The sequence below is a fragment of the Bacteroidota bacterium genome (assembly GCA_023957335.1).
Lineage (GTDB): Bacteria > Bacteroidota > Bacteroidia > NS11-12g > UBA955 > JALOAG01.
Genome location: JAMLHC010000001.1, coordinates 634385 through 692055, shown reverse-complemented (window position 1 = coordinate 692055; position 57671 = coordinate 634385). Strand labels below are relative to the sequence as shown.

Annotated in this window: 51 protein-coding genes, 3 tRNA genes and 1 pseudogene (2 of these 55 running past the window's edge); 33 read left to right on the top strand and 22 right to left on the bottom strand. The window is 38.5% G+C overall.

Features of this window, described 5'->3' with window-relative positions:
• The 3 genes from M9892_02940 to M9892_02930 all read left to right on the top strand — a co-directional run.
• Nucleotides 1-228, top strand: the 3' portion of a protein-coding gene (locus tag M9892_02940; GenBank protein MCO5253303.1) for a response regulator. The gene continues 360 nt to the left of window position 1, outside the view; only the last 228 of its 588 coding nucleotides appear in the window; its start codon lies beyond the left edge, outside the window; its stop codon occupies nt 226-228.
• 115 nt (nt 229-343) lie between these two features.
• Entirely contained in the window at nt 344-1444 is a 1101-nt protein-coding gene (locus M9892_02935; GenBank protein ID MCO5253302.1) for a DUF1573 domain-containing protein, read from the top strand.
• 78 nt (nt 1445-1522) lie between these two features.
• Nucleotides 1523-2965, top strand: coding sequence for a trypsin-like peptidase domain-containing protein (locus M9892_02930; protein ID MCO5253301.1), 1443 nt, complete (start codon nt 1523-1525; stop codon nt 2963-2965).
• A 57-nt stretch (nt 2966-3022) separates the two neighbouring features.
• Here the strand turns inward: M9892_02930 and M9892_02925 are convergent, their stop codons facing one another.
• From M9892_02925 to msrB, 3 genes and pseudogenes are all read right to left on the bottom strand, one after another.
• Nucleotides 3023-3448, bottom strand: a complete 426-nt coding sequence (locus M9892_02925) for a hypothetical protein (GenBank protein MCO5253300.1) — start codon at nt 3446-3448, stop codon at nt 3023-3025.
• A gap of 189 nt (nt 3449-3637) precedes the next feature.
• A pseudogene (locus tag M9892_02920) lies at nt 3638-4870 on the bottom strand (pyruvate dehydrogenase complex dihydrolipoamide acetyltransferase).
• 89 nt (nt 4871-4959) lie between these two features.
• A complete protein-coding gene (gene msrB, locus M9892_02915) occupies nt 4960-5364 on the bottom strand; it encodes a peptide-methionine (R)-S-oxide reductase MsrB (protein ID MCO5253299.1) in 405 nt (134 codons plus the stop codon).
• 184 nt (nt 5365-5548) lie between these two features.
• Here msrB and M9892_02910 point away from each other — a divergent pair, with 184 nt between their 5' ends.
• From M9892_02910 to M9892_02900, 3 genes are read left to right on the top strand one after another with little or no spacing between them, the layout of a single operon-like run.
• Complete coding sequence (locus M9892_02910) at nt 5549-6370, top strand: hypothetical protein (GenBank protein MCO5253298.1); 822 nt, start codon at nt 5549-5551, stop codon at nt 6368-6370.
• A gap of 43 nt (nt 6371-6413) precedes the next feature.
• Nucleotides 6414-7181 (top strand): UDP-2,3-diacylglucosamine diphosphatase, encoded by a 768-nt coding sequence (locus tag M9892_02905; GenBank protein MCO5253297.1) that lies wholly within the window; start codon nt 6414-6416, stop codon nt 7179-7181.
• Nucleotides 7182-7193: 12 nt separating this feature from the next.
• Nucleotides 7194-7847: a class I SAM-dependent methyltransferase gene (locus tag M9892_02900; protein ID MCO5253296.1), complete on the top strand. Its 654-nt coding sequence runs from the start codon at nt 7194-7196 to the stop codon at nt 7845-7847.
• Here the strand turns inward: M9892_02900 and M9892_02895 are convergent.
• Genes M9892_02895 through pdhA form a run of 4 tightly spaced genes read right to left on the bottom strand, consistent with a single transcriptional unit; the run spans nt 7816 to nt 11409 of the window.
• Nucleotides 7816-9135 (bottom strand): hypothetical protein, encoded by a 1320-nt coding sequence (locus M9892_02895; protein ID MCO5253295.1) that lies wholly within the window; start codon nt 9133-9135, stop codon nt 7816-7818. The two genes, M9892_02900 and M9892_02895, sit on opposite strands and share 32 nt — an antisense overlap.
• Before the next feature lie 59 nt (nt 9136-9194).
• Nucleotides 9195-9674, bottom strand: a complete 480-nt coding sequence (ribH, locus tag M9892_02890) for a 6,7-dimethyl-8-ribityllumazine synthase (GenBank protein MCO5253294.1) — start codon at nt 9672-9674, stop codon at nt 9195-9197.
• Nucleotides 9658-10356: a hypothetical protein gene (locus M9892_02885; protein MCO5253293.1), complete on the bottom strand. Its 699-nt coding sequence runs from the start codon at nt 10354-10356 to the stop codon at nt 9658-9660. Before M9892_02885 ends, ribH begins: the two co-directional genes overlap by 17 nt.
• Before the next feature lie 51 nt (nt 10357-10407).
• Nucleotides 10408-11409, bottom strand: coding sequence for a pyruvate dehydrogenase (acetyl-transferring) E1 component subunit alpha (gene pdhA, locus M9892_02880; GenBank protein ID MCO5253292.1), 1002 nt, complete (start codon nt 11407-11409; stop codon nt 10408-10410).
• A gap of 60 nt (nt 11410-11469) precedes the next feature.
• On the opposite strand from pdhA, the gene recF reads away from it, so the two are divergent.
• The 4 genes from recF to M9892_02860 all read left to right on the top strand — a co-directional run bounded on the left by recF (nt 11470) and on the right by M9892_02860 (nt 16105).
• The gene (gene recF / locus M9892_02875) at nt 11470-12546 is read left to right on the top strand and encodes a DNA replication and repair protein RecF (GenBank protein ID MCO5253291.1); all 1077 of its coding nucleotides are present in this window, start codon (nt 11470-11472) and stop codon (nt 12544-12546) included.
• Nucleotides 12547-12620: 74 nt separating this feature from the next.
• A complete protein-coding gene (locus tag M9892_02870; protein MCO5253290.1) occupies nt 12621-12923 on the top strand; it encodes a DUF721 domain-containing protein in 303 nt (100 codons plus the stop codon).
• A gap of 19 nt (nt 12924-12942) precedes the next feature.
• Nucleotides 12943-13593: a ribulose-phosphate 3-epimerase gene (gene rpe, locus M9892_02865; GenBank protein ID MCO5253289.1), complete on the top strand. Its 651-nt coding sequence runs from the start codon at nt 12943-12945 to the stop codon at nt 13591-13593.
• 34 nt (nt 13594-13627) lie between these two features.
• A complete protein-coding gene (locus tag M9892_02860; GenBank protein ID MCO5253288.1) occupies nt 13628-16105 on the top strand; it encodes a TonB-dependent receptor plug domain-containing protein in 2478 nt (825 codons plus the stop codon).
• Between the two features lie 161 nt (nt 16106-16266).
• Here M9892_02860 and M9892_02855 read toward each other — a convergent pair whose 3' ends face one another.
• From M9892_02855 to M9892_02845, 3 genes are all read right to left on the bottom strand, one after another.
• Nucleotides 16267-16428, bottom strand: a complete 162-nt coding sequence (locus M9892_02855; protein MCO5253287.1) for a hypothetical protein — start codon at nt 16426-16428, stop codon at nt 16267-16269.
• Between the two features lie 62 nt (nt 16429-16490).
• Nucleotides 16491-20552 (bottom strand): Ig-like domain-containing protein, encoded by a 4062-nt coding sequence (locus M9892_02850; GenBank protein MCO5253286.1) that lies wholly within the window; start codon nt 20550-20552, stop codon nt 16491-16493.
• Nucleotides 20553-20589: 37 nt separating this feature from the next.
• A complete protein-coding gene (locus tag M9892_02845; GenBank protein MCO5253285.1) occupies nt 20590-21291 on the bottom strand; it encodes a hypothetical protein in 702 nt (233 codons plus the stop codon).
• A gap of 397 nt (nt 21292-21688) precedes the next feature.
• Here M9892_02845 and M9892_02840 point away from each other — a divergent pair.
• A tRNA-Ala gene (locus tag M9892_02840) sits at nt 21689-21762 on the top strand.
• A gap of 66 nt (nt 21763-21828) precedes the next feature.
• Here the strand turns inward: M9892_02840 and M9892_02835 are convergent.
• Nucleotides 21829-22677, bottom strand: a complete 849-nt coding sequence (locus tag M9892_02835) for a hydroxymethylglutaryl-CoA lyase (GenBank protein MCO5253284.1) — start codon at nt 22675-22677, stop codon at nt 21829-21831.
• 8 nt (nt 22678-22685) lie between these two features.
• On the opposite strand from M9892_02835, the gene M9892_02830 reads away from it, so the two are divergent.
• The 7 genes from M9892_02830 (at nt 22686) to M9892_02800 (ending at nt 31524) form a co-directional block, all read left to right on the top strand.
• Nucleotides 22686-24614 carry a DUF349 domain-containing protein gene (locus M9892_02830; GenBank protein ID MCO5253283.1) on the top strand — a complete coding sequence of 643 codons (1929 nt, stop codon included), beginning with the start codon at nt 22686-22688 and terminating at the stop codon, nt 24612-24614.
• The gene (locus M9892_02825) at nt 24614-25402 is read left to right on the top strand and encodes a class I SAM-dependent methyltransferase (GenBank protein ID MCO5253282.1); all 789 of its coding nucleotides are present in this window, start codon (nt 24614-24616) and stop codon (nt 25400-25402) included. Before M9892_02830 ends, M9892_02825 begins: the two co-directional genes overlap by 1 nt.
• Before the next feature lie 5 nt (nt 25403-25407).
• Nucleotides 25408-26373 carry a YihY/virulence factor BrkB family protein gene (locus M9892_02820; GenBank protein ID MCO5253281.1) on the top strand — a complete coding sequence of 322 codons (966 nt, stop codon included), beginning with the start codon at nt 25408-25410 and terminating at the stop codon, nt 26371-26373.
• Between the two features lie 46 nt (nt 26374-26419).
• Nucleotides 26420-26507: transfer RNA gene (locus tag M9892_02815), tRNA-Ser, on the top strand.
• Between the two features lie 89 nt (nt 26508-26596).
• Nucleotides 26597-28207 carry an ABC transporter ATP-binding protein gene (locus M9892_02810; protein ID MCO5253280.1) on the top strand — a complete coding sequence of 537 codons (1611 nt, stop codon included), beginning with the start codon at nt 26597-26599 and terminating at the stop codon, nt 28205-28207.
• A 142-nt stretch (nt 28208-28349) separates the two neighbouring features.
• Entirely contained in the window at nt 28350-30554 is a 2205-nt protein-coding gene (gene rnr, locus M9892_02805) for a ribonuclease R (GenBank protein ID MCO5253279.1), read from the top strand.
• Nucleotides 30499-31524, top strand: coding sequence for a polyprenyl synthetase family protein (locus tag M9892_02800; protein ID MCO5253278.1), 1026 nt, complete (start codon nt 30499-30501; stop codon nt 31522-31524). Before rnr ends, M9892_02800 begins: the two co-directional genes overlap by 56 nt.
• 7 nt (nt 31525-31531) lie before the next feature.
• Here M9892_02800 and M9892_02795 read toward each other — a convergent pair whose 3' ends face one another.
• The 3 genes from M9892_02795 to ileS all read right to left on the bottom strand — a co-directional run bounded on the left by M9892_02795 (nt 31532) and on the right by ileS (nt 36000).
• Entirely contained in the window at nt 31532-32161 is a 630-nt protein-coding gene (locus M9892_02795; protein MCO5253277.1) for a lipoprotein signal peptidase, read from the bottom strand.
• A gap of 105 nt (nt 32162-32266) precedes the next feature.
• On the bottom strand, nt 32267-32641 hold the full coding sequence (locus M9892_02790; protein MCO5253276.1) for a TraR/DksA C4-type zinc finger protein: 375 nt from the start codon (nt 32639-32641) through the stop codon (nt 32267-32269).
• Between the two features lie 14 nt (nt 32642-32655).
• Nucleotides 32656-36000 (bottom strand): isoleucine--tRNA ligase, encoded by a 3345-nt coding sequence (ileS, locus tag M9892_02785; protein ID MCO5253275.1) that lies wholly within the window; start codon nt 35998-36000, stop codon nt 32656-32658.
• Nucleotides 36001-36105: 105 nt separating this feature from the next.
• Between ileS and M9892_02780 the strand changes: the two genes are divergently transcribed.
• The 11 genes from M9892_02780 (at nt 36106) to M9892_02730 (ending at nt 48393) form a co-directional block, all read left to right on the top strand.
• Nucleotides 36106-36179 (top strand) — tRNA-Ile (locus M9892_02780).
• A gap of 486 nt (nt 36180-36665) precedes the next feature.
• The gene (gene pckA, locus M9892_02775) at nt 36666-38261 is read left to right on the top strand and encodes a phosphoenolpyruvate carboxykinase (ATP) (GenBank protein MCO5253274.1); all 1596 of its coding nucleotides are present in this window, start codon (nt 36666-36668) and stop codon (nt 38259-38261) included.
• Nucleotides 38262-38359: 98 nt separating this feature from the next.
• On the top strand, nt 38360-39829 hold the full coding sequence (locus tag M9892_02770; protein MCO5253273.1) for a hypothetical protein: 1470 nt from the start codon (nt 38360-38362) through the stop codon (nt 39827-39829).
• A gap of 201 nt (nt 39830-40030) precedes the next feature.
• Nucleotides 40031-40948, top strand: coding sequence for a LysM peptidoglycan-binding domain-containing protein (locus M9892_02765; GenBank protein ID MCO5253272.1), 918 nt, complete (start codon nt 40031-40033; stop codon nt 40946-40948).
• 71 nt (nt 40949-41019) lie between these two features.
• Nucleotides 41020-42213 carry an O-antigen ligase family protein gene (locus M9892_02760; protein MCO5253271.1) on the top strand — a complete coding sequence of 398 codons (1194 nt, stop codon included), beginning with the start codon at nt 41020-41022 and terminating at the stop codon, nt 42211-42213.
• Between the two features lie 74 nt (nt 42214-42287).
• Nucleotides 42288-42791: a TlpA family protein disulfide reductase gene (locus M9892_02755; protein ID MCO5253270.1), complete on the top strand. Its 504-nt coding sequence runs from the start codon at nt 42288-42290 to the stop codon at nt 42789-42791.
• Between the two features lie 387 nt (nt 42792-43178).
• Nucleotides 43179-44141 (top strand): hypothetical protein, encoded by a 963-nt coding sequence (locus M9892_02750; GenBank protein ID MCO5253269.1) that lies wholly within the window; start codon nt 43179-43181, stop codon nt 44139-44141.
• A complete protein-coding gene (locus tag M9892_02745; GenBank protein MCO5253268.1) occupies nt 44138-44725 on the top strand; it encodes a hypothetical protein in 588 nt (195 codons plus the stop codon). The genes M9892_02750 and M9892_02745 overlap by 4 nt, the downstream gene beginning before the upstream one ends.
• Complete coding sequence (locus tag M9892_02740; GenBank protein ID MCO5253267.1) at nt 44722-46731, top strand: T9SS type A sorting domain-containing protein; 2010 nt, start codon at nt 44722-44724, stop codon at nt 46729-46731. The genes M9892_02745 and M9892_02740 overlap by 4 nt, the downstream gene beginning before the upstream one ends.
• Before the next feature lie 206 nt (nt 46732-46937).
• Nucleotides 46938-47915 carry a deoxyhypusine synthase family protein gene (locus M9892_02735; GenBank protein ID MCO5253266.1) on the top strand — a complete coding sequence of 326 codons (978 nt, stop codon included), beginning with the start codon at nt 46938-46940 and terminating at the stop codon, nt 47913-47915.
• A 55-nt stretch (nt 47916-47970) separates the two neighbouring features.
• A complete protein-coding gene (locus tag M9892_02730; GenBank protein MCO5253265.1) occupies nt 47971-48393 on the top strand; it encodes a BrxA/BrxB family bacilliredoxin in 423 nt (140 codons plus the stop codon).
• Between the two features lie 60 nt (nt 48394-48453).
• On the opposite strand, the gene M9892_02725 is transcribed toward M9892_02730, so the two are convergent.
• A complete protein-coding gene (locus M9892_02725) occupies nt 48454-49296 on the bottom strand; it encodes a 1,4-dihydroxy-2-naphthoyl-CoA synthase (protein MCO5253264.1) in 843 nt (280 codons plus the stop codon).
• Between the two features lie 103 nt (nt 49297-49399).
• Nucleotides 49400-50026 (bottom strand): peptidylprolyl isomerase, encoded by a 627-nt coding sequence (locus M9892_02720; GenBank protein ID MCO5253263.1) that lies wholly within the window; start codon nt 50024-50026, stop codon nt 49400-49402.
• A gap of 103 nt (nt 50027-50129) precedes the next feature.
• On the opposite strand from M9892_02720, the gene rpsF reads away from it, so the two are divergent.
• Genes rpsF through rplI form a run of 3 tightly spaced genes read left to right on the top strand, consistent with a single transcriptional unit; the run spans nt 50130 to nt 51288 of the window.
• Nucleotides 50130-50546, top strand: a complete 417-nt coding sequence (rpsF, locus tag M9892_02715; protein MCO5253262.1) for a 30S ribosomal protein S6 — start codon at nt 50130-50132, stop codon at nt 50544-50546.
• A gap of 4 nt (nt 50547-50550) precedes the next feature.
• A complete protein-coding gene (gene rpsR / locus M9892_02710; protein MCO5253261.1) occupies nt 50551-50820 on the top strand; it encodes a 30S ribosomal protein S18 in 270 nt (89 codons plus the stop codon).
• Between the two features lie 21 nt (nt 50821-50841).
• A complete protein-coding gene (gene rplI / locus M9892_02705; GenBank protein MCO5253260.1) occupies nt 50842-51288 on the top strand; it encodes a 50S ribosomal protein L9 in 447 nt (148 codons plus the stop codon).
• A 70-nt stretch (nt 51289-51358) separates the two neighbouring features.
• Here the strand turns inward: rplI and M9892_02700 are convergent, their stop codons facing one another.
• The 4 genes from M9892_02700 to M9892_02685 form a co-directional block, all read right to left on the bottom strand.
• Nucleotides 51359-52108, bottom strand: coding sequence for a DUF2807 domain-containing protein (locus M9892_02700; GenBank protein ID MCO5253259.1), 750 nt, complete (start codon nt 52106-52108; stop codon nt 51359-51361).
• Nucleotides 52105-53166, bottom strand: coding sequence for an acyloxyacyl hydrolase (locus M9892_02695; protein MCO5253258.1), 1062 nt, complete (start codon nt 53164-53166; stop codon nt 52105-52107). Before M9892_02695 ends, M9892_02700 begins: the two co-directional genes overlap by 4 nt.
• 134 nt (nt 53167-53300) lie before the next feature.
• Nucleotides 53301-54092, bottom strand: coding sequence for a T9SS type A sorting domain-containing protein (locus M9892_02690; GenBank protein ID MCO5253257.1), 792 nt, complete (start codon nt 54090-54092; stop codon nt 53301-53303).
• A gap of 163 nt (nt 54093-54255) precedes the next feature.
• Nucleotides 54256-54966, bottom strand: a complete 711-nt coding sequence (locus M9892_02685; protein MCO5253256.1) for a DUF4197 domain-containing protein — start codon at nt 54964-54966, stop codon at nt 54256-54258.
• 339 nt (nt 54967-55305) lie between these two features.
• On the opposite strand from M9892_02685, the gene M9892_02680 reads away from it, so the two are divergent.
• Entirely contained in the window at nt 55306-55578 is a 273-nt protein-coding gene (locus M9892_02680; protein MCO5253255.1) for an RNA-binding protein, read from the top strand.
• 68 nt (nt 55579-55646) lie between these two features.
• Here M9892_02680 and M9892_02675 read toward each other — a convergent pair whose 3' ends face one another.
• A complete protein-coding gene (locus tag M9892_02675) occupies nt 55647-56639 on the bottom strand; it encodes a sugar phosphate nucleotidyltransferase (GenBank protein ID MCO5253254.1) in 993 nt (330 codons plus the stop codon).
• A 75-nt stretch (nt 56640-56714) separates the two neighbouring features.
• Nucleotides 56715-57671: the 3' portion of a LysM peptidoglycan-binding domain-containing protein gene (locus tag M9892_02670; protein ID MCO5253253.1), read on the bottom strand. Its footprint extends 459 nt past the window's final position; 957 of the gene's 1416 nt are visible here — the last part of the coding sequence; the start codon falls outside the window, past its right edge — the gene reads right to left on this strand; the stop codon is at nt 56715-56717.

Genomic DNA, 57671 nt, shown 5'->3' with positions numbered 1-57671 from the left:
GGTTTTTCCCGTAATCAGTACAAGTTAGCTCGTTTTCTGTTTGCAAAACCGATACAGCAATTCCCCGTATTTGTGCACAATCATTGGGAGCTCATACCCATTGCAGAAATCTCTGAATTGGAAAAAGAGGCAGGTGGCAAAACTCTGCTTAAACTTAAATCAGGCAAAACATTGTTGACTCCTGCCAATATCGCCACAATTCAAGAATTACTTGCAACCGTGAATTGACCGGAATTTATTTCAGATAGCACTCTATCCCTCATTATTTTAACTTCATCATATTTTTGGTAAGAATTTTGTTTGTAAAGACAACTAAATCAAAAACCATATCATCTTTGCAAATATGAAATCAGCAATTATCCGCACCTTGTCATTATTGAGTTTTCTCTTGGTTAGTCAAGTTGTATCGGCACAAGTTGTCAAATCGCCATTCTCATTTGAAGAATATGAACACAATTTTGGAGAAGTTTTTGAATCAGGGGGTGTCATAAGTACTAAATTTTATTTTACAAATACATGGGATAAACCCATATACATCAGTCAAGTCAATGTGAGTTGCGGTTGTACCGAACCGGTTTACAATAAAGATTCAATTAAGCCCGGAGAGAAAGGTTTTTTAACTGCCAGATTTGACCCAAGCGGAAGACCCGGTCATTTTGATAAAGCACTTACTGTTACTTTCAACGATAATCCCGGTTTTACTGTTCATCTTACTATCAAAGGCGATGTTATTTCTGTTACTAAACCCGTCAAGGGAAAATACTCTATTTTGTATGGAAATACTTCCATGAACTCAACCACATTTGACTTTGGTGAAATAAAACAGGACAAAGAATATGTTGCCAAAATCAAGATTTCTAATGACGGCTATAACCGCGTGCAGTTCTTGGGATTTCAGGATTTGCCCAAAATATTCCAGGTTGATTATCCGCAATATCTTAATTCCGGTGATACTGCTGTGATGACACTCAAAGTCAACAAAGCAGATATGACAGAATATTGGGGTGAGTTCAATTTCAGACTGATTTTGCTTTCAAATGATTATCAAATGAGTCAGAAAATTGTTTACGTAAAGGGCAAAAAAACACAAGATTTCTCCAAACTTTCCAAAAAAGAATTGGCAGTCGCTCCGATAATCAAAGCAGAAACAACTTCTGTTAAGTTTGATAAAATAAAAATCGGAGGTGTAGCATCCAAGACCATAATCATCACCAATAAAGGAAAAACAAACTTAGAAATAAGAAAAATTCACTACGCTTGTTATTGTTTCAAAGGAAGTATTGAAAAAGAAATAATTGCACCGGGAGAAACCGTTACACTCACATTGACCTTTGACAGTATTGGGCAAAGGGAAGGTAAATTATATCGCGGAATTACCATATACTCAAACGACCCCAAAAACTCTGAATTGATGATATATGGTGAAACGGAAATTGTGAAGTAATTGATTTGGTGAATATTTCCGTGCATTTTAACAAAAGTTTCAATTGATTTTTTGAGATTTATTAATTTTGCCTAACTCATGAAACAGAAACTTATTTTGCTCTTAGGCGCTGCTGTATTTGGCTTTGGCGGTGCATGGTTGTTCAGCATTACAAACAAGACTTATTATAATTTTTCAGATGAGTTAAGCTCTGCTGAAAATAAGTTCAAATCATCCGAAGTGTCGTTTCAAAGTGCATCAAAGCCTTCGGATGTGACAGATTTTGTGCAAGCGTCTGCCGTTACTACACCTTCTGTTGTGTTTATTAAAACAACAGCAGAAGTAAGAACTGCAAGCCCTTTCTGGTTTTTTGATTATGATCCGTTTGGAAGTATAGGACAGGTTGCAAGTACCGGCTCAGGTGTTATTATGTCCAAAGACGGTTATATTGCTACAAACCTACATGTGGTCAAAGATGCGGTTAAAATAGAAGTTGTTCTGAATAACAAAAAGAAAGTATATACCGCCAAATTAATAGGCTCCGACCCTTCTACTGATTTAGCGCTTATTAAGATTGAAATGGACAATCTGCCGGCAATTAAAACAGGTAATTCAGATAATCTACAAATCGGAGAATGGGTGCTGGCTGTTGGTAATCCCTTCAACTTGACATCGACTGTTACAGCAGGTATTGTGAGTGCTAAAGGAAGAAATATCAATATTGTACACAACCAATTCCCGATAGAATCTTTTATTCAGACGGATGCTGCTATTAACCCGGGAAATTCCGGTGGAGCATTAGTCAATACCAAAGGTGAGTTGATTGGTATTAATACTGCAATTATGTCGCAAACCGGTTCATACAGCGGATATGGTTTTGCTATTCCTGTCAATATTGTTATCAAAACAGTCAAAGACCTCATTGAGTTTGGAGAGGTTCAAAGAGGTTTTACGGGTATGGATGTGGCTGATATTGATTATGAAACTCAACAAAAATTGAAAATCTCATTCGATGATGGGGTATATGTTGCTAATGTTTTGGAAGATGGTCCTGCCTTCAAAGCAGGCATCAGGGCAGGGGATTTGATTGTTGGAATTCAGGACAGAATTGTGGATGCCAAGTCTTCTTATGATGAATATTTATCATACCAAAGACCGGGAGATAAAATTAAAATCAGTTATAAAAGGGACGGAAAAGTTAAGGATGCCGTGCTTACACTTATCAATAAACAAGGGAATACCGATTTGATTAAGAAAACATCAGTTCGGTCGGATGAATTGGGAGCAGACTTTTCTAAGGTTACGAAATTAGAAATGCAACGTTATGGTATTGATTATGGTGTCAAAGTGAGCGAAGTTCGTTCTGGATTTGTACGCAGAATGGGTTTGTCTGATGATTTTATCTTTGTGAAATTTAATGGCAAAGAGTGCAGAGAGCCTAATGATCTAATTCAATGGTTGTCACAAGCCAATGGCAGAATACAGATTGAAGGTATCTCTGCTGATGGACAACGCAAGTATTATAATTTCTACGGGTATTAAAACAAAAAAGGAGTAATGTTTCCATTACTCCCTTCTTAATATTTTTAGGTGTTGCAATTAGTCTTTAGACTTAAAGTGTATTACTATTTTGTCTTTATCATCCATATACTCAAACCAAAGTTCGGAGTTAGTAAGTCGTCTAATAGTCCATGTTTCAGTTTCATTATCAATTGTAATTAAAATTTTTGTTTTATCAGAATTAAACTCCCATTTGCCGTTGTCTCCTTCGCCATCAACAAACACTTCATACGTTCCATCACTTTTAAATGTAAAGGAATTGTCTTTGATAACGCTTAGCATTTCGTGTGTATAATCTTTCTCATTAAGGAAGTATTTTTCAATTTCCCACTTGCCAACAAGTCTTGCTTTCTTGGAGCGTAAACTCATAGAAGGCCCGTCTTCGTATTTCTTACATGATGAGAAATTAGTCGCTACAAACATCAGAGATGCAGCAATCAGAATAGTTGAAATGATTTTTTTCATAAGTAATTTTGATTAGTTCGTGGCAAAAGTAATAATAAATATGTTTTTACGTGCATGATTTTTAATAATTGATTTTGCAAAAGCATTTTAACCATCTGGTTATCAATAAGAAGAATCATTTTTTCTTGTGCAAAAAAAACGGGTTATTGAAATAACCCGTTTTTATAATAAATGAAATCTATTCATTGACTATACCAGCATTTTTATAGGGTCTTCCATATATCCTTTAAATGTTTGAAGGAATTTGCTTCCCACAACTCCATCCACCACTCTGTGGTCACAGCTAAGGGTAACCTTCATTACTTTCTTAGCAATGATTTTGCCCTCCACAATCGCAACGGTGTCTTTCACAGAACCAACAGCAAGAATACAAGCATCGGGAGGGTTGATGATAGCTGTAAACTCTTCTATTCCAAACATTCCCAAGTTAGAAACAGTAAAAGTATTGCCTGCCCAATCCTGAGGTTGTAGTTTTTTCTCTTTAGCTTTTTTGCCAAATTCTTTCACTTCTGCACTGATTGCAGATAGTGGTTTTTGGTCTGCAAATCTAACTACCGGAACTAAAAGCCCTTCGTCCACCGCAACCGCAACGCCCACATGAATATGCTGGTAGGTTCTGATTTTGTCACCCAACCAAGAAGAATTTACCTGAGGGTGTTTTCGCAATGCCATTGCAACCGCTTTCACAATAATGTCATTCACAGAGATTTTAACATCACCATTGGCATTGATTCTTTCTCTTGCTGTGAGTACATTGTCCATTTCTATTTCCATGGTCAAATAGAAGTGTGGCGCACTAAATTTGCTTTCTGCCAACCGAGCTGCAATAGTTTTGCGCATTTGCGAAACCGTAACTTCTGTGTAGCCCTCTTTGCCTAAAGCAAAAGAAGCATTGCCTGTATTGATAGCAGGGGTGTAGTTTTCAATATCTTTTTTAATAATTCTGCCGCCTTCACCGGAACCGATTACAGCGTTGATGTCAATGCCTTTGTCAGAAGCCATTTTTTTAGCAAGTGGAGAGGCTTTCAAGCGACCGTCATGGGAAGAGGTGTCTTGATGTGATTGTGTTGAAGGTTGAACAAGTGTTGTAGCAGCTTTCTTTTCTTCAGCAGGTTTAGATTCATTTTTGTTGTCAGAAGAATTACTATTGCTTTTGGTAGATGCCAAGAGAGCAGAAAAATCTTCGCCTTTGTTGCCCAATACAGCAATTGCGCCCCCAATGGGAACAGTAGTTCCTTCCGGTACCAGTAACTCCAATAGAGTGCCGGATTCAAAATTTTCCAAGTCCATTGTTGCTTTGTCTGTTTCAACTTCTGCAAGGATGTCTCCGGGTTTTACTGTATCTCCTTTTTTCTTACTCCATTTGACCAAAACACCTTCTTTCATGGTGTCGGTCATCTTATTCAGGGCGATTAATTTTGCCATTGTCTGGGTTACGTTTTATAAGGTGCAAACCTATTCCAATTCAACCGATTTACAAAATGCCACGATTCCAATTTAGAGATAAAGCCTTAGTGTGCCTCTTTTTTTTCAAAATTCAGGCATACAGAGTTGATACAATAGCGTTGAAAAGTGGGTGACGGACCGTCATCAAACACATGCCCAAGATGGCTCTCACATTGTGCACACACTACTTCGGTTCTTGTCATAAAATGGCTGTAATCCGGTTTGAGAATGACCGATGATTTATTCAAAACATCGGAATATGAAGGCCAGCCACAGCCTGCATTAAATTTTGTTTCGGAGTTGAAAAGCGGATTGCCACACCCTTTGCAAACAAAAGTGCCTGCTTCCCAAAAATCATTAAACTTGCCACTGAACGGCTGTTCTGTGCCCCTTTCACGCAATACCCTATATGATTCTGTATCCAACTGTTGTTGCCACTCCGCTTCGATTTTGATTACTTTTTTTGTCATTAGTGCTTTGAGATGAGCTTACAAATATCCGGTTTGAAATTGATGTTGAGTCAAAAGTAGAATAATTAAATTTATTTGTCGATTAGTATTTGTCATCACGTATAAATACAAAATAATTATACGTTAAAATATTCAATTTGGCATTTCGCCATTTATTTAAATTAATAACTAATAAACAATAATTATGAAAAGTAAAATCTTCTTGTTTCTATTCTTGTTGCCTTTCAGCAGCTTGTTGGCGCAACAAACCTACAGTATAGATGATGCTATTAAGAAAAATTTAGTCTCAGTCATTATTACGGGTGTCAAATCCGATTTGTCAAAGAGCGAAGGATCAACACATTATAAAGATTGTCTTATGGCTCAGATTGTTAACAAAACCAATGCAGCGCTTGTGATAGATTTTGAAACGGGTAGATTGCTACCTTCTTTTGATACAAGTGTTCAAACCATGTTATTGACTAATCGTGCAAAGGTGCTTGTGCAGCCGGGTAAATCAAGAAAAGTGAGACTTTTTGCAATGTGCAGCCAAAAACATAAAGGTGCGCCCAATGAGAAAAAAAGTTTTAGAATCGGAACAATGGCACATGATGGATTGGTTGCCCTTGCAAAATTTATAGAGAAAAAAGGCTATCAAAATCAAACCGGACAAAATGCTGTTTGGGCTATAACAGACAATAATGATATTACCGATATGAGCAAAGGGTCTATAATGGAAAAAGAATTATTTGCTTTTGTACAGAAGGTGAAAAATATAGGTACTATTCCCAATCAAACATTTAAAGTTCAATTTATTAAGGATTTCAACCAGCAAGGATTTATATCGGTTAAAGTCTTTAATGATAAGGGGATTATGGTAAAAACTCTTGCTCAAGATAAGACATCAAGTATTGGGCAGAATATGTTTGAGTTTTGGGTAAATGATAATGAATTAGGTAAAGGAAAATACAAAGCAGTACTTTTTATTAATGGTGTTGCAAATGAGCAAAGGGATTTTGAGTTTTAATTTATTTTAAAATAAGCTGGAAAATCCGCACTTTTGAACCGCTTTGGGCGAGTCAAGAAATAAGATTTATTTTGCTTCTGATTTTCATTTGGGGTTTGAACGAGAATCAGACAATCATACACGTGAGATAACGGTGGTCAAATGGCTTTCGCAGATTCAAAAAGATGCTGCCGAAGTCTATTTGTTGGGTGATATTTTTGATTTCTGGTTTGAATATAAAACAGTAATTCCAAAAGGATTTACCAGATTTTTGGGCAAAATTGCAGAGATGGTGGACTCCGGAATTGCGGTTACTATATTCAAAGGAAATCATGATATGTGGATGTTTGGCTATTTGGAGAAAGAGTTAGGAGTGAAAATCATTTCTGACGAATTATGCATTGAAAGAGCAGGTAAAAAATTCTTTCTGCATCATGGAGATGGTCTGGGGAAAGGAGAATTTGGTTATAAATTTATAAAATTCATTTTTCGAAATACATTTTTTCAATGGCTCTTTGCCCGTTTTCATCCTAACTTCGGAATCAGATTAGCAAAATTCTTATCTGCCGGAAGTCGGAAGGCTAATTATCGCTCTGACCTTGAATACAAAGGTGACGACAATGAGTTTTTGACACAGTTTGCGCTTTCAAAACTCAAACAAGAATATTTCGATTATTTCATTTTTGGACATAGACATCTGCCTTTGGATATTCATCTACAGAACAATTCACGTTACATCAATTTGGGAGAATGGGTTACGCATTATACCTATGCTGAATTTGATGGAAATGGTTTAGAATTGAAAACTTATTCAGGCAATCTGATTGTGTAATGGTTCATACAAATGCAGCTGTTAAGAAAAGTTTATTATAGGTTCAAAGTGGCTATTGCGTATTTGCAATCACCGCGTTATGCAATCAAAAGAGGCTATATCCACCGAAAAAGAATCAAGACTTTTAATGATAACTCTTTGACAGATGAATATCAAAATGAAGTTTACATCAGAGCGCGTGAATTATATGAAGGAAAACAACTAAAATCATTGCTGGATGTGGGCTGCGGTTCTGCATACAAACTAATAAAGTTTTTTCCGAATGAACAGAAAGCCGGTGTTGAACTGGATATAGGTTTTTTGAATGCTAAATATCCGGAACTGCAATGGTTTGATTATCAGAATCCAAGTTGGAAATCATTTAAAGCTGAAATGTTGATTTGTGCGGACGTAATTGAACATGTTCAAGACCCTGATGTTTTTATGCAAACACTCTCCGAACATACTCAAATCAAATATTTTGTATTCAGCACTCCCGAACGAGATTTAGAAAACTCCCCTTGGACTTACGGACCTCCCAACAATGAATGTCATTACAGAGAATGGTCTTTTGGAGAATTTGAAAACTTTATTTCAAACTATTTTGAAATCATAGAACACATCATTTCCAATCAAGAACAAAGAACGCAGTTGGTTATTTGCCGTCCTCTACACCTTCAGGAGTAGCTTTCTGTTGCTCTTGCTGCATTTTTTCAAACATATCTATAATCTCTTGCGGAGGTTGCATCGCTTTGATTTCTTCTTCTGTATAAACACGCTCAATTTTGGCTTTAATTAATGCACTTGTGTTAGGAGAAGAATAGAAAATAACATTACCGAATAAACTGAATTTATCGATGGGATATCCCAAATTAGGGAAATTATAAGTGCGTGCGCCAATCGGACTGATACCAATCATTTGACCGTTCTGTTCAAAAACAATATATCTGTTTTCAAGGAATGCGATGAATTTCGAAGATTCAAAGTCCAGAAAATTACCTAACAATGTGGTTTGTTTGATTTTGTAGTATTGAGGTTTAGAATAAGGAATACTCAATTGGAATGTTCCCATAGGACCTTTTCTTTGGGTTTTATTCAAACTGTCCAATTCTTTTTCCGAAACAAATTGAATTCCTTGGCGACTATAGAATAAAGAACCGTTAGGAAGTTTTGCATAGCTGAATGATTCTCTTTTGGTAAACTTATTCATGTCAACGCTCACCAATGGAATAGGATAGTTATTAGGTTCAAATTTTCTCAAAAATCCTAGATAATAATTGACTGCATAAACATATCCGTCATAATAGAAGAAACTGTCAGATAGGTCGTTATTATTCATGTTGAACATATCTACCCAAGAGTTAAATGGGCAGCCACCTTCATATTTTTCAGGTAACATGGGCTTGCCTTTATCATAACTTAATGTGATTGGAAATCCGGTTTCATCTCTTGTAATAATAAATCTTTGAGTATAAACAGGATTAGCAAAATCAGCATGGGTTGGAACAGCCCAGACAATTTTCTTTTTCTTCAAATAATAACAAATTTGCGACCTCTTGCCTTTGTAATCTGCAATCAGATACACATGTTTTCCGTCAGAATAGGGTGCATTGTCAATATTGGCAAAGGGTAATTCATCAATCAAAGCACCGTCTTTTTTATTGACACGCTCCACATTATTGACATTTACAAAATATACATTGTCTTTGTCAAGCCATACATTACCTGCGAATTTAGAATCAGAGAGGGTGTATTTCCAAGTATAAACGTCCAAGTTGCTAATATCCTTTTTATCTTTGGCTTCATAATAAAATGCTCTTTTGTTTTTGGTTGTAATAACCCATGCACTGTCTTGAATGAAAAAATTATCTACCATGAGTTCAGGGTCAGAAAATTTAATTAAATCCTGAGTTTGCGCTACAGCAGAAAATAACACCAATGTTATTAAGGAAAGCGTTTTATGAATATGTCTCATACGTTCTGCAATTTTAGGGAATCTGAACAGAAAAGAATATGCCAAACAGATAAAATGATTTAGTTTTTCAATGAATTCAGCATCTTCAAAGCGGTAACGGCAGCTTCTACGCCTTTATTACCATATTTTCCTCCGGCTCTGTCTTCGGCTTGTTGCTGATTGAGTGTAGTAAGAACGCCAAATGAGATAGGTTTGTTAAATTTAAGGCTCACTTCCATAATACCATTCGCGCAGGAATTGCACACAAAATCAAAATGAGGGGTTTCGCCTTGAATCACACAACCTATACAAATCACGGCATCAATAAAAGAAGATTCCGCTAATTTTTGTGCTGCCAAAGGTAATTCAAAACTTCCCGGCACCTTAACTGTCTTGATATGCTTCTCCGAACAACCGGACTGAATCAACGTTTCATAAGCACCCTGATACAGCTTTGAAGTAATTTCCTCGTTCCATTCAGATACAACAATGCCGAAACGTGCGGTTCCGGCATGGGGTAGATTTTCGAACTCAGAGAGGTTTTTATTTTTTGTTGACATCCGGATTGTATTTTCCTGATTTAGCTTCTATAAAACCCTGATATTTCTGTAACTCTTTCTTGAAATCATCAGAGATGTTTTCCTCTTTTGTCATTCTGTCAATGAGTTGAAGAGCATCGTCATATTGTTTTAGCTCTATATAAACATTCAATGCTTTTTGCACATGAATCGGGGTTGTAAGGTCGTTGATGCTATAATCAATGGCTTGCTTATAATAATTAAGTCCTTCTTTGAAATCAGCTTTTTCTACATAAGCATCTCCAATACAAGCCAATACCAGCGCACCTACTAACTTGTCATCATTAGAATCAAATTTTTTCAGATACTTAATGGCATTGTCATATTCACCCAATTTCAGATAGCTTATTCCAGCATAATAGTTGGCAAGATTTCCTGATTTAGTGCTAGAATAATCAGAGCTGATTTGCACTGCACTTTTGAACCCGGGGGCTCCATTCACAACCAGCCGGAATGAATCCTGTCTGAAATAATCCTGAACCTTGGCTAACAATTCTAATGATTCTTTTTGTTTAGGCGCGGATATATATTTCTCATAAATAATGAAACCGGCTACAATAGCTAAGACGGCTAATGTACCAATGATAATGGGTTTCTTTTTATATTCTACAAAGTCAATAATTCTGTGGTAGAAATCGTTCTCGTGGTGATTATGTTCTGTCATTCGGGGTTAAAAAAAATTTTGGCAAAAGTAATATTTTGTTTTGGAAAAAAATTAGTCTGTAATAAATGGATAGTCTCCTATATATACATCGGTGAATAACTCGGAAGCATCAGGAAATTCGCTGTTTTCTGCAAATTCGACTGCTTCATTTATGATCTTTTCAATCTTGGCTTCCTGTTCATCAAAGTATTTTGCATCGGCAAATTTGTTTTTCAGCATGGTTGCTTTGGTTGTTTCAATTGGGTCTTTTTGCTTATATTCTTCCAATTCTTCTTTACTTCTGTATCTTGCCGGGTCAGACATTGAGTGTCCTCTGTAACGGTAAGTTTTTATTTCGAGAAAAGTAGGTCCATTCCCTTTTCTGGCTCTGTCAACGGCTGAAGCAATGGCTTCGTGTACACTCTCGCAAGCCATACCATCCACCTGAAACGAAGGCATGTCATAAGAAGCACCTATTTTGTAAATATCCAATTGGTTAGTGGTTCTTTCGAGCGAAGTTCCCATAGCATATTCATTATTTTCTACTATGAACACCACCGGTAACTTCCAAAGCATTGCCATATTAAAAGTCTCGTGCAATGCGCCTTGTCTTACTGCTCCGTCACCCATATAGGTCAAACAAACGTTGCCGGTTCCTTTATACTGCTCTGCCAAGGCAATACCTGCTCCCAACGGGATTTGTCCTCCAACAATCCCATGACCGCCATAGAAATTATGTTTCTTGGAGAACATGTGCATTGAGCCACCTTTTCCTTTGTTGCTTCCTGTCTCTTTGCCATACAGTTCTGCCATCAGGTATTTAGGTTCAATTCCGGCAGCCAAAGCGTGTCCGTGGTCACGGTAGGCAGTTATCAACGGGTCATTAGGTCCAATGGCGCTCATGGTGCCGGCAGTGATTGCCTCTTGCCCGTTGTATAAATGAAGGAATCCTCTTATTTTTTGTTGGCTATACATTTGGGCACATTTTTCTTCAAATCGTCTGGTTAATAACATTAACTCATACCATTTGCGGTAAGTTTCTTTTCCAAATGTTAGCTTTGCAGTCTTACTCATGAGTGTTTTTTTAAGTGAGCGCAAAAATATATTTTTTTACCATACCTATCAACCCAATCCATGTGGCTCAAAAAATTGAGAATATCCAACTTTAAGAATCACACAAAGGCGGAACATGAGCTCCCCAAAGGCTGGGTGTGTATCACCGGTCCCAATGGGGTTGGCAAAACGAATATATTGGATGCCATTTGGTATTTGGCAAACAGCCGAAGCTATTTTAATCACCTTGACCAACAACTGATTAAGCATGATGCTCCTGGATTTAGCCTCAAAGCTGAGTTTGAGCATGATGTTCCGGTGGAAATTGTGTGCAGACTTGAAGCAGGTAAAAGAAAACAGTTGTTGTTGAATGATGTACCTGTGCGCAAACTCTCGCAGTATCTTGGTACTGTACCTGTGGTCATGATTTCTCCTTTTGATATCGCTTTGATTCTGGATGGGAGTGAAGAGAGAAGAAAGTTCATGGACGTGGCATTGTGTAAGGTTTACCCCGAATATTTGCAAGCCTTAGACCAATATAAAAAAGCATTAGAGAGCAGAAATAAACAACTTAAACTCTTTGCCCAACAAGGAGTGAGGGATGTGGAGTTGCTCGAAGCATTTAATAGAGTTTTGGTTGAAACCGCACCCGTCTTGCACTCTTTCAGACTTAACTTTGTGCACGAACTTGCCCTGCATTTCAACCCAATATACCAACGACTTTCCGGAGATAAGGAAAAAGCTGAAATAGTGTATTCGTCTCAGTTGAACGAAAGAACCATGAAAGAATGGTTACAAATGCAATTAGAAAAAGACTTGATTCTTGAACGCACCACCAAAGGGATACATCAGGATGATTTGGAGTTTTTGTTGCATGGTTTTCAGGTCAAAAAATTTGCATCTCAAGGACAGACTAAATCATTTGTGATTGCCTTGCAAATAGCGCTGTTTGAATGGTTGAGAGAAAAAAAAAGAATCACTCCCATACTCCTTCTTGATGATATTTATGAGAAAATTGATGCCCAACGTTCCGAATCACTGATGCAAATCATTCACGAACTCAAACCCGACCAGATTTTTGTAACCGATACGCACAAAGACAGAGTACAAAAGAATATTGAGCATTTTGATGGCAGACATTTCTTTTGGGATATGTAATGTTTGCGTTGAATTATGTATGAATTCCGATACTGATTAGTAATTCGTTTTCATTATTTTTGTAGCACTTTTCAATGAAAGATTACAGACTGCATACAGGAGGATACTCGATTGAGGAAGCATTGGAAAAGATGTTTAGTTCCTATCATATCAAAGACAAAGTGGATTTGAGTAAAATCAGAACCTATTGGAACGAGATTGCCGGGGCTGTCATAGCAAAATACACTACCGACCTGTATATGCGGAAAAAAGTGCTCTATATAAAAGTCTCAAACTCCATGCTCAAACAAGAGTTGAACTATATGAAAGCAAACCTGATTCAGTCTATCAATGATTATTTCAAGAGTGCTGTGGTGGACGAAATCGTAATCAATTAAAAAATCTAATTTTGACCCCATGAGTCACATAGTTGCACCCTCTATACTTTCTGCAAATTTTGGCAAGTTGAACGAAGCCTTTGAAATGATTAACCAAAGTCAGGCAGATTGGTTTCATGTGGATGTGATGGATGGTGTTTTTGTGCCCAATATCTCCTTTGGTTTTCCGGTCATTAAAGCACTCAAAAAAGTAGCACAAAAACCGTTGGATGTGCACCTTATGATAGTACAGCCGGAGCGATATATTGATGATTTTGCAAAAGCCGGAGCAGATATACTTACGGTTCATTACGAAGCATCCACTCATTTGCATAGAACCTTGTCAGCCATCAAAGAAGCCGGTATGAAGGCAGGCATTGCCATTAATCCACACACACCCATCAGCAGCCTCAAAGATATCTTGTATATGGCTGATTTGATTTGTATGATGAGCGTAAATCCAGGTTTTGGTGGTCAAAAATTTATTGAGAATACTTATAACAAAATCAAGGAGCTCAAAGCCATGAGCCATGCACAAAACCTAAATCCTTTTATTGAAATTGACGGAGGAGTAACTATTGCTAATGCCAAATCATTGTTAGATGCCGGTGCAAATGCGCTTGTTGCAGGAAATACAGTGTTCTCTGCCGACAATCCCTTAGAGGCGATTGTGGCACTTAAAAATGCTTAAAATATTATCCATCAAAATCCGTTAAATCTCTATTGTGCTTAGAATCTTGCCTTTGATTATCATTTCATTGTTCAGCATACTGAATGTGAAAGGACAAGAGGAGCACAATCCTGTTGTCTATGGCAGAGTTCTCTCCGATGATAAACCTCCCAAACCTATTGCAGATGTTCAGATTATAATCAATGGAGTTTTTAAAGGCGATCTTTCAAACGAATCAGGTAGATTTGAGGTGGAAATACCCGCCAATACTCATGTCTTGCTTATTTTTACTTATGCAGGAATCAGTTCCAAACTGAACATTGAACCCTTAACTGCCGGAATAAGAAAAAAAATAGATGTTACTCTTGAAGCCAAAGTACTTGAAGGTGTTGATATCAGGGATTCTAAGCGACCTATGGGGAATATTATTAAGTTGAATCCTAAGATAGCAACTCAACTGAAGGGTGTAGGTTCTGGGGTAGAGGGTATTATCAAAACGCTACCCGGTGTAGCATCGGGAAATGAGTTGAGTTCGCAATACAATGTCAGAGGCGGTAGTTATGATGAAAACTTAGTTTATGTCAATGATTTTGAGGTATTCAGGCCGCAATTAGTCCGAACAGGACAACAAGAAGGGTTGAGTTTTATCAATCCTTTTATGGTAAATAATATCACCTTTTCTGCCGGTGGCTTTGAATCAAAATACGGTGATAAGATGTCTTCTGTATTGGATGTGGAATACCGCACCCCGCGCAAATTCGAAGCAGTAGGAGAAGTTAGTTTCATGGGAGCGGAATTCAATATGGGCGGTATGAGCCGCAATAAAAGGTTATCCTATATTGCAGGTCTCAGATACAGAGCCAATAATTATATCCTCAATTCATTGGATGTGGAAGGACAATATAACCCGAGATTCCTCGATTTTCAATCTCTCATGGTATATCATTTTAACCGAAATTGGAGGGTGGAATGGCTTGCCAATATTTCTCAAAATAAATACCAACTCATCCCCATTTCGCAAACAACTTCATTTGGTACTATTCAAACTGCTTTGCAACTTTATGTGGGGATGGCAGGAAATGAAGTAATGGAATACAATACTGCCATGTCGGGTATTTCCTTTGTTTTTGAGCCATCTAAGGAGCTTACGCTCAAGTTTATGACTTCGGGGGTGAGTTCTGTTGAATCAGAGAAATACGATATTTTTGGTGCTTATGAGTTGAATCTTATTGAAAACAATATGGGCTCGGATGATTTTGGTAATGCCATAGCAACTCTGGGTCAAGGGTATTTTATTAACCATGCACGCAACCAGCTTTTTTATCAAATTATGACGGCAGACCACAAAGGGAGTTATAAGCCTTTGAACCGAAATATTGATATCAGTTGGGGAATTGGTTTCAGAAGAGATATCATTGAAGACAAATTCAATGAATGGCGTTACAACGATTCTTCCGAATACAATATCAATCCTCGCAATCTTTCATACGACTCTATTTTTCTATCAGAATACATCAACTCGAAAATCAACCTTGTCAATAATAGGATTCAGAGTTTTGCTCAAATGTCATGGACGATTGACCCTGCTAATGCACAGCAAATTACTTTCGGGCTGCGTTCGCATTTTAGTTCGCTCAATAATCAGAATGTAATTAGTCCACGTTTACAGTATTCAATAGAACCCAATCGGAAGTATAATCAGAAAGTACTCTATGACAGCCTGCAAAAGAAGGACTATGTGCTAAGAGCTGCCACGGGATATTATTATCAACCTCCTTTTTATCGCGAAATGCGTGATTTTGAAGGTAACATCAATACTGCGCTCAAAGCCCAACGCTCCATACATTTTATTGCCGGTGCGGATTATTATTTCAAATGGTGGAACAGACCTTTCAAGTTGTTTACGGAGTTATACTATAAGGACTTGGACTATCTCGTTCCTTTTGTGGTTGATAATATGCGTATTAGATATTATGCCGATAATGCTTCGCATGGTTATGCTACAGGGCTTGACACGCGCGTAAATGGTCAGTTCATTCCGGGTTTAGAGAGTTGGTTTACGTTCTCATTCCTTAAAACAAGCGAAAAAATCCGCTATATAGACCAAAACGGAGTTGAAGTAGAATCTCCTTATCTGCGCAGACCTACAGACAGGAGAGTGAGTGCTTCTCTCTTTTTTCAGGATGAGTTGCCTATTCTACCCGATTGCAGAGTCAATTTGAACATGGTTTTTGGTGCTCCGCTTCCTTATTTCTTGCCTGGTGAAGCTCGCTATCATGAGGGAAATAAAATCCCTGCATACCGAAGATTGGATGCCGGTTTTAACTATGTGTTTTTGAAAGAGGGCGACAAAACCAAGAAACTTTCCAAAACATTTAACTCACTTTGGGTAGGTTTGGAAGTATTTAATATGCTTGGAATCAACAATGTCATTTCCTATTTGTGGGTAAAAGACATTAATAACAATGTCTTTGGTGTACCTGAATTTCTGACTTCCAGAAGAATTAGCCTGAGAATAGTAGCAACAATCTAAACGTACTTTAAAATCTCCAATCAGTACAATGGATACTGTATTTTTTTAATGCTTGTTTCATCAAATTAGCTTCAATCTATACATAAGCAACATGGAATTAAGCCTTCAAGTATTAAATGAATATGAATTCACCCCTCACCTGTCATCCTGAGTGTCTCGCTTCAGCGAGATGTATCGAAGGATGACCAAGTAGTTTCGTTTTCTCCATAAGTGTCTCGCCCAAAACCACCCCACCTGTCATCCTGAGTGTCTCGCTTCAGCGAGATGTATCGAAGGATGACAAAAGAACCCACTACTTTGCTATAGTTTGAAACGTCAGTCACTATAAACAAAATACGAGCCTAATATTAGGCTCGTATTGTATGTAAGAATATATAAATTTTCTCTAATCTAATTTGACAAAAGCAGCTTTGACCTTTATAGTCCCTTTATCATAGATTCTAATAAAATAAGAACCCTGAGCAAGACTGCTTACGTCAATTTTAACATCTTCACCCATGCCACCATTGCTTGACAAAACAACCTGGCCGAATGAATTATAAATTTCATAACTCAAATTGCTGGTTTGCAAACCACTCAAATTAAGTTCATTATAACATGGATTTGGGAAAATAAGTACCCCTCCTGCGAGAGCAAGGTCTTTTTGGAGTTTTGCTATTCTCAAGTCCTTTCTGTTACCGTCATAATCGGTTTGAGAAATTTTATAATAAACCAAAGGTTCAGGTGTTGTATAATCAATCAAAGAGTAATTATTCTCAGTGTAGCTTGTACCGGCACCTTTCATATTGCCGACAAATATCCATTCTTGTTTATTGTAGCTCCTTTCAATGGTAAAGAAGTCATTGTTTAACTCACCTGCCGTTGTCCAAAGTACATCTACTTGCTTTTCGTAAGGAACAGGTGTGAATTTAATGAGTTCTACGGGCAAGAGTGTCAAATCAAAAACCTGAATATACAAAGTAGCTTCTGCACATGCTGTTCCCTTACATACCTGATATGGAATAACTAACGTACCGGTGTCAAAAAACGGAGAGGGTGTATAACTATAACTTCCATCACCATTAATAGTAAATACGCCATATACAGGGTCATTCACATTTTGAGGCGAAATAGACCATGTACCGGATGCATTAGAAAAATCATTAGCCAATAAACCCTTGGCTGCACTTACACTTATGGGTGTACTACTGAAAGTATATATATAATCATCACTTGCAACCGTCATTCCCGGAGTGGAAGGTGCATTTACGGTAATTACTACCATTGCGTCTTGACAGGTGCTGGTGGATGTGTCACAAACATTATAAAAGAAAGTATCATTGCCATAAAAACCATTATTAGGTCTGTATTCAATATTACCACTACCATTAACAGTCAGTGATTGACTGTTCTTGGCAGCAACTGATATGGTAGGAGCATCCAAAGTACGTAAACTTCCAACTTTGCCAAAGATGTTAGAAATGGCATCATTAGCCCTCACATTGATTGTTAGAGTTGTTGGGCTTACATCGTGTCCATACATAACTGCCATATCTGGGTTAGTAGTGGGATTGTTTGAGTTTACACGAGAGTCAGATACATTGATAGTTATGAGTTCCGGAATGCATACTTGGATTGGAGAAGGTGTGCAAGCATTAATAGTAAAACGATACAAGCCCGGATTGGGTGATGAAAATGTATAAGAGCCATCAGAACTTACACTTCCGCTTGCTCCCAGAGGGTTAGAGGGGTCTGCACTCGCTAAGCTATATTCATAGCCTGCCGGGAGATTGTCGTTGGTAGAAACGTTTCCACTCACACTTGTTCTGATGGTGGTTGCGTTCATGTCTTGTTCTGTATATCGGTTATCTACCATAAAGTGAATTCTGGAGTTTGCGCACGCTGAAGGTGTGCCATTGTCGCAGGTCTGATAGGTAAAGCTGGCTATACCCCAAAAACCGGTTGCCGGTGTAAATGTAAATGCACCGTTTGCAGCAACACTAAATACCCCAACACCTGCTACTGTACTAGTCTGAAGTGTTATTGTTTGTGTGTTTCCTTCGGGGTCGCTGTCATTGGTTTTGACATTGCCGGATATTTGGTTGTTTCTGGAAGATTCAAAATAGTCTGTTACGGCAAGTGTTGTGTTTTGTGTTGAATCTCCCAATACAAAGATTTTTTGAATACCCTGAGCACATTTTGCAGGCGAAGCGTTATCACACACTTCGTACCCATAAGTGATGTCCCCTACAAAACCTGAAACAGGCGTAAACTTAATGCTGCCATCTGCGTTGACAACCAATGAACCCTGAGTTATAGGATTGGGTGTTCCCCAAACAATAGATACAGAACTTGTGTCTATATTTGTGTTTGGATTGCCTGATTGGTCATTTGCCAATGTCTTCAAAGTAATATCCGAATTATAGTTTGTTTTCAAAAAGCCAATATCTGTTGCTGCTGCAGGTGGGTTGTCCAAAGTGGTCAAATCTTTTAAGTATATTGTTAAATATTCTACCTGACAACCGGATACCTGTCCCGGGTTACATATCGCTATGGTATATACATAAGTACCGGCTATATCTGCACTGAATGTATAGGTGCCACTGGAATCAAGATTTATTGAAGGGCTGCTTCCGGAAGGTGAAGACACTAATGTTGGAGCAATCTTATAAGGGTTTGGAGAATATGCTATCTGGTCATTTATGGAAATATCTCCGGTAACAGATGTATTAATAAGTCCGACATTATAATCGGGAGCGGTAAACTTACAACGAACTACCTTGTATTCTGCCGTATCTAACAGATCTCCACATACAGTTTTTGTTTTAGCTTCTACTTTGACTCTGCCGGGAGCAGTAAAAATTAACATCGTATCTTTATCAATACTTGCAATACCTGATGGAATTTGACTTATTATCCTAAATGTGGCATTAGTGTCCGTGCTGGATAACACAAACTCTGTTTCATAGCAATTGCCGCTTCCCCCTAAAATTATTTTTGGTTTAAAGTTTATATCAGGTTTGCTGGGTACTCCGCAGATTTGAACTGGTGCGGTAGCGTATGTATAAGAAGTTTCATTAGTATTTGTGCCACTTCCGTTTCCCATACTTCCGTGTATCCTATGACCAACATAGCCAAAATTTGGGTCACATTGTTTTACCACCATGCTAGTATGCCCCCCGGTTTCTACCACAAGGATTGAATCTCGTTGTAAAGGAACACCGGAAGGTGTATTGTTAATACCATCAGGAATAGCGGGATCAGAATTAGCTCCGGAACCTCGTCCAAGCATTCTGCCGTCATTGCCGCCCCATCCATAAATCATCTTGCTTCGGTTTACTGCATTGATTGCAGAAGTAGAATTAGAATTAGCTTCTCCCTTATCATGTTCATTGGGGCTAAACCAGGCTATATCAGTCATATAAGTGGTATTGTCAGTATATTCACACTGCACCCAACTCCGTCTTCGAGTTGTGGTGAAGTCACCTAGTTGACCATTTGTATTATTACCCAAGGCATATAAATCTCCAGAAGAAGACAAAACAAAATATGATTGGCGCGAATCATCGTTATTTCTCGACATACCGATCATTTTAATTCGCTTGCCGGCACCTAAGCTGGGTTTGGTCATTTTAGTAGCATAATTTTGAGTATTTTCATTTGTATTATTTCCTATATACACATCTTCACCCCAAGTCCAAATGTCATCATTTTTGTCTAAGGCAAACAAACCCTTATTAGTCCCGCGACATGCAACAATGTCTTTCAGAAAAGCACTGGCACCACTTCCTGTTTTTACGCGATACCAAGTAGTGGCATTTCCGGTATTGTTGTTTCCACGGCAACTGCCATCTTGTGAAATGACCCACACATCTCCTCCACAAGTTGTGATAGCCAAAGTATGATAGGTGGCAAATAACATGCGAATATCAGATGGTGTTACTCCACTTGGCAAACCCATAGCATTTGAATTAATAGTAAGTTTTTGGAAAGTAGTAGCACTGGTAATCGAGCCATCCAATACTTCTCCTTCTCTGCCCCAAGCAAATAAGCCGTGGGTGGTTAATACAATAAATTGATGAACATTCGCATTAGTTCCGCCCGCTTCCGAACCTAATGAAACCCTAAGTATTTGACCGGTTAGTCCGGGGTAATTTGTAGAATTAATCTCTAGTGGTGACAGCAAATGATTAGTGCCACCGCCTTGGTATGCTGCATTCTGTCCCCAAGCGGAATATGTACCATCGGAATTTCGTACTAAAGTAGCATGGAATCCGGACACCATATTGTCATATTCAATTGTTGCTGCAATTGTATCGGAATTGATACCATAATTGCTATAATCCGTACTGGCGCAACCAGCGGGTGGTGTAGCACAAATTTGTTGTGCTTGTATGTTTCCAAAACTCAAAAAGCAAATAACTAAACTGCTTTTGAAGAGGTTTTTGAGTGAGAAAAGATTTTTCATTTTTCTTTTTTTTCTAAGAGTTGATAATGAGGAAAATTTATGGAATCATTTCAGGTTTGTAATAACACTGAATATCACCGTTGTAGTCAAGGAAATCAAACATGATATAGGAGCCGGAAGTGGCAACCCCTGTCAAATTGTATTGCAAAATGTTAATACCCGGCATCAATACGGTGTTTGGGTTAGAAAGTGCGCCTTCAATAGTGGTGCGAACGCCTGCACTGCGAAAGTACGGATGAGGATATACCACAGGTTGGTTGTTGAATATGTCCACTTGGATAGTGATAGTTACTGTGCTGCCGTTCATGTCTTTGTCTCCAATGATGTCATCAGATAGTGCAATCGAATTCATGTCAAATGTAATTCTGACCGGGCTAACGCTTACTTCAATGATGTCGGGATAATGCACTTCGTCATGGTCATTGGGGTCATAGTTTGGTGTGTTATTTTGCAAAGCAATACTGTATTCACCCGGAATGTTGAAGATATAGCTTGATAAAGTGTTACCATCTCCACTCGCAATAACAATGTCGGAATTCTTTTGTGTAATTGTCCAATGAATGAATGGTGTCAATTCGTAGTGATTGCCCAAACTTTGTTTATAGGAAATAGTTGTAGTGATAACATACGGATTATCTGCTTTTACAGAAGTCCATGAACCCAAGAATAATATTGCAGTTAATGCGAATAATACTACATTATACCGGGTCTTAAACGATGACAAACTTGTTTGTTTCATAATATCTATTTTACTTTTTATTATAAGTATAAAATTACCTTTTTATGCCTAACTTTATAGGTCTCTTAAAATGGGCGCGCAAATGTAAATTGAATTTTGTTTTAAAATAGCAATTTTTTTATGCACATTTTTATTTCTTGATGTGAAAATCATACGTGTTCGCATAGTGTATTTAAAATCAATGTATTAATGAATTAATTCATGTATATTAGCTTTTGTTGTGTCGATAAAATAAACCTAAATGTCGAGCCTTTTGTTGGCTTAATATGGGTATAATTTATCATAATAGTATATAAAATTTAAGAAACTTTGTGGGCTATTGTACAGTCATTTTTAATGTATCTACCACATAAATTTGCACGTGAAAAAACATTATTATTGCACGCTCTCACAAGAAGGGGCATTAGCTCAGCTGGCTAGAGCGCTTCCATGGCATGGAAGAGGTCATCGGTTCGACTCCGATATGCTCCACAACATTACAATGGCGTTCATCAAAATATGAAACTATTAGATAGTCTTTATATTAGTACAATGTTATTAATTGAAGACACGGGTAGCTAATAGAAGTGCATCTTCAAGTTTTTTCTTGTCTATTCTGTGTGATTCACCCACAGCATCCAAGAATGATATGAGGTTTTCAGTAGGTAAATTTCCGGTTAATTCGTCTTCGGCAAAAGGACAACCGCCAAATCCTTTGATAGCCCCATCAAATCTTCTGCACCCTGCTTGGTAAGCAGCTTCTACATTGTGCAACCAGTTGTCCGGTCGGGTATGCAAATGTGCACCAAATTCTATTTCCGGGAATTTTGGAATTAAATGAGAAAATAAGGTTGTAATATCGTGTGGGCTTGCTTTTCCGATAGTGTCGCTTAATGAAATTTGTTTGATTCCGAGTACAATTATTTTGCTCACCCATTCTTCTACTAATTCGACAGACCATGCTTCTTTGTATGGATTACCAAACCCCATTGAAATATAGGCTACTACCTCTTTGCCCGATTGAATAGCCAGATGCTGAATCTGTCCCAACAGTTCGTACGACTCTTCCCTTCCATGATTTGTATTGCGTCTTTGGAAAGTATCCGACACCGAAAAGGGATAGCCCAAATAATCAATCTTGGCAATTTGACAAGCTTCTTCTGCTCCGCGCAGATTAGCAATAATAACGAGCAATTTTGTGTTGCCCTTGTCGTCAATGTTTTGCAACACTTGCTTGGTGTCTGCAAGTTGCGGAATAGCTTGTGCTGAAACAAAACTGCCACAGTCCAATATGTCAAAATTGCAAGATAAAAGTGCATTGATATATTCAATTTTCAGCGCAGTGGGTATCTGATTATGAATGCCTTGCATCGCATCTCTCGGACACTCAATTATCTTTACTGTCATAACGAATTTTGAGGTGGTCAAAGATAGAGTATTTTTCTATCTTTGCACCCCTTTATCAGGATTATATAGGGATAGCAATGACCGAAAAACAAGAACAAGACAAACTGCACGAAGAGGTTGAAGAAAAAAAAATTCATGCGCTGGAGAGTGCCGGAAACAAACATGAAGAGGAAGATGAGTTTGATGAATCCGAGTCCAACTCAGACCGAACCGATTACTCGGGTTTTGACAAAGATGACTTTGTTAAAAAAGCCAAAGAATTAATTTTTGCGCCCAGCATTACAGATGCCCACGAATCATACAAAAAGATGAGAATTCTTTTTGATGATATGGTCAAAAGTGAAAGAGAACAGATGCTCAAAGAATTTGTGGCTGCCGGCAATGAGCCCAGAGAATTCAGAGTGCCGGTTGACGAACAAAAGAATGAATTTTATCAAGCTTATACTCAGTTTCTTGAACGAAGAGCAGCAGAATTTGCCAGAGCAGAAGAAGAAAAACTGCTTAATCTGAAACTAAAAAATCAAATTTTAGACAAAATCCGAGTGCTGACAGATTCTGAGGAGACAGAAAACAGTTTGGATGAACTCAAAAAACTCCAACAAGAATGGCGACAAATTCGCAGAGTCCCCCGCGATCGCATGGAAGAACTATGGGAAAAATACCGTGTTTTGATGGATAAGTTTTATGATAAATTGAGTATTTATCATGAGCTCAAAGAGTTGGATCGCCAGAAAAACTTAGAAGCCAAAATCGACCTAATCAAAAAAGCAGGAGAGTTGTTGGAAGAGAAAACCTCAGTTAAGCACTCTCATATTTTGTTGAATAAACTGCATGAAGACTATAAAACCATAGGACCGGTGCCCAAAGAATTCACAGAAGATATTTGGCAACGCTTCAAGGCAGCATCAGACAAAGTAATTGAGCGAAACAAAGCAGTTATTGAAGATCTGAAAGAAAAGCGCAAGCACAATTTAGACCTCAAAACTGTTATTTGTGATAAAGTACAGCAGATTGCATCATTGGAATACAAGACTCCCAAAGAATGGAATCAAAAAACAATCGAAATTGAAGCCCTGTTTGAAGAATGGAAAGGTATTGGACCCGTGCCTGAATCCGTAAGTGACCAAATTTGGAAGCGTTTTAGAGAGGCTCAAAATGCTTTTTATAAAAATCGAAAAGAGTTCTTTGCTGCAATCAATCAGAATAAAGATAAGAATTATGAGCTTAAAATCAAACTGTGCGAAAAGGCTGAAAAACTTAGCGACAGCAATGATTTTGACAGAACCGGACTTGAATTGATTAAGTTACAGGAAGAGTGGAAAACCATTGGTGCTGTCCCCGGAAAACAATCCGAAGAGATTTGGACTCGTTTCAGAGCCGCTTGTGATACATTTTTTAAACGCAGAGATATTCACAGAACTGCTGCCAAAGAGGACGAAAAAGAGAACCTCAAGGCTAAAGAAGCACTTTTGTTGAAGTTGCAAACCCTGCAAGACAGTAAAGAAGAAGATAAAAGCAAAGTCATTGATGAGCTTCGCAATGTTCAAAGAGAGTGGTCTAAGGTAGGTTTTGTGCCTAAAGCCAAATTTGCAGATATCAATAAGAAATACGAGAATCTGAATGATGCAATTCTAGCTAAACACAAGCTTTCAGGAGACGAATTCAAGCAAGGCAGACTCAAAGAACATTACGAAATGTTAGCGCAAAAGCCCAATAGTTTCGGGGCTTTAAAGGATGAAGAAAGGAAGCTTTCCGGCAGAATCAGAATACTCTCGGAAGAGATAAAAACATTTGAAAATAACCTTGGATTTTTTGCTAATTCCAAAGGTGCGGATGCCCTCAAGAAGCAATTTGAAGGAAAAATATCAAAAACCCGTGAACAAATTGAGAAGTTAGAAGCAGAACTCAAGATGCTTCGCTCCGTAATGCGTAAATAATGTCGTTGAGAAGTGTAGCTCTTTTGCCTGAATACATCGGCTATTTGCTCTTAGCTAAAAGCAGACACGGTACGCACTCTCCATTTGTATATGAATTTGCAGAAAATGTGCTCTACAAACGTTTTGACAATGCATTGTTCTATGACATTGAACTTGTGCGTCAAAATATGCTCAGTTCGTCCGCACAGATTCAAGTAGAGGATTTTGGCGCAACAAACAAGGCTCAATACAAAGCATCGCTACCCAAGTTGGTGGCACGTTCATCCAAAAATAGTAAGTATGCAAAACTGCTGTACCGCATTTGCCAATACTATCAGCCTGAAATTACGATTGAACTCGGTACGAACTTTGGAATCAGTGCCATGTACCAGGCAGCAGGGTTGAGACATGGCAAACTATTTACTATTGAAGGTAGTCTGAAAATTGCTGAAGTGGCTTATTATAATTTCCAAAAAATAGGTTTTGGTGAAAAAATTCAACTGCTGCACGGAGTGTTTGATAAAGCATTACCCGCATTGTTAGAGCAACTCCCAAGGGTTGATTACGCTTTTATAGATGGCAACCACCGCAAAGAGGCCACATTGAAGTATTTTGAAATGCTGCTTGCTAAGTCTCACAACAACACAATTTTTGTTTTTGATGATATTCGCTGGAGCGCAGAGATGCAGGAATGTTGGGATTGGATTAAAAGTCATGAAAGAGTTACAGTAACGATTGATTTATTTTTCATGGGAATTGTATTTTTGCGCAAAGAACAAGAAAAAGAACATTTTGTATTAAGATTTTAAAGCGCATGAGTACATTAATAAAGATATTGAAAAGAATATACCGTAAACTCCTTGCGTTTTTAATCAACATTGCCGATTCTATCTATCCCCCGGGATTTGAAGGAGCTTCACTCTTTGAAATAGGCGAATTGTTCTTTGCTTATGTGGGCAAACAAAGGTTTAATCTCTTTGCCGGAGCTTTGTCTTTCAACTTTTTTTTGGCACTTTTTCCTTCCATTATATTCTTGTTCACATTGATAGCGTATTTCCCCATACATGATATTCAGGGCAAAGTGCTGGGTATGATGGAAGATTTTCTGCCGGATGCTACTTTCAAAACCATACAAGAAACCGTTGCCGACATATTGAGCATACAAAGAACAGGTCTGTTGAGTGTGGGTTTTTTGACGGCTGTATATTTTGCCAGCAATGGCTTTCACAACCTGATGAAAGCCTTTGAATCTTCCATGGAAGAGGATATCCGTAAAAAAAGAAATTTCTTCAAAAAACGACTCCGCAGCATTGGGATGACTTTTATTATTGCAATGTTGTTGGTAATTGCCATTATTGTCAAATTGGGCAGTGTTTACATCTCCTCTTTGATTGCAGATTTGGGAGTGAATCAACTGATATTAAATTTGAGCTTGAGTATTTTTGAGGTGCTGATATTGGCAACTCTGGTATTTTTTATTATTTCTTTCATTTATTACATCGGACATTCGAGTATTGAAAAATGGAAATTCTTTTCACCGGGTAGTATTGTGGCTACGGTTTTATCTTTGGCAATGACCTATATTTTTTCTTTTTATGTTAATCATTTTAACGCTTACAACAAGGTCTATGGCTCCATTGGCGCAATCATTACTTTGATGTTGGTGATTTATGTCAATGTCTATTCCATTTTGATTGGTTATGAGCTGAATCACAGCATTAACAAGGTTTCCATCAAAAAAATGAGGGAAGCAAAAAAAATGAATAAGATAAAATTATAGGCTGCTTGTAAATATAAAAATTGGGTTATTTTTGCAACCCGCAAAAGGAGAGATGGCAGAGCGGTCGAATGCGGTGGTCTTGAAAACCATTGAGGGTAACACCTCCGGGGGTTCGAATCCCTCTCTCTCCGCCAAAAGCCCCGTATAATCGGGGCTTTTTTTTTGGACACCGCTTTGTGCAAAATCAATCCTAAATAATGCTTAATCCTTTTACATTTGCGGAGTGCAGGAACAGCCACTACTTAGATTTCAATCGCTGAAAATTTCTTTCAGAAACCCACTTGGCAAAATGATTGAGGCGGTCAAAGGAATTGACTTGGAAGTGAATAGTGCCGAGATTTTGGGAATCATTGGAGAGTCCGGTTCCGGAAAGTCTGTTACTTTTCTCTCATTGATGAAACTCTTGTCAAACACGGCAAAGGTAGAAGGACATGCCTTTTTCACTGCCCAAGGCAAAGACGAAATCGACCTATATGCTCTTGCTCCAAAAGAACGAAGGAAACTTGCACTGCAAAACATAGCCTATATTTTTCAAGATGCATTGGCAGCACTCAATCCATCTCTAAAAATTGGTAAGCAAATGCGAGAATGTGTTCTGGAGCAAATCAATACAAAACACAAAGATGCAAAGTGTTTGCAAATGCTCGAAGAAGTGATGCCGGGACTGAGTGCAAGAGCATTTAACAGCTATCCGCACCAACTATCGGGCGGACAAAGACAAAGAGTGATGATTGCTATGGCTTTGCTTAATAAACCCGATTTGTTGATTGCAGACGAGCCTACAACCGCACTTGACCCGGAGGTGCAAGACAATATTCTGAATCTGCTGTTGCAAATGGTTCGCAAATTTGGCACCACGCTGATTTTAATTTCACATGATATACAAAGTGTTGCCGGTTTCTGTGACCGAATCGCTGTATTTTATCAAGGTGCTTTGGTTGAAACAGGAAAAACAGAACAAATCGTTAAAACTCCTCAACACCCTTATACCAAAGCCCTATTGAGCTGTCGTCCCAATAGCAGAAACGAAGGATATTTTCTGTCAACTATCAGTGATTTTATGCAAGAGCAAACACCACAATCGGAAAAATTTGCAACACTCAAAATAGGAGAAAGCAACTTGATGGTAGCCAAAGAAGTCAGTAAAATCTATGATAAAAAATTTAAGGCATTAGAGCCCTTGACTTTCAGCATAAAAAAAGGAGAATGTGTGGGTGTCATTGGTCAGTCAGGCTCCGGCAAATCGACCCTTGCAAAAATCTTAGTTAGATTAGAGTCCGCCAATACCGGTGAACTCTTGTATTCTGACAATATTAACCAATCCAAAATTCAGATGGTTTTTCAGGATCCTTTTGCTTCGCTCAACCCCGCAATCTCTGTGGGTAGTGCCATAGACGAAGTGTTGCAAATTCACCAACCTTCGCTATCTAAATTGAAAAGAAAGGAAAAGATTGCAGCACTATTGGAAGAGACGGGTGTGGACAGCACTATGGCAAACAAAAAACCACAAGCCTTTTCAGGCGGACAAAGACAGAGAATCTGCATCGCACGTGCGCTGGCAACCGAACCTGAAATATTAGTATGTGATGAAGCCGTTTCGGCACTTGACGTTTCTGTGCAAGCTCAAGTGTTAAACTTGCTTAAAAAATTGCAATTCGACAGAGGCTTAAGTCTTGTCTTTATTACACACGACATGAATGTAGCCAAACATATTTGCAACAGAATTTTAGTGCTAAAGGACGGTCGATTAGTGGAAGAAGGAAATACCTCAGAATTATTTAACAACCCCCAAAACGATTATACAAAGAAGATTTTGTCTTATTATCATGCATAATGATTGGATGACATTGTTTCAATCATTTGTATAGTCCCATGCATATATTTATAAGGAAGTCCTTTGTTAAACATAAAAATCACAGGAATTGCTATTTCAAGGTTACATTTGCAGTTATTCAACATTAGGTTGAATTCATGCAATGGTACATAAGAAAGATAATACACAAAATATTGAAAGTCAAGTTGTAGAGGTGCTGGAAAAGCTCTATGGCGCAGCGCTCACATATAGACAAATAGGTTCCAGAATCAGAAAGGGAGGTTATAAAAACATCAAGGATTATATTCCGCTTTTAGAGAATTTAGTTAAAAACGGAGCCCTTCAAAAATTGGGCAGAAACAAGTATTTCAAACCCTTCAAATCAGCTAAGATTACCGGTAGGATTGATATTAAAAAAACCGGACAAGGTTATATACTTTCACAAGATTTTCCGGAAGAGATTGTGGTGGAAAGCGGTATGCAAAACCACGCTTTGCAAGGCGATTTGGTTGAGGTTGCCATTCTTGCCAAAAGAGGCACAAGAGTTAGGGGAGAGGTGGTTAGGATTTTGGAACGAAACAAAACTACCTATGCGGGTATTTTAAAAGTTTTCAAAGACTTTGCGTTCCTGATTACAGATTACCGCAAGATGCACAAAGATATTTTCATCTCGCTCACACATCAGCAGGCGAAAGAATGGGATGGCAAAAAAGCTTTAGTGGAAATTACAGATTGGCCCGATGGAGCTAAAAACCCTTTCGGAAAAGTAGTGAAAATATTGGGCAATCCGGGCGAGAATGAAGCTGAAATGAATGCTATTGTTGCAGAATTCGGTTTTGAAACTGATTTTCCTGCCGAAACAATGGCTCAATCTGAAGCATTTCCTGAGGAAATCGCGCAAGACGAAATTAAACGCAGGTTGGATCTGAGAAGTATTAGTACTTTTACAATTGACCCCGCAACAGCTAAAGACTTTGATGACGCTATCTCACTCCGTGAAATTGGAAACGATTTGTTTGAACTGGGTGTGCATATTGCCGATGTGTCTTATTATGTTCCCAAAGGCGGTGCTATTGACAAAGAAGCACAGAGGCGCGGAACCAGCGTTTATTTGGTGGACAGAACCATTCCTATGCTTCCTCCACGACTTTCTGAAGACCTATGCTCACTAAATCCAAATTGCGACAGACCGGCTTTTTCTGCTATTTTTCATATTGATACACAGGGAAAAGTTAAAAAGGTAAAATTTGCCAAAACAATGATTCGCTCCAAACGTAGATTCAGCTATGAAGAAGCACAACAGATTTTGGATTCCCAAAAAGGCGATTATGTTAAAGAACTTAATATTGCCAATCAAATAGCCAAAAACCTCCGAGCCACCCGTTTCAAAGATGGCTCCATGAATTTTGACAGCATAGAATTCAAATTTGAACTTGATGGAAAGGGTAAGCCCATTGGAATCAAGGTGGTAGAACGTGGGGACACACATTTTTTGATAGAAGAATTTATGTTATTGGCAAACAAACATGTTGCGGCTTTTGGAAGTAAGCATTATACAAATTCTAAAATCCCTTTTGTTTTCCGCTTCCACGACCAACCTAATGAAATCAAATTGGAAGATTTTAAATCATTTGCAGCCAAATGGGGATATGTAATCCGAGTGGGGAACGAACATCAGATAAAAACATCCATTAACGAACTGATGAATAAAATCAAAGACAAACCCGAAGAAGGGATTCTGTCGCAATTAGCCATTCGCTCCATGGCAAAAGCAACCTATACCCCTTATTTCTCAAGCCATTGGGGGCTTGGATTTGAAACATATACCCATTTTACATCACCCATCAGAAGATATCCGGACTTGTTAGTACACAGAATTTTATTTGATATTTTGCAAGGGAAAAAAACTCACTATCCGCAAATGGGAGAGGTTGAAGAACTCTGCAAAAAATGCAGTACTGCCGAACAAAAAGCCGCTGAAGCAGAACGCGCTTCGGTTAAATACAAACAGGCAGAATGGATGGGAGAGCAAATCGGGAAAGATTTTGAAGGAGTTATCAGTGGGGTAACGGATTGGGGGATTTTTGTTGAACTCACACAAAACAAAAGTGAAGGATTGATTAAAATTTCTTCTCTCAAAGATGATATGTATGATTATGATGAATACAATATGCAAATTGTGGGCAGATATTATTTTAAGAAACATGCACTCGGAGACAAAGTTATCGTCAGAGTCAAAGAAACCAATCCACTGGCAAGAACCATTGATTTTACACTCATCGACAACTTGAGTTCAAAAGAACGCCAAAAAGATGCGCCCGAACAAAACCGCAAACAGGATAAATACAGAAAATACAGAAGGCGATAATATGTTACAAAGCATTAAATCAGAGTACGAACAGTATTTATCTGAAAATACATTTCACGGTGTCCCTCCCAAACTTTATGCATCCATGAATTATATCATGGCAATAGGAGGAAAACGATTGAGACCGATTTTGACACTTTTGGGAGCCGAAATCAGCGGTGGAGATTTGGCTAAAGCTATGCCGGTTGCTCACGCTATGGAAGTTTTTCATAATTTTACTTTAGTGCATGATGACATCATGGATGAAGCCCCTACTCGTAGAGGCAAAACATCTCTGCATATCAAAGAAAACATTGCAACGGCAATTCTGGCGGGTGACAACATGGTAATAGCGTCTTATGATATTATCCTCAAGGCTGATGTTCCCAATAAGATTCAAATTTTAGAGAACCTTTCTCAAACTGCACGAGAAGTATGTGAAGGACAACAGATGGATATGGATTTTGAAAAATTACCGAGTGTCAGTTTGGAACAATACATTGAAATGATTAGGCTTAAAACAGCCGTTCTTTTGGGTTGTTGTTTAAAATGCGGAGGCTTGAGTGTAAATGCAACGCCCCATATTGCGAACACATTGTATCATTTTGGGGTAAATATTGGCATAGCATTTCAGATAATGGATGATTATTTGGATGCTTTTGGCAAGCCCGAACATACAGGCAAACAGCTTGGTGGAGACATTCTTACGGCAAAGAAAACAGCACTCTTTAATCTGGCATGGGAAAATGCCAATAGTGAACAAAAAGCTCAGCTTGCTTTATGGTTTGACAAATTAAGGACAGATGGGCAGTTGCGTCTGCATCATACTATGCAGCTATTTGGAGAGTTAAAAATAGGGGAGGCAGGTCAAGAGTTGATGGAGAATTATTTTACTAAAGCAAAAGAGGTTTTGATATCATCCACAATTCCGATTTCTCAATACAAACCATTGATAGAATTGATTGATTTATTGAGAATGAGGGAAAAATAGAGAAGATTTAGATTTCAGTTGTAGTGTTATCTGTCACTTCAGATTTGTGTTCAGTTACCGCAACCTTCAGTGTTTCTTCTTTTATGAAGAATTTTTTCTGGAAAATAAGAATAAGCAGCACCCCTAAAGTAATAGCAGAATCTGCAATATTGAAAACCGGACTGAAAAAGATGAAATAATCACCGCCTTTGATTGGCAACCAATCGGGGTAAAAGCCTTCAAACAAAGGAAAATAGAACATATCCACTACCCAACCATGAAACCAACCGCCAGAATAGTGGTTAATGTCATGGAAAATTACACCATAGAAAACACTGTCAATGATATTGCCGATGGCTCCTGCAAGAATCAGGGCAATACAGAGTATAAACCCTTTATGTGCTCTTTTGGAAATATGATAATATAATACCCAAATGCCAAATCCAACAGCGACTAACCGAAACGTTGTTAAAATGAGTTTGCCGTATTTGCCTCCGAGTTCAAGCCCGAATGCCATACCCATATTTTCAGTATAATGTAGGATAAACCAATTTCCCATTACATGAATTTCCTCGCCCATGTGCATGTGGGTTTTAACCCAAACTTTTAGAATTTGGTCAATCAGCAGAATAAAAGAAATAACAGCCACAGAAATTATCCAAAGTCTTTTGGAGTTATATGTGTTTGTGCTGTCAGGCAACACTATCGGTTCTTGAAATTTTTCAAAAACTTGATTTTCAGAAGTGTTTTCCAATCAGTTCTTTTATTTGTATTGATTGATTTTGGCTTCAATGCTCAATGTAGTGTGCGGAACCGCTTTTAAACGCTCTTTGCTTATAAGTTTTCCGGTTTCTCTACAAATACCATAGGTCTTGTTTTCAATTCTGACCAATGCAGCCTCAAGGTTATTAATAAATTTTTGCTGCCTTGCAGCAAGTTGGTTGAGATTCTCTTTTTCCAAAGTCAGCGCACCGTCTTCCATTGTGATGTAATGCTGTTGCTCGATTCCATTCTCGTTTGGGTTTGCCAACTGAGATTGCAATTTTCCTAATTCTTCACGCGCAGAGGTGAGCTTCTCCATGATAAGTGCTTTGAACTCAGCTAAATCGGCATCTCCGTATCTTTTATTTTCTTCCATATCGGGGTATTTATTTACGAAATCTTTTCTATTTTGACTTTTAACTCTTTCTCCTCAAGCTCAATGATATAGGGCATTTCCGCTGTTGAGGACATTGAAATTCCTGTAGCCAAAATTTCTGCGCAAATATAGTCTTTATAATTGTCGATTGCCATAGAAATTTCATTGTCTGTTTGGACTGTTACGCTGATTTTATCGGTAACATCAAAGTGAAGTTCTTTACGCAGGTTTTGCAGTCTATTCACAAACTCACGTGCAATTCCTTCTTGCTTTAATGTTTCAGTTACCGTAATGTCAAGTGCCACGGTCAGTTTACCTTCAGACATTACAAGCCATCCTTCTATATCAACGGGATTGATTTCCACATCTTCGGCTAATAATTCAAACGGGTGCGAATCAAGGTCTATCAACAATTGCCCATTATCTTCTATTGCAGCTATATCGTCTTGTCCCAAAGTGGCAATCTTGGCAGCAATTTGTTTCATCAAAGGACCTGCTTTTTTGCCGAGTGTCTTGAAGTTGGGTTTTATTTGTTTGACAAGGGTTGCGCTTCCTTCGCCTTCTTCCAAATATTGCATTTCTTTGACATTGACCTCGCTTAAAATAAGGGCTTCAACGTGTTGTAAACGTTTTTTGAATGCAGGGTCTAACACAGGAATCATTACCTTTTGCAAAGGCTGACGTACTTTCAGATTCTCTCTCTTGCGCAGACTTAATATCATAGAACTGAACTTTTGGGCTAATTCCATTGTTTGTTCAAGTTCGGTATCGATGAAATCGCTTGTAACTCTTGGAAAAAGGCTTAAATGCACAGATTCGCAATTCTCTAATCCTGTTACTTTTTGCAAATCTTGATAGAGTCTTTCGGCATAGAAAGGCGCTACGGGTGCAATGAGTTTGCAAAGTGTGTGCAAACATTCAAACAAGGTTTGATAGGCTGCAATTTTGTCTTCGGAATATTCACCTTTCCAGAATCTTCTTCTGCACAAACGGACATACCAGTTGCTCAAATGCTCATCAACAAAAGTCTGTATGGCACGGGTTGCGCGTGTGGGGTCGTAATCCGACAAACTCTCATCTACGGTTTGAATCAAGCTGTTGAGCATAGACAAAATCCAACGGTCAATTTCAGGACGTTGTGCTACCGGTATTTGGGTTTCCTTGTGGGTAAAGCCGTCCACATTTGCATAAAGAGCGAAGAATGAATAGGTGTTAAATAGTGTTCCAAAGAATTTGCGCTGCACCTCTTCCATACCGTTCAAATCAAATTTAAGATTGTCCCAAGGCTGTGCATTTGACATCATATACCAGCGAATTGCATCTGCACCATATTTGGCAACAGCCGCAAATGGGTCTATGGCGTTGCCTAAGCGCTTGGACATTTTATTTCCGTTTTTGTCCAATACAAGTCCGTTGGCAACCACATTCTTGTAAGCAACCGAATCAAAGAGAGCGGTAGCAATTACATGCAGTGTAAAGAACCATCCGCGCGTTTGGTCAACTCCTTCGGCAATAAAATCAGCAGGGAAATTAGAGTGGAAAGTTTCTTTGTTTTCAAAAGGGAAATGCCATTGTGCATAAGGCATAGCACCGCTGTCAAACCAAACATCAATCAGGTCGGTTTCGCGGGTCATCTTCTTGCCCGAAGCGGAACAAAGGAAAATCTCGTCCACCAAAGGTCTATGCAAATCAAGGGTAGCTTGGTCTTTGATTGGGTTTGCTTTCATGTAGCCGGCTTGCACGGCTTTCTCTATCTCGGTGTTCATCTGTTCCAAAGAACCGATGCAGATTTCTTCGCTGCCGTCTTCTGTACGCCAAATTGGCAAAGGCGTCCCCCAAAATCTTGAACGAGAAAGATTCCAGTCCACAAGGTTTTCTAACCAGTCTGCAAAACGCCCTTCTCCGGTGGATTTGGGCTTCCAATTAATGGTTTTGTTCAATTCTACCAAGCGGTTGCGCAGGGCAGTGGTTTTGATAAACCAGCTTTTCAAAGGATAGTATAAAATAGGCTTGTCAGTGCGCCAACAATGCGGGTAATTATGGCTGTATTTTTCAACCTTAAATGCCTTGTTTTCTTGTTTTAATTTAATCGCAATGCGCTCATCCACAGACAGATATTTGTCTCTGCCTTGTTTTTTGCGCTCTGCTTCAAGTTCTTCGTCAGAGTAATAGGCTTCTTTTACATACTCGCCTGCAAAATCGGTAACTTCGGGCACAAATTTGCCGCGCTCGTCCACAAGAGTTAAGGCTGCAAAACCTTTTTTCTGGGATAATCTAAAATCGTCAGAACCAAAACTGGGAGCCATGTGTACAATGCCTGTTCCATCGGTAGTGGTAACAAAATCGCCTACAAAAACCTCAAATGCTTTTCCCTCCGGTTGCGCATAAGGAAGCAACTGTTCATATTGTAATCCTTCGAGTTCTTTGCCTTTGAATGTGTTCAACACGCGCCATCCAATCACTTTGTGGCCTTCTTTGAAGTCATATATGGATAGGTTTTCACCTTCTGCTTTGAAATAGGCAGCCACTCTGTCTTTTGCCAACAATACATTGACCGGCAGAAAGGTATATGGGTTAAGGGTTTCAATCAACACATATTCAATATTTGCACCCACGGCAAGTGCTGTATTTGAAGGTAAAGTCCAAGGTGTAGTAGTCCATGCAAGCGCATAGGTTTTTGATGGAAAGTTAAGACTTTTGTATTTGTCATTTGAAATCAGTGCAAATTGCGCTACTACCGTAGTGTCTTTGACTTCTCTGTAACATCCCGGTTGGTTCAACTCGTGCGAGCTCAGTCCTGTTCCGGCAGCAGGCGAGAAGGGTTGAATGGTGTATCCTTTGTAGAGCAAACCTTTGTCATAGAACTGTTTGAGCAGGTTCCATACACTCTCAATATAGTTGTTTTCGTAGGTTATATAGGGCTTGTCCAAGTCCAACCAAAAACCGATTCTGTCTGTGAGGTCGTCCCATTTTTCCTTGAACATCATCACATCTTCGCGGCAAGCTTTGTTGTAATCAGCAATACTGATTTTTTTGCCAATATCGTCTTTGGTAATCCCTAATCTTTTTTCAACTTGCAATTCTACCGGCAGACCGTGCGTGTCCCAGCCGCCTTTGCGCAACACCCTATATCCCTTCTGGGTTTTGTAACGGCAGAATACATCTTTGATAGTTCTTGCCATAACGTGGTGAATGCCGGGCATTCCATTTGCACTCGGTGGACCTTCATAAAATGTAAATGCATTGTCAGCCGGACGTTGACTTACTGTTTTTTCAAAAATTTGATTCTTCTTCCACAGTGCCAACACTTCCTCTTCTAATGCCGACCAGTTGGGGTTTTTATAGCTTGGAAACTTCATCTTACAATCTGCCTGAGGGTGTTTTTTTTCAAAGAGTGCAAAAGTAGTTTTTTCTTTTTGTTTAAGAAAAATAACTATTTTCGCAGCCCCAAATCAAGGGGAAATGGTCCTATAGCTCAGTCGGTTAGAGCAACTGACTCATAATCAGTAGGTCCCTGGTTCGAGCCCAGGTGGGACCACCGGAAAAGTTAAGTAGCCAATTTATTCTACCATGAATCTAAAATTGGCTACTTAATGAATATAAATCAAAACCGGCAATACTTATACATAATTAGGATTAGTGATTGATAACATTGTATGCAATGAGTGCAATCTATAAAGTCTTTTTTGAAGATACATAATAGATGTGTCCTGATATGTTTGAACTACGCAGTGCTGAGATTAGTTAGTTATTATATTCAATGCCTGAATTTGTGAATTAAATAAAACATTAATTTTTAAAGTTATTAAAATCACTGTAAATTACATACTTGCAGAAGCAATCAAATATTTTCTACTTAAGTTGCTCAATAAGTCTCCAAATAGTGTCTGATTAAAGAGTAAGTGTTATGGCTTCAATTTGAATATTTGGCAAAACTTGTGATTAATTAGTCTAATGAATAGACTAATACCCTTGTAATTTGGACTACTTTTGCAGCACACAAAATCACCATTTTTCAATTAAAATGAATAATAATCAAATAGTTGAACACATCATTCAAAATGCAGCAAAAGCACACATTAATTTAACAGTTGACCAACTTGTATCAAAATCCCTTGAAAGAGGTGAAGGTAAGCTCACGGACATGGGCGCCTTAGCAGCCGACACGGGAGAGTTTACCGGCAGATCACCCAAAGATAAATTCACAGTTTGTGATGCAAAAACTGAAAACTCTGTTTGGTGGGGAGATATAAACTTCAAATTTACTCCCGAAAATTTTGATAAGTTGTTTAACAAAGTAGTGGAACACTACAAAGGCAAAGAACTTTTTGTGCGTGATGCTTATGCTTGCGCAAACCCAAAATACAGACTGAATATCAAGGTGGTAAATGAAACTGCCTATCAAAATTTGTTTGCCAATAATCTTTTTTTAAGACCTACAGCCGATGAATTAAAAACCCAACAAGCGGAATGGCTTATTTTGGCAGCACCTTCTTTCCGCGCAAACCCTGCTCAAGATGCCACAAGGCAACATAATTTTACCATTGTTAATTTTACCCGTAAAGTAATTTTGATTGGCGGTTCGGGTTATACGGGAGAAATCAAAAAAGGAATTTTCTCTGTATTGAATTATATCCTGCCTCATGAAAAGAAAGTATTATCCATGCACTGTTCTGCAAACATTGGCAAAGACGGTGATACGGCTATTTTCTTCGGCTTGAGCGGAACCGGAAAGACCACTCTGTCCGCAGACCCAAACAGAAAACTGATTGGAGATGATGAGCACGGCTGGGATAGCGATACTGTGTTTAACTTTGAAGGCGGTTGCTACGCAAAATGCGTGGGTTTGACCGAAGAAAAAGAACCACAAATTTGGAATGCAATTAAAAAAGGGGCTTTAGTAGAAAACGTTCGCTTCATTCCCGGAACTGACAAAGTAAACTTTGACGATATCTCTGTTACTGAAAACACCCGTGTTGCATACCCTATTGATTTTATTGACAATATTGCTGTTCCATCTGTGGGTACTTCGCCTAAAAATATAATCCTATTGACTGCCGATGCATTTGGAGTATTGCCTCCCATCTCAAAACTGACACCGGCACAAGCCATGTATCACTTTATCTCCGGTTATACCGCAAAAGTTGCCGGAACAGAAGCAGGTGTTACTGAGCCACAAGCTACATTCTCGGCTTGTTTCGGAAAAGCCTTCATTCCCTTGCATCCCGGTGAGTATGCTGAGTTGTTGGGTAATAAATTGAAAGCACACCCTGAAATCAACGTATGGCTTGTGAACACAGGCTGGAGCGGAGGCGCTTATGGAACAGGTCAACGCATGAAACTTTCATTCACCAGAGCAATGCTTACGGCTGCTTTGAATGGAGAATTAAACCATGTTCAATATGAGGCACATCCTGTATTTGGTGTTCAGATGCCGACAAGTTGCCCTAATGTACCTGCTGAAATTCTGAACCCCAGAAATACATGGGCTGACAAAGCTGCTTATGACAGCAAAGCAAATCACCTTGCACAATTGTTTGTCAAAAACTTTGAGCAATATGCCTCCGGTGTGAGTGCCGAAATACTTTCTGCTGCACCCAAAGCACAAGGTACTGTTTAAGGCGTTTTATCGTGATTGTGTAACACTCAGTTTGTTTGACATAAAGTGGAATCAGCGTGATTACGCTTTGCATAAATCCAAAATAAATTCGTTATCAAATGGCTGCAAGGGTTGATTATCTTTGCAGCCATTGTTTTTTTAGATTGAAACGTATCGGCTCTATATTGCTATTGCTATCCTTGCTCACAGCCATAGGTTGCAGAAAAGACAAACCCTTCTATACAGGTTCGGATGTTAACTTGGTATTTCAGTTTTGGCCCGGACAAGCTGCGGATACTGTTTTTTTTGACACCGTATTTACTCATTTACCCGGAACCCAATATCCTCGTTCTGTCAACAAACAATTCTTTATTGTCAACCGACTAAAAAATCCTGTCAAAACACATATTACCTTAGCGGGTGGCGCAAGCTCATCATACAGAATCAATGTAGATGGTGTGTCATCAACCGATTTCACCGAAGTAGAAATTCCGGCACAGGACAGCCTGATAGCATTTGTGGAAGTTACACTCGAAGCCAATAATCAAATCAATCCTGCGGTGGTTATGGATTCAATTTTGTTTAATACCAATGGTAGTCAGCAAAAAATAATACTTTCTGCCTATGGATGGGATGCCATCTATTACAGAGATTCGGTCATCAACCAGAATGTGGTTTGGGACAGAACAGATAAGCCCTATGTCATTGTAAACTCAGTACTTGTCAATACCAACGTTACATTAAAAGTAACGCAAGGAGTGAATGTCTATTCATCACCCGGTTCTTCCATTTTTGTGGCGGGAACTCTTGATGTAGATGGGGTAGAGCAGAGTCCGGCTATTTTTCAGGGAGATAGATTGCAACCCGGATTTGAAGAAATTGCAGGACAATGGCAGGGCATTCATTTGTTGAAAGACAGTCGAGATAACAAAATTAAAAATGCAGTAATCAAAAATGCAACGATTGGAGTTAGAGTGGATTCACTGAGCAACAATGCTAACCCCAAACTTAACATAAGTCAAACACTGATTAAAAATTGTTCTTATTATGGTTTAATCGGTATCACATCTTGGGTTTTTGCGGAAAATGTTGCAATCGCCAAATGCGGAGCCAATGGTTTTGTTGGATATTTTGGAGGGAATTATATACTAAGACATTGTACCGTTGCCAGTGGATATATGGGAGGGCGTTCTCAATCGGCTGTTGCACTAAACAATATTCAGCGCGATGACAAAGATAGGTTTGTAAGAAGTTTTGATATTTCATTCAACTTTGAAAACTGCATTATTTATGGACCCTTAGATGATGAGATGATTTTAGATATTTATAACGGTAGTACCCCTCCTGACTTTTCATTGATAGACCATTGTTTGATTAAGACCAAAGAATTTGTAACTAATTTAAACCTCAATAATAATATCTTGAATCAAGACCCATTGTTTATTTCTGCCAGAGATGCAGATTTAGGAATAAGGCAAGGTTCGCCTGTTGTAGGCAAAGCAAAGCCACTATTGCCACCGGTTTCTATTGACCTCAAAGGGAATGTTCGTAAAAATCCTGCGGATATTGGTGCATACGAATTAGAATAATTAAGGAGATATATTTAAACTTACGGAGGGTAGAATACATTCCGAGTATGCACAAACTCCTTGTGTAGATGTATAATATTCAATGCAAAACCACTTCATTGTGGAAAGTAAACAAGATGCATTTACTATACTTGTGACCACAGAATAAATAATGGCTCTACTTTTGTCCTTTGGTTAAGACCAACTCATATTTATATTAAAATGAAAAAATTATTGCTGATAATACTGATGGCTCCTTTGGCAATTTTTGCTATGCCACAAGATTCAATTGGAACAAAGACAGAAAACGGGATTGTATATATTCTCCACAAAGTGGACAAAGGTCAGACGCTTTATGCCATTGCAAGAAAATACAATGTGGATGTAAATGATATCATTAAGGCTAATCCCGGTTCGGACAAAGGCATACAAGCAGATGCAGTAATGATGATTCCTACCAAAAAGAAAGCTACACAAGCCCCACCTGTTCCCAATGGAGAAACCAAAATCGAAACCAAGTTTCATACAGTACAAGCGGGCGAAACATTATACAAAATTGCAAGCATGTATGGCGTATCAGTGGATGATATCAAAAAATGGAATGGTATAACCGGAGAATCTATTGCAGTAGGTCAAAAATTAGCAGTAAGCCCTCATTCTGCATCGATTGCCATTCCTCAAACCCAAACGCCTAAACCTGTTCCTCCGGCAGAACCTGCAGTAGTTCCTGCCCAAGAACCTGTCAAAGTTCAAGAACCTGCAACGACTAATAAAATTTCCAATGCTGACGTAATTAAAAATGACAAGGTGGAAGGCAATCCCTCAGAAGAGAGTAATACGGTTGTTGTCCCCACAAGGCAAGTAAAAACAGTGGGAGATGAGATAGTAGAAAATGGGAGTGTTACTATCAGTTCCGAAGGTGATTTATCGCAAGAGCGCAATTTTATTATGCACCCCACTGCACGCATAGGAACTATCGTGATGATAACCAATCCCGAAAACGGAAAATCAGCGTTTGCGAGGGTAGTTGCAAATTATAAAGCACCCGGCAATGAAGTTGTGAAAATCAATCCGACATTGGCAAAGAAGATTGGTATTACGGAAGCGACCAAAGAAGTGAGGGTTAATTATGCCAAATAATGCAGTTTGGGACTTTTGATACCAAGCAAGGATTTCCGGTCCAAATAGCCTTTTTATTAAGCTGTCTTCTTATGGCAGCTTTTTTTGTGTCTCCTGCCTTGATGAGCATCGCAATGAGCGGGATATTGCTTGTTGGAATTTTTAGTTATAGAAGCTTTACAGCAATTATCAAGGCGGATGTTGTTTTAAAAAGATTATCTCTGTTGTTTGTTGTATTGTTGCTTTTTCACATTGCAGCTTGGTTGCTCTCGGATAATATGCAAGAAGGGCAAAGAAAATTCTTTTTGAAACTCCCATTTCTGCTTTCTCCTGTATTATGGGTTGTGTTTGCACGCTTTACGCAAACCCAGCGCAACCTGATTTTGTTTTGCTATATATTCTTTGTCTATCTTGCCGGAACTATAAGTACCTTGGTTTATTTTATGAATCAAGAATATTTTGATGCCTTGATTAGGAGTGCCAAGCCAATTCCGATTTTCTTTGGTTACGGAGTGTACCATATTCAGTTTTCTGTGCTCAATGCAATAGCCTGTTTGTCCGGATTGTATTTGTTAATTTCACTGAAAAGCAATCTACAAAAACCTGTTTACTACGCAGTATTGATTTTCACAGTTATCAATATTGCCAATCTGCATATTCTCTCTGCCAGAACAGGATTATTAGGATTTTATGCAGGATTGTTTGTGAGCGCATTGGTTTATATGAAAAATCAAGGCAAAATGAAATATCTGAAGTTTCTTCCTCTGCTTCTATTGCTCCCTGTCGGAGTCTATTTTCTTTCAAATTCCTTGCAAAACAGAATGGCAGATAGTATGGAAGATTTAGACACAATCATTCATTCCAAAGATGCCAATGACAAATCGGTTGCCATGCGCGTAGAAGCTTGGAAAAATGGTATAGCATTGTTGGCAGAACATCCTTTCACGGGGATTGGTTTGGGAGATGTGGATGCAGAGATGCAGCGCAAATACGTGGAACGCCATACCACTTTGATAGAACAAAATCGAAAAAATCCGCACAATCAATTTTTGGAAACTTCTTTGCATACCGGAGTTTTTGGAGCAATAGTTTTATTTTTAATCTTTGTTCTCTATGCTTGGGTTCAACGAAAAAACTACGCAGGATTATGGGTGGTGGTCATTCTATTTGTTTCTGTGTTCTTTGAATCGCTGTTAGAAAGACAGGTAAGCATCATGGCAATGAGTTTCTTTATTGGTTTTTGGATATTCAACGAAGAGGATACGGAACTCAATCTTTCAAAGTAGGCAGCTATCATATTATTTTTCTTTCTAAATTTGGCACATTAATTGAAACTTTCAAAACAAACAAAATCTCGCAAATGAAATATACATACACAACCCTTTTAGCTGTAATGTCGCTCCTTGTACTCAGTTTTACTGTTAAAACACATTCGGATTTGCCCTCAATTCAACTGAAAGATTTAGACGGTAATATGGTTAACATCAGTGACTATGGTGCCAATGGCAAGATTACGGTAATTTCATTTTGGGCAACATGGTGTGGTCCCTGTATCAAAGAATTAGACAATATCAATGAACACTATGATGAATGGGTAGAAAAATATGGTATTGAGTATGTGGCAGTTACAGTTGATGATGCCAGAAATATTCCCAAAGTAAAACCTTTTGTTAACGGTAAAGGCTGGCCCTATAAGATTTTGTTGGATGAAAACAAAACTCTTGCACGTGCACTCAATGTTTCCAACCCTCCCATGACTTTCTTGGTGGACCAAAACGGTACTATCGTTTATCAGCATACAGGCTATACCGAAGGTGCCGAATTCCAATTAGAAGAGGAAATTGCCAAATTGGTGAAGAAATAGCACCTACAAGCAAAAGTCACCCTTCCCTCACTCGAATATTCAACTCCAATATAAACAAGGCAAAATTTGTTTATGTTGCGGAGTTGTGTAAACTTTGCACAACCGATAAGGGTTAAATTGGCAATATCCGATAAAATACTTTGATGTAAGGGCGGGAAAAATACCAATGGATTGACACATTCAGTCAATCAATCAACAACTACCTGTTATGCCCCGCCAAAATTTGGATATTATGATGAATGGGAAATAAGCTAAGCCCAAGCCAATAAAAAGGAGCCTCGGGACAAGCAAGCGCCTGCCTGCCGCAGAAAAGGGGAGTGAGTGTTGTGCAGAGAGAGTTTTCGCGCCAGGGAAAGACTTGGATGTAAACTTAATAAAAAGCATAATATGAAAAATCTATTCATCAACAAGCGTAGTGTAACGAAAGTATTTCGTCATTCTCAGTACAGGCAACATGGACTTAACCCTGTATTTGCAATCTTAATAACGGGTGTTTTGCTGCTACATGCAGACCGTCTTAAAGCACAGTGGAGCGGCACAAATCCTATAACTACATCGAGTTATGTCGGAATAGGAACAAGTGGAACTGATGCCAACTTAGACATTTATGGGTCAGGGGATTTTGCTACATTGCAAGTAACAAGTCCAGCGGGCGGATTTGCGACTGGCTATCTTGGTCCATTGCGAGTCAGGGGCGAAGGGTATAATCCTGATTTTAGTATTTCAGTCTTTCCATATCTTTGTGTTGCAAGATATGGATTTGTAGGTATTGGTACAGAATCCCCCGGTGCAAAACTGCATTTGACTGACGGCAATCTATTGGTAGATAATGGCAACATTACTGTAAATGACAATGCAGGCATTAATCAGTTTAGGGTAGAAAGCAACGGATTATTGATTGCGCGACAAATTGATGTGCATTTAGACCCTATTCCTGATTATGTATTTCATGCAGCATTTAGTAAAGACAGTGCAGAGCTTTATAAAGCAAACGGCAGATATAAGATGATGTCGCTTTACGAATTAAATGATTATGTGCGCGAACATCATCATTTACCCGGCATCTATAGTGCGTCTCAATATGATTCCATCGGAAGGATGAATTTAGGGGAAATGAATATGAAATTACTAGAAAAGGTAGAAGAACTCACTTTGCACACTATCAACCAGCAACATGAGATTGACAACCTGAAAGCGAGGTTAGGCAAGTTAGAATCTCTCACGATGTCCGATAGACAACATAATGACAACAAGGGCATGACCGGTATTTTGACCGCGACACTCGCACTGCTTGTTATTGTAATAGGTAAGAATAAGTTTTTTAAACTCATAAAAACCGTACAGCCATGAAAAAGTCATTCATTATTGTTGCAGTACTGCTGTTTGTGTTGAGCAGTTGCAAAGACAAAGACCCGAAAATCAAAAAGACATATGAACTTTCACCAGAAATGAAAGCCTATTTTGTTGATTATGCAGTGGGGACAAAATGGATTTATCAGGACACACTGGATGAAAACAATTTTGACACGATTGAATTAGTATCAAAAAATGAATACAATCAGATAGTGAATGGGACAACAGTATATAAAAGGTATATTTTATATTATGTACCCAAGAAATCTAAAGATTTTCAGGTACAGTCGGGTGTTGGAGCATATAATATAGATTATGTCAAGGTATATCCTATGGAAGCAGGTGTCGGAGCAGTAGCCTTTGAAAATGACAATGGACGATGGACAACTGGGGTAACTTATTACGACAGTATTGAAATTAAAGGAACAATGTTTTATAAAGTGATTATTAGTAAATCTGCTAGCTTTTATCATTTAGACGTGTCTATTTCCCAAAATGTAGGGATTGTTGGTTTTTGGAATACCAGTGGACCGGGTGTGTTAGAGAATTATTATAAACTCATAAAAACCATAAAACCATGAAACTGAGAATATTTAATATAGTTTTACTGATTATATTGGTTTCAAGTTTAGTAACAGCACAGGCTCAACTATCTGAACCAGGATACCCGATTGGTTTGAAAAACAAACTTGATTACATTGAGGTTCCTGTGTTAAACATAATTTCAATTAATAATGAAGAAAAACTAAGACAGTTAGACACTTGTAAAACTTGCGCAGAACCTTATGGTTTTGACAAAGACTATGAATTTGATTTTTGGAATGTTGCTAAATTGGATATTATTCAAGTTGGAAATGAAATGTTTGAAGTTTACAGGTATAGAATTCATTCCGATTCCGCAGGTGGGCTTCATGTGAAGTTTGCCGATTATTCACTTGGCAAGAATTGTAAGATGTATTTATACTCACCTTTTGATAGTTTAAGGGTCTTGGGTGCATACACTGAAAACAACAATAAATCAGATAAAAGTTTTTATTCTAACAGAATCCATGGGGGAGATATGATTATAGAAATAAATCGTCCAGTAAATACAGCACACTTATTAAAGGGAAATTTGTTTATTAAAGGATTTACATATTCATATTTGCGGAGAAACAGATTTGGATTATCATTAAATTGCCATGAAAATGTTATTTGTGCACCTTGGTATAACGAATGGTGTAATCAGATTCGGAGTGTTGTGAAATTTTTGTGGGAGGATGTTAATGAGGAAAGATGGTGGTGTTCTGGAGCAGTTGTAAACAACTTAAATAACAACTTTGACCCGTTGATACTTACGGCATGGCATTGTACAGAGAATGGGAGCGATCATGCTAACTGGATGTTTTGGTTTAATTTTCAAAGTATTACATGCGATCCCTCAACCAATGGGAATGATTTAATGACTGTTAACGGGGTTGATGTGCTTGCAGATGATCATGATAACTCAGGTTGCCCTGATATTACGATTATGAGACTAAGGCAAGATATACCCTTACAATACAACGTGTTTTATAGCGGATGGAATAGAAGGGCATGGAGTTCTTTACCTAATGACGGAAGGGGCATTGGTATTCATCACCCTGCCGGAGATGTCAAGAAAATATCAGAGGGCTACAGAGTCAACCCTTTGTTATCAAGCTGTGTGAAAGTGAATTGGACAACAGGTTATACGGAGGGCGGTTCTTCAGGTTCTCCCTTATTTGTTACAAGTAAAGAAATCATCGGGGTATTGTCGTGGAGTTGGCATGAGGAGGACGATTGTGATGATGATGCCAATTTTTTCTACAGTTGGTTAAACAAAAGTTGGAGTACATTAAGCCCGTTCTTAGCACCGAGCAACGAAGGGGCATTAACACACACCGGCATCGACCCCATCTCAGCCTGTCAGCCTATTATTAATTTAAACAACCGGCTTTTTCCCGGAAATGACTGGCAAATTAAAAATCAAATTACCATTCAAGCGGCTCAGCAGGTAAATGTGGCGAATATGACACCTACTGTAATTGGAAACTCTGAACACGGACACTTTATTACTCAACATAATTCTGATTATATAATTCGTGCAGGGAATAGAATCACTATTTTACCCGGTTTTAAAATTAATGCACCAGATAGAATTGGTAGTTCAGGTATATATTCTGGTACTTTTACTTTTGGCAATCAAAACCGTGTAAGTCTTCAAATAGCCCCCTGCACGCCTTTTATTGACGATTGCGGGTTTAATCATCAGAATGCCTCGGTTGTGCAGGGTACGCCCAAAGGTTCCGGGTGGGATGTGCTGAATGTGTCTAATGCAGGTGCAATTTCAATGCAAGGCGTGAATATCTACCCCAACCCTGTTAGCCATGTTCTGTATATAACATTGAGTGAAGAAAAGCAGCAAGGCAGTTTTGCTATATACAATCTCATGGGATGCAAGGTAATGGAGGGCGGTCTTAATGCAGGGTACAACGCAAGCGACATAAGTGAATTGAGCGCAGGGCTGTATCTGCTCCATATCAAAACACCTGAGGGGGGCTTGCATTACAAATTGGTGAAGGAATAAGGACATGATAAACGCTGTGCGTGCAAACACGCACAAAGGGATAGTTGAGTTTGGATGGTATTTGAGGTTGCGTGTGCTGTAACTTGTGTGAGCACCCGAAATTTCTGATTCACGGCCCCGATTTTTGTCTGCTTGTGCATCATGATTTATTGTTTCCTTTCATTCAACAATTAGGTTAATTTCGCACCCCTATAATTTTTACTTACATGACAAACAAAGGACCGGTTTCCAATTTTATCAACCACCATTACAGACATTTTAATGCTGCCGCGCTGATGGACGCAGCCAAAGGATATGAAGCCCACCTGCAGCAAGGAGGCAAAATGCTGATTTCGATGGGCGGAGCCATGAGTACGGCTGAACTTGGTATTTCGCTGGCAGAAATGATTCGCCAAGACAAAGTGCAAATGATTTCGTGTACCGGTGCCAATCTTGAAGAAGATGTGATGAATCTTGTGGCACACAGCCATTACAAGCGCGTCCCGAACTACCGCGACCTAACTCCTGAACAAGAAAGAGAATTGTTGGATAATCATTATAATAGAGTAACAGATACTTGTATTCCAGAAGAGGAGGCATTTCGCAGGTTGCAGTCCCATTTGGAAAGAGTTTGGAAAGATGCAGAAGCCAAAGGAGAGCGCTATTTTCCCCACGAATTTCTTTACAAAATCGTGTTGAGCGGAGAGTTAGAACAGTATTATGAAATTGACCCCAAGGACAGTTGGATTGTGGCAGCGGCTCAAAAAAACTTGCCCATAGTCGTTCCCGGTTGGGAAGACAGCACTTGCGGCAATATTTTTACAAGTTATGTGATCAAAGGACAACTAAAAGCAAGCACAGTCAAAAGCGGTATTGAATACATGGTTTGGCTTACCGAACTGTACCGTGAATTGAGCACAGGTAAGGGATTAGGATTTTTTCAGATAGGAGGCGGTATTTCCGGTGATTTTCCAATCTGCGTGGTACCTATGATGTATCAGGACTTGGAGTGGCATGATGTTCCTTTTTGGGCATATTTCTGTCAAATCTCAGATTCTACAACCTCTTATGGCTCATATTCCGGTGCAGTGCCCAATGAAAAAATCACGTGGGGTAAACTCGATGTGGACACACCTAAGTTTATTGTCGAATCTGATGCAACCATTGTTGCACCCTTGATATTCGCATGGATTTTGGGTTGGTAATAAATTAATGCGTAATTTTGCACACTCTATAATCTAATTAACACAAATATCAATTATGGCATATCCCGAAATGATGGTAGCACCCATGCGTGCAGAATTAACAAATGCTGGTTTTACAGAGTTGAAAACAGCAAATGAAGTAGAAAATACATTTAACTCTTTTCCGGAAGGACAAACAACATTGGTCGTAATAAACTCGGTTTGTGGTTGTGCAGCCGGTGCAATGAGACCCGGTGTTTTACATTCTTTGCATGGAGATAAACAACCCAAAAAACTGCTTACAGTTTTTGCCGGAATGGAAGTAGATGCAGTGGCAAAAGCAAGAGAATATATGATTCCTTTTCCACCTTCTTCTCCTTCAATAGCACTTTTTAAAGGAAATAAATTGGTTCACTTTATAGAAAGATACCAGATTGAAGGTAAGCCGGCTGAAGCGCTTGCTGCTAACCTACAAGCTGCATATAGTGAGTATTGCTAAAAATAACTTAAAATTTTGAAGAGAAGGGGTGCCAAAGCATCCCTTTTTTATGTTGTATGCTCAAGGAAATTTAGGGAATTTACTAAAATCTCTTTTCCTTTTTTCCAAAAAAGCATCTCTCCCTTCTTGGGCTTCTTCGGTTCCGTAGATTAATCGTGTAGCCTCGCCTGCATATACTTGTTGCCCCACTAATCCGTCATCAATGAGATTGAAAGCGAATTTTGCCATTTTAACAGCAGTAGGACTCTTGGTCAATATTTCTTGTGCCCACTGATAGGCAGTTTGCTCAAGTTCAACATGGGGTACAACCGCATTTACCATGCCCATTTCATAGGCTTCTTGTGCCGAATAGGATTTGCCCAAAAAGAAAATCTCTCTGGCTCTTTTTTGCCCCACCATCCTTGCCAGATATGCAGAGCCAAAACCTCCGTCAATACTTGCTACATCCAAATCTGTTTGTTTGAAAACAGCATGCTCCTTGCTTGCAATAGTCAGGTCGCAAACCACATGCAGACTGTGTCCTCCACCTACCGCCCAACCCGGGACTACTGCTATCACTACCTTGTTCATAAAACGAATGCGTCTTTGCACATCCAAAATGTTGAATTTATTGATGCCATCTGTGCCTTTGTATCCTGTATTGGAACGCACTCTCTGGTCTCCACCCGAACAGAATGCCCATACTCCGTCTTTGGGCGATGGTCCTTCTCCGGTAATCAACACCACGCCTATTTCTTGAGACTCGTGTGCGATGATGAGCGCATCCAACATTTCATCTACTGTTTTGGGACGAAATGCATTTCTGACTTCTGGACGATTAAAGGCAATGCGTGCTACACCATTGCAATAGCGAAATGTTATGTCTTCATATTCTTTGACGGTTGTCCAGTCTATTCTGCTCATAGTCTTAAATTATTGAGCAAAATTAAAGAACTTGCCACGAATGAAAAAAGAAAATACTGATAGGGGCTGTCAGTAAAATATATTGAGCGTTTTTATCTCTTGCTTATTTTACATCATATCCAAACTCGCTCTTAATCTGAGCTTTGGTTTTTTTGATGATTTTTACCTGCATCTTGATGTCTTTATTGGGCTTGTCTTGAGCATTGCGTGGTTGTGCTACAATCTGGTCTGCGGCTTCTATCCCTTTAATTACTTCGCCAAAAACAGTGTATGCACCATTGAGATGTTTGGTTCCATCTGTGCTGACAGCGATATAAAACTGAGATCCGCTGGATTCTTTGTTAGGGTTAACTTGGTCGCCTAATCTGGCAGCGGCAATGCTCCCTTTTTTGTGGGTTATTTCGGGTTTTATTTCAGCCGGAATTGTATAGCCGGGTCCACCTGTGCCATTGCCTGATGGGTCGCCACCTTGTATCATGAAATTAGGTATGATGCGGTGAAAAATCAGTCCGTTATAGAATCCGTCTTTGGTCAATTTAAGAAAGTTAGCTTTATGCAATGGGGTTTCATCATATAGCCAAATGTACATGATGCCATAATCGGTTGTCATTTCTATCAACTCATATTCCTTCTCTTGTGGTTTGGTGTTGCTGTCTGTATCTTTCTTTTTGCAAGAAGATAGAATGAGGACAAGACTGGCGATAGTGCTTAGTAAAATAATTTTCTTCATTGGAATTAGTATTTGTTGGCTTCAAATGTAATTTAAAAAACATTTGCATACATCAATGCAAATGCATACTTTTGCGCCTCGTTTAAAAAAATATAGATTCATTATGAGCTTAAAAAATTATGAATCTGTGATCATTTTAACACCCGTACTCTCAGAACAACAGATGAAAGATGCTGTTACAGGTTACAGAGAGTTGATCACAGAGCAAGGTGGAAAAGTAATCCACGAAAACAATTGGGGGCTTGCAAAGTTGGCTTACCCAATCAACAAAAAAGTAACGGGTTTTTATCACATTTTTGAATTTCAGGCAGAACCTGAGTTTATTGCTACGCTTGAACTTAGCTACAGAAGGGACGAACGTGTAATGCGTTTTATGACTACTGCTCTTGACAAACACGCTGTTATTTACAACGAGCGTAAGAGAAAGGGCGAAATAGGTAACTCAAAAGCCGCTGAAGCTGCAAGAGCTAAGAAAAAAGCAGATGTTGAAATAATTGAAACTGAAGATATAGACGAATAAGATTATGGCACAGATAAAAGAAACCAACTATGTGTTTGCTCCCCAAACCAAGAATTTGAATAGAAAAAAATATTGCAGATTCAAAAAATCAGGTATCAAATACATTGACTACAAGGATGTTAACTTCCTTTCCAAGTTTGTGAATGAACAAGGAAAAATTCTTCCCAGAAGAATTACAGGAAACTCTCAAAAATATCAAAAGAAGGTTGCAGAGGCTATCAAAAGAGCCAGATTTATTGCGATTATGCCTTTTGTAACAGATGGTTATAAATAATAAATAAAGGAGGAATTTAAGATGAAAATTATATTAAATCAGGACGTTAAACACCTTGGACATAAAGACGATGTGGTATCTGTTAAAGACGGATATGGAAGAAATTATTTGATTCCACAAGGAATGGCTAAACTTGCTACTGCTTCTGCCGTTAAAATTCTTGAAGAAGAAATAAAACAGAGAGCATTTAAGCAAGAAAAGCTGAAAAAAGACGCAGAGGTTCTATCTGAGAAGTTAGCAAATCAATCTATCACACTTAAAACCAAAACCGGAACAACCGGCAAAATATTTGGAGCGGTAACCACTCTTCAGGTGGCTAATGCACTCAAAGACAAAGGTCTTGATGTGGACAGAAGAAAGATTGTTTTTAATGATGAAATTAAAATGGTGGGTGCCTATAAAGCGACCATCAACCTTTATAAAGGTATTTCTACTGAGATTGATATCCAAATCGAAAGCGAAGGTTAATCAACACAATATTTTTAGAATAGAGGCTGTCCTAAAAGGGCAGCCTTTTTTATTTTTTGAATTATTTTAATTATTTGAATTCGCCTGTACCATATTTGGACAATTCAACCCTGCAACAACGCCATCTTGTACTATCCGAAGGGATGGCATTCAAAACCACGTCTCCTTTGCCATATAGTTTCACTTCCATTATGTCTTGTGATTGTACATGTGATGTGCGAACGCTATAATGAAATAAATAGAGGTCGTCTAAGGTCAGTTTACGCGTGTCAATAAATGATGCATCGTCTATGGTACTTGTCAGATAGCCTGCTTGACCTTTGATGATAAAACCGCCAGAATTAAAGCCATTACATTCGATTCCGTTTACATCGTTTATGGTGAGTTCAACATCCTCGACACTTTGATTATTAATTATGAGTTTGTTGAGACGGAGTGTGTCTGTGTTGAACACTTTGGCAGCACCTATGATATTAATAATTCGCAACGAATCATTATAAAATAATCGTAGTCTTGGCTGTAAGTCATAGCTACGCACCCAGTTGCATTTGTTTTCGTCCTTGAGTGTCAGTTTGCCGTCTTTGATTTCTTTGCTGATACCGCTAATCAGGTTCTGATTGTAGGTAACCTCTAACGCTGTTTTGTTAGGGCTATATATCAACTCCAAACTGATTTTGCCATTGACATTGATTTCATTAAACCAGTCTATATCATAGGTCTTCTGTGTTATTTTGCTGGCAGATTTAAAACAATCAAGTTCATGCCCTTTTTTACAAGTTGTAAATAGCAAACAGACTCCGAGCAACACCCAAATTCTCATCTTTGATTTCTTTTTATATAATTTGTATTAAATCTGTAACCTACACACCAATCCACAAAGTCTGCATTTGCAGCATGGGACTTGAGTCTGACACCAACAAGGAATTTTTTATAATTGTAATTTAAACCTATTGAGATATAATAATTTAACTTACCTACATTTTCGGGTTTATAAAGATAGTAACCCAAGTCCAGATAGAAGGCTATGTTGCCAAAGTAATATTCATATCCTCCTTTTATGGCTGCTTCAAAAGCATCCTTGAATTGGAAATTTGTCTTAGAATCAGGGTTGAATACAATATAGGGGTCAAGTTTATCATAATATAGGTCTAAGCCTATTCGGGCACTGCGGATAGGAGTAATTCCAATGCCTTGTGTTAATCCTAAGGTGTAAACCGAACGCCTTGTAGGGTCGGATATCGTTGCTGTTTTGCTCCCAACTCCTACGCGAGTTTCAAAATAATATTGAGTAGCTAACTTTCCGGTATCTGTAGCAAAACGATAGGGTCTTATGTTTGAACTTTTGAAATTCAATCCCAGATTGAGCTGAGGGGTGTTAATACCCAGATTCGGACGGTTAAAATTAGCATTTGAAAAATGTGTCATTCCTATGCCAAACAACAAATCGAGATTCTTGGTCAATGGTCGAATATTGAGAAAAGCAATTTGCATTGAGCCGTTAATACGGCTGCTCATAGCCCTGTTCTTGGGATTGCGAATGGGATCAAAAATAGCAGAGCAGTATCCTAAACCTGCTCCCAGTTTAATCATCGTTTCAGAATGTTTGTGATTGAATAACCTAACCTGAACATAAGGAATGAAAGCGATTGTACTGCCATTGATATTGTGTTTGCCAAAGTAGTTATAATACAGTGAGAGCCCCCAGTCAATATGTTTGTATAGGCTATCGGAATATGGGTTACCCAAACCTTTAAATTGCCAGGCAAACTCAGCCCCCATGGTATGCGTAGCCATGTGTGGCATAGAAACCGAATGAGGCATTAAAAAACCGGGTAACAATGTAGCGCGGAATGACTCTTGTGCAAAGACTGAAGACATATTTGTCGCAAGGAGTAGCGCAAGAAATCGTATTCTCATTCGGTTCAAAAATAGGATTTTAGCAGCAATGACCCTAAACAAAAAAAGTCCCCCTTAGTGAAGGAGGACTCTTTCTATTTACGGAGAAATATTTTTTATTTTGCTATACTTACTTTGGTAGTCTCAGTGCCCAAACCATTGTTGAATGTTACAAAGTAAATACCATTGCTCAGATTAGACAGGTCAAGAGTAGAGTTATTATTCAGTTCAGCAACATAAACAACTTGCCCACTATAATCGTAAACTTTAATAGTGTTTTCGGTATTGTCTGCATTAATAATCAATGTGTTGATTTGGAAGATACCGGTTGTTGACGGATTAGGATAAACGCTAAAAGAATTCTCAACATCAACAGTTTTCACATTTACACCCCAGCCTTGTCTTACAATCCATGGAACTTGTTCTGACAAAACATTATTGCCGAGGGTGCTGTTTTCTTCATCTTTAATAGGGTCTAAACCGGAACCGTTGATAAGTAAAGAAGCAACAGTTATACCAGTATAAAAAGATACAGATTTCGGTCTGAAACCAATAGTGCCGGATAAATTTATCATTGCGGTATCATTAGGTGCGATATCATTAGTTAAAACTCTGATTGCGTAAGTGTTTATATCGGGTCCGGGTATAAGTATAGCTTGTGATTGGCTGATAGGAATAACAACACGGTATAAAAGTGTGTCACCTATTCTGGCGGTGTCGGGTCCCAAATTTGTAAATACTGCTGAGAGTGTGTAGGTACTTCCACTCATATCCGCTTTTTCCCTTAACTCGGAAGGAGGTATCGGAATAGAACTTACTGACCAGTCGATAGTTCTTTGGGCAGAAAGATTTGAAGATAAGAACATGGCAGCAGCCACACTTAACATGGGTAATAATTTCATTTTCATTTTTTGTTTGTTTAATTAATGCTTCAAAAGTAAGTATTTTCACTTAATACGCAAGCATACAAGCCATCATTCAATGTATTAACAAAACATTATTATTGATTAGTAAAATAATGGATGCTATTTTTTAAATAAACTCGAGTGTAGATAAACCTAAAACCGAAACTTATTTTTTTGTATCTGCGTAATCAAAAACTTTTTTGAGAATTTCGGTTGTCCTCTGAGCCGGATTTGAGCGAATTAGATTTTCTTGTACTTCAACTTCTTTAAAAAGTGCATTCATAGCTTTCTCGGTAACATATCCGGTCAAATCAGGATTGATTTTTTTTGTTGCAAATAAGTTGTATTTGCTCATGATATCCCCCCAATACTTTGTTGCACTTACTTTGTCTAATGAACCGGCTATGATAGGTCTGAACTTCTCTGTCAACGATGCAGTAGTAGTTGATTTAAGATAATTAGTCGCAGCGCTATTGCCTCCGGTAAGTATCCCCATTGCATCTTGAATAGACATGGTTTTCACAGCGGTTACAAAAACGTCAATAGCTTCTTTTGTAGCCAGTTCTGCGCCTTCGTTTAGGGCTTTGGTAGCTTTATCCACTTGGCTTCCGAGTCCCATTGTGCGTAAAGTTGATTCAACATTTTTTACTTCCTCCGGCATGGGTATTCTGATAGCGGGATTGCCCCAAAAACCGTCTTTAACAGAGAGTTTAGAAACTCCGGTTTGAATACCTTTTGTCAAAGCTTCTTTTAATCCGGCTATTATTTCTGTGTTTGAAGGTCCTAAGTTTTTATTAACCGTTTCCATCGTGCTTAATACTGAATCGCATGCACTGAAACCAAGCCAAATTCCGAAGATGATAAATATTTTTTTCATGGGTTTTTGTTTTTAAATTTTGAGTTGCAAAAATTGCCCCAAACTTTTAATTTACCAAAAAACTAATTGATTATTTTGTGGTCTTTCTACTGCATTTCAACAGTTTAAATTAAATAGATATTATTTAGGCGTGGTCATGGTTTTTTGTTAATTAACGCAAGTTGAATTATTATTAAATTTGAATAGCATGAGTAGTTAATCATAGAAGTTGTAAACCAAGATTGAGAACTTAAGGATGTGTAATTTAAAAAAATATTTCAAAAAATGAACGAAGCTATGTTTTATTCGCGTATCATTGTCCCGTGCAAAATGATACGCACAAGTTTAAAAGTTAATTGTATGAATATTTATGTAGGTAATCTTAGCTTCCGTGCCAAAGAGCAAGATCTTTCAGACCTTTTCTCCACTTATGGAGAGGTTGTTTTGGCAAGAATTGTTAAAGACAAATTCACTCATCGTTCTCGTGGATTTGCTTTTGTAGAAATGAGCAATGACAATGCAGCCCGTGAGGCTATTCAAGCTTTGCATGAGAAAGAGTTCATGGAAAGAGCATTGGTTGTGAATGAAGCTAAGCCAAGAGAAGACAAACCAAGAGAAGGAAACGCAGAATAAGTAAGTTCTATTTTTCGAAATTTTTGTTGAGAAGCACGGTCATATAAGCCGTGCTTTTTTGTTGCTGTCTAAAAACTGATTTCTGTACTATCTCCTAAGTTCAGTGTGTAAGCAAATCCTTTAAGTCGTGAGTCATTGCCTATCAGAGTGTCTTGAAGAATTGCGCTCTCAATATGAGCATAAGGTCCAATAATAGAGTTTTTGATAATACTCGATTGAATAATTGTGTTATCACCTATGGATACATTAGGACCAATGACGGATTTATAAACTTTGGCACCTTTACCAATAAAGACAGGCGGTATGATAATGCTGTCGCTGATTGATTTTTTATCTATTGAACATTCTTTCAATCGCTTCAATAACAATTCATTGGTTTGCAGCAGGATTTCTTTCTTGCCACAATCAAACCAATTATCCACCTCGAATGTTTTGATTACAACTCCTTGTTCAATCATCCTCATCAATGCGTCTGTGAGATGATATTCGTTTTGGGTCTTGATTTTATTTTCTAAATTGTATCGTAGAGCTTCAAAAAGTTGACTAACTTCCTTTATATAATAAACACCCACTAACGCCATGTTTGACTTGGGAATAAGAGGTTTTTCGACCAATTTTTTAATACTTGTATCTGCATTGATTTCCGCCACCCCAAACTGACGCGGATCATCAACTTTTTTGACTCCGATCATTGAATTGGGAGCGGATAGTACTTTTTTCAAGTTAGTTTCGAAAATGGTGTCCCCCAACACAATAAGCACACTGTCACAATTTTGCACTTTTTCTTTGGCAAGATAAATGGCGTGACCTATTCCCTTGCGCGAGGTTTGAATAATAAATTTGTTCTTTTGTTCCGGATAGTTTTTTGTAATAAAATTCTCAACCTTATCACCCATATATCCGATAATAAAGATAAACTCTGTTATTCCTGCTGATTGAAGGTTGTCAATGATATGTGCGAGCAATGGTTTGCCTGCTACGGGAATAAGTGCTTTGGGCTGAGTGTTAGTGTGTGGCTTGAGTCTGCTGCCAATGCCTGCAACCGGGATTATAGCCTTCATTTGTTGAACGTTTTGGATGTCAAATCTATGTTATTTGAATGAAATGATGAATAGAAGATTTTTTATTGAGCTAAGCTATCTATTATCTTCAATCTGCAAAGTTTGTCCAACTCTAATATCATTCCCTGAAATTTGATTCCACTGCTGAATTTGTTCAACCGATACGCCATATATTCGAGATATTGAGTAAAGGGTTTCGCCAGGCTTGATGGTATGTAATATGAACCGGGTTTGAGTTGTGTTGTTTGAATTTTGGTTTTGAGTTTGTGGAGCAAAATAAGAGAGCCTTTGTCCCACATATAATGCATTGTCTTTTAGCTTATTCCATTTAGCTAAACTATCCATGCTGATATTCAGTTTTTTTGAAATGCTATATAGGGTTTCACCAATACTTACTGTGTAGAATAATGTCCCCTCAGTATTGGACTCAGCTACGCTTGTTGTAGTAGTAGTAGTAGTGCCGGTATTCACATCTTTTTGTATCGGTTTGGTAGTTGGGGGCGTAACAACCTCAACATGATTGGACTCGGTTCTTGGAATGTCTAACGAAGGTTGAATTATGACTCTGCCGGTGTCGGGCATTTCTTTGCGTTTTCTTCTCATATTAATGACTTCACCCGGTTTTACTTCAGTGCCCGGTTCCATGTGATTTTTCTTATAAAGTTTTTTGAGTTTTATTCCATATTTCTGTGAAATCTCCCACATTGTTTCTCCCGATTCAACAGTATGGGTTGCAATAGCCGCTTTATTACGTTTAGGTTTTAAATAGATAATCATACCGGGGTCAATTCGTGCATCTTTTGGTAGGTCATTGTATTTGTAGATTTGCCAGTCACGCATATTGTTGTCTTCAGCAATGGAGTGTATGGTCTGTCCGGGACGTGTTACGGTCAGTGGTACGCCATTGTCAACTATCTGAATATTGGGTTTAATTATGGGATCAGTAAAATAATTTTGATCTTTTTGTCCATAAAAAACGCTTGTATCATATTGTGCAAGCGTGAACCTTTCAATCAAACCAATTAATAATTG

What these genes read in the sequence shown, in the direction of transcription:
- M9892_02935 (MCO5253302.1), top strand. Translation starts at nt 344, where the DNA reads ATGAAATCAGCAATTATCCGCACCTTGTCATTATTGAGTTTTCTCTTG.
- M9892_02930 (MCO5253301.1), top strand. Translation starts at nt 1,523, where the DNA reads ATGAAACAGAAACTTATTTTGCTCTTAGGCGCTGCTGTATTTGGCTTT.
- M9892_02925 (MCO5253300.1), bottom strand. Translation starts at nt 3,448, where the DNA reads ATGAAAAAAATCATTTCAACTATTCTGATTGCTGCATCTCTGATGTTT.
- msrB (MCO5253299.1), bottom strand. Translation starts at nt 5,364, where the DNA reads ATGACAAAAAAAGTAATCAAAATCGAAGCGGAGTGGCAACAACAGTTG.
- M9892_02910 (MCO5253298.1), top strand. Translation starts at nt 5,549, where the DNA reads ATGAAAAGTAAAATCTTCTTGTTTCTATTCTTGTTGCCTTTCAGCAGC.
- M9892_02900 (MCO5253296.1), top strand. Translation starts at nt 7,194, where the DNA reads ATGCAGCTGTTAAGAAAAGTTTATTATAGGTTCAAAGTGGCTATTGCG.
- M9892_02895 (MCO5253295.1), bottom strand. Translation starts at nt 9,135, where the DNA reads ATGAGACATATTCATAAAACGCTTTCCTTAATAACATTGGTGTTATTT.
- ribH (MCO5253294.1), bottom strand. Translation starts at nt 9,674, where the DNA reads ATGTCAACAAAAAATAAAAACCTCTCTGAGTTCGAAAATCTACCCCAT.
- M9892_02885 (MCO5253293.1), bottom strand. Translation starts at nt 10,356, where the DNA reads ATGACAGAACATAATCACCACGAGAACGATTTCTACCACAGAATTATT.
- pdhA (MCO5253292.1), bottom strand. Translation starts at nt 11,409, where the DNA reads ATGAGTAAGACTGCAAAGCTAACATTTGGAAAAGAAACTTACCGCAAA.
- recF (MCO5253291.1), top strand. Translation starts at nt 11,470, where the DNA reads ATGTGGCTCAAAAAATTGAGAATATCCAACTTTAAGAATCACACAAAG.
- M9892_02870 (MCO5253290.1), top strand. Translation starts at nt 12,621, where the DNA reads ATGAAAGATTACAGACTGCATACAGGAGGATACTCGATTGAGGAAGCA.
- rpe (MCO5253289.1), top strand. Translation starts at nt 12,943, where the DNA reads ATGAGTCACATAGTTGCACCCTCTATACTTTCTGCAAATTTTGGCAAG.
- M9892_02850 (MCO5253286.1), bottom strand. Translation starts at nt 20,552, where the DNA reads ATGAAAAATCTTTTCTCACTCAAAAACCTCTTCAAAAGCAGTTTAGTT.
- M9892_02845 (MCO5253285.1), bottom strand. Translation starts at nt 21,291, where the DNA reads ATGAAACAAACAAGTTTGTCATCGTTTAAGACCCGGTATAATGTAGTA.
- M9892_02835 (MCO5253284.1), bottom strand. Translation starts at nt 22,677, where the DNA reads ATGACAGTAAAGATAATTGAGTGTCCGAGAGATGCGATGCAAGGCATT.
- M9892_02825 (MCO5253282.1), top strand. Translation starts at nt 24,614, where the DNA reads ATGTCGTTGAGAAGTGTAGCTCTTTTGCCTGAATACATCGGCTATTTG.
- M9892_02820 (MCO5253281.1), top strand. Translation starts at nt 25,408, where the DNA reads ATGAGTACATTAATAAAGATATTGAAAAGAATATACCGTAAACTCCTT.
- rnr (MCO5253279.1), top strand. Translation starts at nt 28,350, where the DNA reads ATGGTACATAAGAAAGATAATACACAAAATATTGAAAGTCAAGTTGTA.
- M9892_02800 (MCO5253278.1), top strand. Translation starts at nt 30,499, where the DNA reads ATGCGCCCGAACAAAACCGCAAACAGGATAAATACAGAAAATACAGAA.
- M9892_02790 (MCO5253276.1), bottom strand. Translation starts at nt 32,641, where the DNA reads ATGGAAGAAAATAAAAGATACGGAGATGCCGATTTAGCTGAGTTCAAA.
- ileS (MCO5253275.1), bottom strand. Translation starts at nt 36,000, where the DNA reads ATGAAGTTTCCAAGCTATAAAAACCCCAACTGGTCGGCATTAGAAGAG.
- pckA (MCO5253274.1), top strand. Translation starts at nt 36,666, where the DNA reads ATGAATAATAATCAAATAGTTGAACACATCATTCAAAATGCAGCAAAA.
- M9892_02770 (MCO5253273.1), top strand. Translation starts at nt 38,360, where the DNA reads ATGGCTGCAAGGGTTGATTATCTTTGCAGCCATTGTTTTTTTAGATTG.
- M9892_02765 (MCO5253272.1), top strand. Translation starts at nt 40,031, where the DNA reads ATGAAAAAATTATTGCTGATAATACTGATGGCTCCTTTGGCAATTTTT.
- M9892_02760 (MCO5253271.1), top strand. Translation starts at nt 41,020, where the DNA reads ATGGCAGCTTTTTTTGTGTCTCCTGCCTTGATGAGCATCGCAATGAGC.
- M9892_02755 (MCO5253270.1), top strand. Translation starts at nt 42,288, where the DNA reads ATGAAATATACATACACAACCCTTTTAGCTGTAATGTCGCTCCTTGTA.
- M9892_02750 (MCO5253269.1), top strand. Translation starts at nt 43,179, where the DNA reads ATGAAAAATCTATTCATCAACAAGCGTAGTGTAACGAAAGTATTTCGT.
- M9892_02745 (MCO5253268.1), top strand. Translation starts at nt 44,138, where the DNA reads ATGAAAAAGTCATTCATTATTGTTGCAGTACTGCTGTTTGTGTTGAGC.
- M9892_02740 (MCO5253267.1), top strand. Translation starts at nt 44,722, where the DNA reads ATGAAACTGAGAATATTTAATATAGTTTTACTGATTATATTGGTTTCA.
- M9892_02735 (MCO5253266.1), top strand. Translation starts at nt 46,938, where the DNA reads ATGACAAACAAAGGACCGGTTTCCAATTTTATCAACCACCATTACAGA.
- M9892_02730 (MCO5253265.1), top strand. Translation starts at nt 47,971, where the DNA reads ATGGCATATCCCGAAATGATGGTAGCACCCATGCGTGCAGAATTAACA.
- M9892_02725 (MCO5253264.1), bottom strand. Translation starts at nt 49,296, where the DNA reads ATGAGCAGAATAGACTGGACAACCGTCAAAGAATATGAAGACATAACA.
- M9892_02720 (MCO5253263.1), bottom strand. Translation starts at nt 50,026, where the DNA reads ATGAAGAAAATTATTTTACTAAGCACTATCGCCAGTCTTGTCCTCATT.
- rpsF (MCO5253262.1), top strand. Translation starts at nt 50,130, where the DNA reads ATGAGCTTAAAAAATTATGAATCTGTGATCATTTTAACACCCGTACTC.
- rpsR (MCO5253261.1), top strand. Translation starts at nt 50,551, where the DNA reads ATGGCACAGATAAAAGAAACCAACTATGTGTTTGCTCCCCAAACCAAG.
- rplI (MCO5253260.1), top strand. Translation starts at nt 50,842, where the DNA reads ATGAAAATTATATTAAATCAGGACGTTAAACACCTTGGACATAAAGAC.
- M9892_02700 (MCO5253259.1), bottom strand. Translation starts at nt 52,108, where the DNA reads ATGAGAATTTGGGTGTTGCTCGGAGTCTGTTTGCTATTTACAACTTGT.
- M9892_02695 (MCO5253258.1), bottom strand. Translation starts at nt 53,166, where the DNA reads ATGTCTTCAGTCTTTGCACAAGAGTCATTCCGCGCTACATTGTTACCC.
- M9892_02690 (MCO5253257.1), bottom strand. Translation starts at nt 54,092, where the DNA reads ATGAAAATGAAATTATTACCCATGTTAAGTGTGGCTGCTGCCATGTTC.
- M9892_02685 (MCO5253256.1), bottom strand. Translation starts at nt 54,966, where the DNA reads ATGAAAAAAATATTTATCATCTTCGGAATTTGGCTTGGTTTCAGTGCA.
- M9892_02680 (MCO5253255.1), top strand. Translation starts at nt 55,306, where the DNA reads ATGAATATTTATGTAGGTAATCTTAGCTTCCGTGCCAAAGAGCAAGAT.
- M9892_02675 (MCO5253254.1), bottom strand. Translation starts at nt 56,639, where the DNA reads ATGAAGGCTATAATCCCGGTTGCAGGCATTGGCAGCAGACTCAAGCCA.